This window comes from Nocardioides sp. Root151 (assembly GCF_001427925.1).
Lineage (GTDB): Bacteria > Actinomycetota > Actinomycetes > Propionibacteriales > Nocardioidaceae > Nocardioides.
On sequence record NZ_LMGG01000004.1, the window covers coordinates 165,309 to 220,377 of the forward strand.

General features: G+C 69.5%; 61 protein-coding genes and 1 riboswitch (1 of these 62 running past the window's edge). Of the genes, 39 read left to right on the top strand and 22 right to left on the bottom strand.

Annotated elements, in window-relative coordinates:
• The first annotated feature begins 11 nt into the window (after nt 1-11).
• From paaC to paaE, 3 genes are read left to right on the top strand one after another with little or no spacing between them, the layout of a single operon-like run.
• Entirely contained in the window at nt 12-734 is a 723-nt protein-coding gene (gene paaC, locus ASD66_RS09280) for a 1,2-phenylacetyl-CoA epoxidase subunit PaaC (protein ID WP_082599424.1), read from the top strand.
• On the top strand, nt 731-1,249 hold the full coding sequence (gene paaD, locus ASD66_RS09285) for a 1,2-phenylacetyl-CoA epoxidase subunit PaaD (protein ID WP_235530024.1): 519 nt from the start codon (nt 731-733) through the stop codon (nt 1,247-1,249). Before paaC ends, paaD begins: the two co-directional genes overlap by 4 nt.
• Nucleotides 1,249-2,307, top strand: a complete 1,059-nt coding sequence (paaE, locus tag ASD66_RS09290) for a 1,2-phenylacetyl-CoA epoxidase subunit PaaE (protein ID WP_056676504.1) — start codon at nt 1,249-1,251, stop codon at nt 2,305-2,307. Before paaD ends, paaE begins: the two co-directional genes overlap by 1 nt.
• On the opposite strand, the gene ASD66_RS09295 is transcribed toward paaE, so the two are convergent.
• Nucleotides 2,295-3,137, bottom strand: coding sequence for a hypothetical protein (locus ASD66_RS09295; RefSeq protein ID WP_056890778.1), 843 nt, complete (start codon nt 3,135-3,137; stop codon nt 2,295-2,297). The genes paaE and ASD66_RS09295 overlap by 13 nt on opposite strands.
• A gap of 7 nt (nt 3,138-3,144) precedes the next feature.
• The gene (locus tag ASD66_RS09300; protein ID WP_056676510.1) at nt 3,145-3,735 is read right to left on the bottom strand and encodes a DUF3043 domain-containing protein; all 591 of its coding nucleotides are present in this window, start codon (nt 3,733-3,735) and stop codon (nt 3,145-3,147) included.
• A gap of 162 nt (nt 3,736-3,897) precedes the next feature.
• Between ASD66_RS09300 and ASD66_RS09305 the strand changes: the two genes are divergently transcribed.
• From ASD66_RS09305 to ASD66_RS09330, 6 genes are all read left to right on the top strand, one after another.
• Nucleotides 3,898-4,683: a PspA/IM30 family protein gene (locus tag ASD66_RS09305; RefSeq protein ID WP_056676513.1), complete on the top strand. Its 786-nt coding sequence runs from the start codon at nt 3,898-3,900 to the stop codon at nt 4,681-4,683.
• Nucleotides 4,680-4,958 carry a PspA-associated protein PspAA gene (pspAA, locus tag ASD66_RS09310; protein ID WP_056676517.1) on the top strand — a complete coding sequence of 93 codons (279 nt, stop codon included), beginning with the start codon at nt 4,680-4,682 and terminating at the stop codon, nt 4,956-4,958. The genes ASD66_RS09305 and pspAA overlap by 4 nt, the downstream gene beginning before the upstream one ends.
• A gap of 10 nt (nt 4,959-4,968) precedes the next feature.
• Nucleotides 4,969-5,904 carry a zinc metalloprotease HtpX gene (gene htpX / locus ASD66_RS09315; RefSeq protein WP_082563511.1) on the top strand — a complete coding sequence of 312 codons (936 nt, stop codon included), beginning with the start codon at nt 4,969-4,971 and terminating at the stop codon, nt 5,902-5,904.
• A 1-nt stretch (nt 5,905) separates the two neighbouring features.
• Nucleotides 5,906-6,502 carry a PspA-associated protein PspAB gene (gene pspAB / locus ASD66_RS09320; protein WP_056890779.1) on the top strand — a complete coding sequence of 199 codons (597 nt, stop codon included), beginning with the start codon at nt 5,906-5,908 and terminating at the stop codon, nt 6,500-6,502.
• A 186-nt stretch (nt 6,503-6,688) separates the two neighbouring features.
• On the top strand, nt 6,689-7,177 hold the full coding sequence (locus ASD66_RS09325) for an NfeD family protein (protein ID WP_057294609.1): 489 nt from the start codon (nt 6,689-6,691) through the stop codon (nt 7,175-7,177).
• Between the two features lie 34 nt (nt 7,178-7,211).
• Entirely contained in the window at nt 7,212-8,744 is a 1,533-nt protein-coding gene (locus tag ASD66_RS09330) for a flotillin family protein (protein WP_056676525.1), read from the top strand.
• 77 nt (nt 8,745-8,821) lie between these two features.
• Here the strand turns inward: ASD66_RS09330 and ASD66_RS09335 are convergent, their stop codons facing one another.
• From ASD66_RS09335 to ASD66_RS09345, 3 genes are read right to left on the bottom strand one after another with little or no spacing between them, the layout of a single operon-like run.
• A complete protein-coding gene (locus ASD66_RS09335) occupies nt 8,822-9,169 on the bottom strand; it encodes a zinc ribbon domain-containing protein YjdM (RefSeq protein WP_056676530.1) in 348 nt (115 codons plus the stop codon).
• A gap of 7 nt (nt 9,170-9,176) precedes the next feature.
• A complete protein-coding gene (nadA, locus tag ASD66_RS09340) occupies nt 9,177-10,349 on the bottom strand; it encodes a quinolinate synthase NadA (protein ID WP_056676532.1) in 1,173 nt (390 codons plus the stop codon).
• Between the two features lie 49 nt (nt 10,350-10,398).
• Nucleotides 10,399-11,298 (bottom strand): GNAT family N-acetyltransferase, encoded by a 900-nt coding sequence (locus tag ASD66_RS09345; RefSeq protein ID WP_056676535.1) that lies wholly within the window; start codon nt 11,296-11,298, stop codon nt 10,399-10,401.
• Between the two features lie 99 nt (nt 11,299-11,397).
• Here ASD66_RS09345 and ASD66_RS09350 point away from each other — a divergent pair, with 99 nt between their 5' ends.
• Nucleotides 11,398-12,483 (top strand): glycerate kinase, encoded by a 1,086-nt coding sequence (locus tag ASD66_RS09350; RefSeq protein WP_056890780.1) that lies wholly within the window; start codon nt 11,398-11,400, stop codon nt 12,481-12,483.
• A gap of 24 nt (nt 12,484-12,507) precedes the next feature.
• On the opposite strand, the gene ASD66_RS09355 is transcribed toward ASD66_RS09350, so the two are convergent.
• Nucleotides 12,508-13,014, bottom strand: a complete 507-nt coding sequence (locus ASD66_RS09355; RefSeq protein WP_156388619.1) for a hypothetical protein — start codon at nt 13,012-13,014, stop codon at nt 12,508-12,510.
• Nucleotides 13,015-13,459: 445 nt separating this feature from the next.
• Between ASD66_RS09355 and ASD66_RS09360 the strand changes: the two genes are divergently transcribed.
• The gene (locus ASD66_RS09360) at nt 13,460-13,822 is read left to right on the top strand and encodes a HesB/IscA family protein (RefSeq protein WP_056676544.1); all 363 of its coding nucleotides are present in this window, start codon (nt 13,460-13,462) and stop codon (nt 13,820-13,822) included.
• 182 nt (nt 13,823-14,004) lie between these two features.
• Here ASD66_RS09360 and ASD66_RS09365 read toward each other — a convergent pair whose 3' ends face one another.
• A complete protein-coding gene (locus ASD66_RS09365; protein ID WP_056890782.1) occupies nt 14,005-14,223 on the bottom strand; it encodes a hypothetical protein in 219 nt (72 codons plus the stop codon).
• Between the two features lie 64 nt (nt 14,224-14,287).
• On the opposite strand from ASD66_RS09365, the gene ASD66_RS09370 reads away from it, so the two are divergent.
• Nucleotides 14,288-15,274, top strand: coding sequence for a carbohydrate kinase family protein (locus ASD66_RS09370; protein ID WP_056891414.1), 987 nt, complete (start codon nt 14,288-14,290; stop codon nt 15,272-15,274).
• A gap of 40 nt (nt 15,275-15,314) precedes the next feature.
• Here ASD66_RS09370 and ASD66_RS09375 read toward each other — a convergent pair whose 3' ends face one another.
• On the bottom strand, nt 15,315-15,563 hold the full coding sequence (locus tag ASD66_RS09375; RefSeq protein WP_082563512.1) for a sulfurtransferase TusA family protein: 249 nt from the start codon (nt 15,561-15,563) through the stop codon (nt 15,315-15,317).
• A complete protein-coding gene (locus ASD66_RS09380) occupies nt 15,560-16,678 on the bottom strand; it encodes a cysteine desulfurase family protein (RefSeq protein WP_056890783.1) in 1,119 nt (372 codons plus the stop codon). Before ASD66_RS09380 ends, ASD66_RS09375 begins: the two co-directional genes overlap by 4 nt.
• A gap of 122 nt (nt 16,679-16,800) precedes the next feature.
• Between ASD66_RS09380 and coxB the strand changes: the two genes are divergently transcribed.
• The 5 genes from coxB (at nt 16,801) to ASD66_RS09405 (ending at nt 22,286) form a co-directional block, all read left to right on the top strand.
• The gene (gene coxB, locus ASD66_RS09385; RefSeq protein ID WP_235530025.1) at nt 16,801-17,688 is read left to right on the top strand and encodes a cytochrome c oxidase subunit II; all 888 of its coding nucleotides are present in this window, start codon (nt 16,801-16,803) and stop codon (nt 17,686-17,688) included.
• Nucleotides 17,685-19,433: a cytochrome c oxidase subunit I gene (ctaD, locus tag ASD66_RS09390; protein ID WP_056676552.1), complete on the top strand. Its 1,749-nt coding sequence runs from the start codon at nt 17,685-17,687 to the stop codon at nt 19,431-19,433. Before coxB ends, ctaD begins: the two co-directional genes overlap by 4 nt.
• On the top strand, nt 19,433-19,831 hold the full coding sequence (locus ASD66_RS09395) for a cytochrome c oxidase subunit 4 (RefSeq protein WP_056676555.1): 399 nt from the start codon (nt 19,433-19,435) through the stop codon (nt 19,829-19,831). The genes ctaD and ASD66_RS09395 overlap by 1 nt, the downstream gene beginning before the upstream one ends.
• 118 nt (nt 19,832-19,949) lie before the next feature.
• A complete protein-coding gene (locus ASD66_RS09400) occupies nt 19,950-21,182 on the top strand; it encodes a L,D-transpeptidase (protein ID WP_056890785.1) in 1,233 nt (410 codons plus the stop codon).
• A 165-nt stretch (nt 21,183-21,347) separates the two neighbouring features.
• On the top strand, nt 21,348-22,286 hold the full coding sequence (locus ASD66_RS09405; RefSeq protein ID WP_056890786.1) for a hypothetical protein: 939 nt from the start codon (nt 21,348-21,350) through the stop codon (nt 22,284-22,286).
• Nucleotides 22,287-22,371: 85 nt separating this feature from the next.
• Here the strand turns inward: ASD66_RS09405 and ASD66_RS09410 are convergent, their stop codons facing one another.
• The 5 genes from ASD66_RS09410 to ASD66_RS09430 all read right to left on the bottom strand — a co-directional run bounded on the left by ASD66_RS09410 (nt 22,372) and on the right by ASD66_RS09430 (nt 27,997).
• Nucleotides 22,372-23,397, bottom strand: a complete 1,026-nt coding sequence (locus tag ASD66_RS09410) for an LLM class flavin-dependent oxidoreductase (RefSeq protein WP_056890787.1) — start codon at nt 23,395-23,397, stop codon at nt 22,372-22,374.
• Nucleotides 23,398-23,585: 188 nt separating this feature from the next.
• Nucleotides 23,586-25,349 carry a cytochrome b gene (locus tag ASD66_RS09415; protein ID WP_056890788.1) on the bottom strand — a complete coding sequence of 588 codons (1,764 nt, stop codon included), beginning with the start codon at nt 25,347-25,349 and terminating at the stop codon, nt 23,586-23,588.
• The gene (locus tag ASD66_RS09420) at nt 25,346-26,428 is read right to left on the bottom strand and encodes a ubiquinol-cytochrome c reductase iron-sulfur subunit (RefSeq protein WP_056676570.1); all 1,083 of its coding nucleotides are present in this window, start codon (nt 26,426-26,428) and stop codon (nt 25,346-25,348) included. Before ASD66_RS09420 ends, ASD66_RS09415 begins: the two co-directional genes overlap by 4 nt.
• A complete protein-coding gene (locus ASD66_RS09425) occupies nt 26,425-27,234 on the bottom strand; it encodes a c-type cytochrome (protein WP_056679165.1) in 810 nt (269 codons plus the stop codon). Before ASD66_RS09425 ends, ASD66_RS09420 begins: the two co-directional genes overlap by 4 nt.
• A gap of 115 nt (nt 27,235-27,349) precedes the next feature.
• Nucleotides 27,350-27,997 carry a heme-copper oxidase subunit III gene (locus tag ASD66_RS09430; RefSeq protein WP_056676573.1) on the bottom strand — a complete coding sequence of 216 codons (648 nt, stop codon included), beginning with the start codon at nt 27,995-27,997 and terminating at the stop codon, nt 27,350-27,352.
• A 65-nt stretch (nt 27,998-28,062) separates the two neighbouring features.
• Between ASD66_RS09430 and ASD66_RS09435 the strand changes: the two genes are divergently transcribed.
• The 4 genes from ASD66_RS09435 to ASD66_RS09450 are packed head-to-tail and all read left to right on the top strand — an operon-like array spanning nt 28,063 to nt 31,050.
• Nucleotides 28,063-29,040: a cytochrome c oxidase assembly protein gene (locus tag ASD66_RS09435; protein ID WP_235530027.1), complete on the top strand. Its 978-nt coding sequence runs from the start codon at nt 28,063-28,065 to the stop codon at nt 29,038-29,040.
• Nucleotides 29,041-29,050: 10 nt separating this feature from the next.
• Complete coding sequence (locus tag ASD66_RS09440; RefSeq protein ID WP_056676578.1) at nt 29,051-29,461, top strand: response regulator transcription factor; 411 nt, start codon at nt 29,051-29,053, stop codon at nt 29,459-29,461.
• Entirely contained in the window at nt 29,458-30,492 is a 1,035-nt protein-coding gene (trpD, locus tag ASD66_RS09445) for an anthranilate phosphoribosyltransferase (RefSeq protein ID WP_056890789.1), read from the top strand. Before ASD66_RS09440 ends, trpD begins: the two co-directional genes overlap by 4 nt.
• A 48-nt stretch (nt 30,493-30,540) precedes the next feature.
• Nucleotides 30,541-31,050 carry an OsmC family protein gene (locus ASD66_RS09450; protein WP_056676583.1) on the top strand — a complete coding sequence of 170 codons (510 nt, stop codon included), beginning with the start codon at nt 30,541-30,543 and terminating at the stop codon, nt 31,048-31,050.
• 4 nt (nt 31,051-31,054) lie between these two features.
• Here ASD66_RS09450 and ASD66_RS09455 read toward each other — a convergent pair whose 3' ends face one another.
• The 3 genes from ASD66_RS09455 to ASD66_RS09465 all read right to left on the bottom strand — a co-directional run bounded on the left by ASD66_RS09455 (nt 31,055) and on the right by ASD66_RS09465 (nt 33,860).
• Nucleotides 31,055-31,675, bottom strand: a complete 621-nt coding sequence (locus tag ASD66_RS09455) for a YgjV family protein (protein ID WP_056890790.1) — start codon at nt 31,673-31,675, stop codon at nt 31,055-31,057.
• A 65-nt stretch (nt 31,676-31,740) separates the two neighbouring features.
• Nucleotides 31,741-32,019 carry an Lrp/AsnC family transcriptional regulator gene (locus tag ASD66_RS09460; RefSeq protein ID WP_056676591.1) on the bottom strand — a complete coding sequence of 93 codons (279 nt, stop codon included), beginning with the start codon at nt 32,017-32,019 and terminating at the stop codon, nt 31,741-31,743.
• Between the two features lie 59 nt (nt 32,020-32,078).
• Nucleotides 32,079-33,860 carry a DEDD exonuclease domain-containing protein gene (locus ASD66_RS09465; RefSeq protein ID WP_056890791.1) on the bottom strand — a complete coding sequence of 594 codons (1,782 nt, stop codon included), beginning with the start codon at nt 33,858-33,860 and terminating at the stop codon, nt 32,079-32,081.
• A gap of 91 nt (nt 33,861-33,951) precedes the next feature.
• Between ASD66_RS09465 and ASD66_RS09470 the strand changes: the two genes are divergently transcribed.
• The 6 genes from ASD66_RS09470 to ASD66_RS09495 all read left to right on the top strand — a co-directional run bounded on the left by ASD66_RS09470 (nt 33,952) and on the right by ASD66_RS09495 (nt 39,765).
• The gene (locus ASD66_RS09470) at nt 33,952-34,212 is read left to right on the top strand and encodes a hypothetical protein (RefSeq protein WP_056676597.1); all 261 of its coding nucleotides are present in this window, start codon (nt 33,952-33,954) and stop codon (nt 34,210-34,212) included.
• Nucleotides 34,213-34,215: 3 nt separating this feature from the next.
• Nucleotides 34,216-35,520: an NYN domain-containing protein gene (locus tag ASD66_RS09475; protein ID WP_056890792.1), complete on the top strand. Its 1,305-nt coding sequence runs from the start codon at nt 34,216-34,218 to the stop codon at nt 35,518-35,520.
• A 145-nt stretch (nt 35,521-35,665) separates the two neighbouring features.
• Nucleotides 35,666-35,872, top strand: coding sequence for a hypothetical protein (locus ASD66_RS09480; protein WP_056676602.1), 207 nt, complete (start codon nt 35,666-35,668; stop codon nt 35,870-35,872).
• A 206-nt stretch (nt 35,873-36,078) separates the two neighbouring features.
• Nucleotides 36,079-36,255: riboswitch (cyclic di-AMP (ydaO/yuaA leader) on the top strand.
• A gap of 11 nt (nt 36,256-36,266) precedes the next feature.
• Complete coding sequence (locus tag ASD66_RS09485) at nt 36,267-37,262, top strand: C40 family peptidase (protein WP_056890793.1); 996 nt, start codon at nt 36,267-36,269, stop codon at nt 37,260-37,262.
• A 56-nt stretch (nt 37,263-37,318) separates the two neighbouring features.
• The gene (locus ASD66_RS09490) at nt 37,319-38,506 is read left to right on the top strand and encodes a hypothetical protein (RefSeq protein WP_156388620.1); all 1,188 of its coding nucleotides are present in this window, start codon (nt 37,319-37,321) and stop codon (nt 38,504-38,506) included.
• A complete protein-coding gene (locus ASD66_RS09495) occupies nt 38,503-39,765 on the top strand; it encodes a M48 family metallopeptidase (protein WP_235530028.1) in 1,263 nt (420 codons plus the stop codon). Before ASD66_RS09490 ends, ASD66_RS09495 begins: the two co-directional genes overlap by 4 nt.
• Before the next feature lie 76 nt (nt 39,766-39,841).
• On the opposite strand, the gene ASD66_RS09500 is transcribed toward ASD66_RS09495, so the two are convergent.
• Nucleotides 39,842-41,629, bottom strand: a complete 1,788-nt coding sequence (locus ASD66_RS09500; protein ID WP_056676610.1) for an AMP-dependent synthetase/ligase — start codon at nt 41,627-41,629, stop codon at nt 39,842-39,844.
• Nucleotides 41,630-41,752: 123 nt separating this feature from the next.
• Here ASD66_RS09500 and ASD66_RS09505 point away from each other — a divergent pair, with 123 nt between their 5' ends.
• The 5 genes from ASD66_RS09505 to ASD66_RS09525 are packed head-to-tail and all read left to right on the top strand — an operon-like array spanning nt 41,753 to nt 45,681.
• Nucleotides 41,753-42,190, top strand: a complete 438-nt coding sequence (locus ASD66_RS09505) for an SRPBCC family protein (protein ID WP_056676613.1) — start codon at nt 41,753-41,755, stop codon at nt 42,188-42,190.
• A 16-nt stretch (nt 42,191-42,206) separates the two neighbouring features.
• Nucleotides 42,207-43,376: an ArsA family ATPase gene (locus ASD66_RS09510; protein ID WP_056890795.1), complete on the top strand. Its 1,170-nt coding sequence runs from the start codon at nt 42,207-42,209 to the stop codon at nt 43,374-43,376.
• The gene (locus ASD66_RS09515; protein WP_056676619.1) at nt 43,373-43,786 is read left to right on the top strand and encodes a hypothetical protein; all 414 of its coding nucleotides are present in this window, start codon (nt 43,373-43,375) and stop codon (nt 43,784-43,786) included. Before ASD66_RS09510 ends, ASD66_RS09515 begins: the two co-directional genes overlap by 4 nt.
• A 4-nt stretch (nt 43,787-43,790) precedes the next feature.
• Nucleotides 43,791-44,732 carry an ROK family glucokinase gene (locus ASD66_RS09520; RefSeq protein WP_056676621.1) on the top strand — a complete coding sequence of 314 codons (942 nt, stop codon included), beginning with the start codon at nt 43,791-43,793 and terminating at the stop codon, nt 44,730-44,732.
• A 4-nt stretch (nt 44,733-44,736) separates the two neighbouring features.
• Nucleotides 44,737-45,681, top strand: coding sequence for an ROK family protein (locus ASD66_RS09525; protein ID WP_056890796.1), 945 nt, complete (start codon nt 44,737-44,739; stop codon nt 45,679-45,681).
• A gap of 86 nt (nt 45,682-45,767) precedes the next feature.
• Here ASD66_RS09525 and ASD66_RS09530 read toward each other — a convergent pair whose 3' ends face one another.
• Entirely contained in the window at nt 45,768-46,286 is a 519-nt protein-coding gene (locus ASD66_RS09530; RefSeq protein WP_056890797.1) for a hypothetical protein, read from the bottom strand.
• A 34-nt stretch (nt 46,287-46,320) separates the two neighbouring features.
• Entirely contained in the window at nt 46,321-47,115 is a 795-nt protein-coding gene (locus ASD66_RS09535; protein WP_235530029.1) for an alpha/beta hydrolase, read from the bottom strand.
• A 126-nt stretch (nt 47,116-47,241) separates the two neighbouring features.
• On the opposite strand from ASD66_RS09535, the gene ASD66_RS09540 reads away from it, so the two are divergent.
• From ASD66_RS09540 to ASD66_RS09560, 5 genes are read left to right on the top strand one after another with little or no spacing between them, the layout of a single operon-like run.
• Nucleotides 47,242-48,006, top strand: a complete 765-nt coding sequence (locus ASD66_RS09540) for a lysophospholipid acyltransferase family protein (RefSeq protein WP_056676631.1) — start codon at nt 47,242-47,244, stop codon at nt 48,004-48,006.
• Between the two features lie 14 nt (nt 48,007-48,020).
• Complete coding sequence (gene macS / locus ASD66_RS09545; RefSeq protein WP_268788285.1) at nt 48,021-49,184, top strand: MacS family sensor histidine kinase; 1,164 nt, start codon at nt 48,021-48,023, stop codon at nt 49,182-49,184.
• Nucleotides 49,181-49,705, top strand: coding sequence for a flavin reductase family protein (locus tag ASD66_RS09550; protein ID WP_056890798.1), 525 nt, complete (start codon nt 49,181-49,183; stop codon nt 49,703-49,705). Before macS ends, ASD66_RS09550 begins: the two co-directional genes overlap by 4 nt.
• 21 nt (nt 49,706-49,726) lie before the next feature.
• A complete protein-coding gene (locus ASD66_RS09555) occupies nt 49,727-50,389 on the top strand; it encodes a response regulator (protein WP_200949977.1) in 663 nt (220 codons plus the stop codon).
• Nucleotides 50,386-50,889, top strand: coding sequence for a GNAT family N-acetyltransferase (locus tag ASD66_RS09560; protein WP_056890799.1), 504 nt, complete (start codon nt 50,386-50,388; stop codon nt 50,887-50,889). Before ASD66_RS09555 ends, ASD66_RS09560 begins: the two co-directional genes overlap by 4 nt.
• Before the next feature lie 16 nt (nt 50,890-50,905).
• Here ASD66_RS09560 and ASD66_RS09565 read toward each other — a convergent pair whose 3' ends face one another.
• On the bottom strand, nt 50,906-52,123 hold the full coding sequence (locus ASD66_RS09565) for an oxygenase MpaB family protein (protein WP_162254261.1): 1,218 nt from the start codon (nt 52,121-52,123) through the stop codon (nt 50,906-50,908).
• An 83-nt stretch (nt 52,124-52,206) separates the two neighbouring features.
• On the opposite strand from ASD66_RS09565, the gene ASD66_RS09570 reads away from it, so the two are divergent.
• A complete protein-coding gene (locus ASD66_RS09570; protein ID WP_082599426.1) occupies nt 52,207-52,818 on the top strand; it encodes a TetR/AcrR family transcriptional regulator in 612 nt (203 codons plus the stop codon).
• 46 nt (nt 52,819-52,864) lie between these two features.
• Complete coding sequence (locus ASD66_RS09575) at nt 52,865-53,755, top strand: hypothetical protein (RefSeq protein ID WP_056676650.1); 891 nt, start codon at nt 52,865-52,867, stop codon at nt 53,753-53,755.
• A gap of 33 nt (nt 53,756-53,788) precedes the next feature.
• Here the strand turns inward: ASD66_RS09575 and ASD66_RS09580 are convergent, their stop codons facing one another.
• Nucleotides 53,789-55,069, bottom strand: the 3' portion of a protein-coding gene (locus ASD66_RS09580; RefSeq protein ID WP_056891417.1) for an FGGY family carbohydrate kinase. Its footprint extends 192 nt past the window's final position; 1,281 of the gene's 1,473 nt are visible here — the last part of the coding sequence; its start codon lies beyond the right edge, outside the window; the stop codon is at nt 53,789-53,791.

Below are 55,069 nucleotides of genomic sequence, written 5' to 3' on the forward strand. Positions count from 1 at the left end.
ACACGGACTACGTGCTGGCCCTCGCCGACGACGCGCTCATCTCCTCCCAGCGCCTCGGGTGGTGGATCAGCCGTGCGCCGCAGCTCGAGGAGGACGTGGCGATGGCCAACATCGGGCTCGACCAGCTCGGCCAGGCACGTGCGCTGCTGTCCCTCGCCGGTGCCGCGACCGGCCGCAGCGAGGACGACCTGGCCTACCTCCGCAACGAGCGCGACTTCCGCAACGTGTGCCTCGTCGAGCGCGAGCAGGCCGACTTCGGGGTGGCGATGGCACGGATGCTGGTCTTCAGCACCTGGCAGCACGAGCTCTACTCCGCACTCTCCGGCAGCTCCGACGCGATGCTGGCCGCCATCTCGGCCAAGGCCGTCAAGGAGACCGCCTACCACGTCGACCACGCCACCCACTGGGTGCTGCGGCTCGGCGACGGCACCGACGAGTCGCATGCGCGGATGCAGGCCGCCGTCGACGCCGAGTGGCCGTGGCGCGCCGAGCTGTTCGAGACGGAGTTCCTCGACGACTCACTGGTGGCCGACGGCGTGGCCGTCGATCCCTCCGGGCTGCAAGGACCGGTCGAACAACGCCTGGAGGCAGTGCTCCACCAGGCCACATTGAACGTGCCGGACACGACGTCGGCATACAGCAAGGGGCGGCTCGGGCGCCACACCGAGGCCATGGGATATCTCCTGGCCGAGATGCAACACCTCCACCGCTCGCACCCGGGAGTCAACTGGTGATCACCGCACACACGCAGCACACCGCACACGGAGCTCTTCTCGACCGCCCGCACGGCCGTGCCTGGGCGATCGCCGCCGCCGTCCCCGATCCAGAGCTCCCGGTCGTGACGATCGCCGACCTCGGCATCCTCCGCGACGTGACCGAGCACGACCAAGGGTCGGTGCACGTCCGCATCACCCCGACGTACTCCGGCTGTCCGGCCATGGAGACGATCCGCGAGGACATCGTCGCCGCTCTGACAGGAGCCGGGTTCCTGCACGTCGACGTCGAGTTCGTCCTCGCGCCCGCCTGGACCACCGACTGGATGACCGCCGACGGCCGCCGCAAGCTCGCCGACCACGGCATCGCCCCGCCCGGCCCGCGTGACGTGGTGGGCCTGACCCTGTCCGTGCGCTGCCCGCAGTGCGGCAGCCCGCGGACCCGCGAGAGCAGCCGCTTCGGCTCGACCTCCTGCAAGTCCTTGTGGGTCTGCTCCGAGTGCCGCGAGCCGTTCGACCACTTCAAGGCGATCTGATGCCGGCGCACGCCTCGTTCCATCCCCTGAAGGTGGCGGCCCTCGAGCCGCTGACCGACGATTCGGTCTCGCTCACCTTCGAGGTGCCGGACGAGCTGCGTGACGCCTACACCTGGCTTCCCGGGCAGCACCTCACGATCAACTGCGAGGACGGCGTTCGCCGCAGCTACTCGATCTGTACGTCGCCCTCCACCGGCACGTTGAAGGTCGGCATCAAGCGGCTCGCCGACGGTGCCTTCTCGGGCGCCGTGCTCGACCGGCTGCAGGTGGGCGACACCCTCGAGGTGATGACCCCGGCCGGCCGGTTCACCCCGGCGGGCAGCGACGAGCCACGCACCTACGCGGCGATCGCGGCCGGCTCGGGCATCACCCCGGTGCTCTCGATCGTGACAGCCCTGCTGGAGTCTGAGCCGGGCGCCGCGGTCACGCTGGTCTACGCCAACCGCGACCACCGCTCGGTGATGTTCCTCGACGAGATCCACGACCTCAAGGACCGTTTCCTGACCCGCTTCCGTGTGGTGCACGTGCTCTCCCGCGAGGAGCAGGAGGTCGAGCTGCTCTCCGGCCGGCTCGACGCCGATCGCCTGCACCGGCTGCTCGACCGGGTCGTGCCCGCCAAGGAGGTCGACGAGTGGTTCCTCTGCGGGCCGCACGCGATGGTCACCGAGCTGCGCGACGAGCTCGCGAGAGCAGGCGCCGAGACGGTGCACACCGAGCTCTTCCATGCCGACCCCGTGCCGCGCTCGCGTGCCGCGGAGGAGTCCTCCGGCACCGGTGAGACGTCGCGGGTGACGGTGCGCCTCGACGGTCGCAGCTCGACGTTCGACCTCGCCGGGGGCGGAGTGCCCGTGCTGGAGGCGGCGTTGAAGGTGCGCTCCGATGCGCCGTTCGCGTGCCGCGGGGGAGTCTGCGGCACCTGCCGCGCCAAGGTCGTCACCGGCACGGTGACCATGGACACCAACTGGGCGCTGGAGCAGGACGAGGTCGACCGGGGCTACGTGCTGACCTGCCAGTCGCACCCCACCTCGCCCGAGCTGGTCCTCGACTACGACGCCTGAGCCGCCTGGCCGACCATCGGCACCCGGCCCGGATGGGCCAATGCGACCGCACCGCCGATCGCGAGCGCGAACCCGGCGGCGACCGCCGGCCACCAGCCGGGTCGTACGCCGTCACCGAGCAACGCCACGCCGACCAGGGCCGGCACCAGCGTCTCGGACACGATCAGGGCCGCCGTCGACGTCGTCACGGCCACGCCTTCGAGTGAGACCGAGTAGAGCCAGAACGCGACCGCGCCGAGGGTGGGCACCGCCAGGGCGACCGTGATCACCTCGGGCGAGATCGACCCGGTGACGCCGCGGACGGCGATCGCCGAGCCGGCGTACCCGCCACCGGCAACGAGGCCGAGCAGCACCATGCGCGTGTGTCCGCCGCGGCGCAGGAGCCACAGCCCGACAGCCGTGCAGGCCACGACCATGGCCCAGGAGACTCCGGGAAGGAGCCAGCCGCTGGTCGTCTCGCCCGGTGCGCCGGCGCCCGCGGCCACCACTCCGATGCCGACGGTGACCGCCGCGACCGCGCCCCAGCCGAACGCTCCGAGCGGCTCGTGCAGCCGGTGCGCGGAGATGATCGCGGTGACCGGCATCGACAGCGAGATGGTGGCCTGCGCCAGGTAGAGGGGCAGCGTCCAGATGGCCACGGCGTGCAGCACGAACCCGGCCAGATACGCCACGATCACCAGCAACAGCAGGGGAGTGGTCAGGGCCATGCCCACGAATGCGACGGCCGACCGGGTCTCGGCCTCGTGGTCGCGCACGGCCATCGCCTGCCAGACCGCGGCCACGCCGAAGAGCGCAGCCGAGACCAGGGCGGCAGTGAGGCCGATCGCCACCTCGAGCTCAGCTGTAGTGCTCGGGGAGGGCCTGCCCGATCTTCACCTGCGGCTTGGGGAGCCGAAGGAAGCGCATGTTGACCGACCGCATCACGGCGTACCAGGTGACGCCCTTGAGCGACTCGTCGGGGAACCGCTCGACCACCTGCTTGCGGACCCGGTGGCGCATCCAGAGGATGTCGAGGACGACCAGCACCAGCGTGGTGAACCACAGCGAGTTGGCCAGGGCCATGCCCCCGGAGCCGAAGAGGCCGTAGCCCATGATCATGATGATGATCAGCATCGGCGCCAGGAGCTCGGAGAACCCGATGCGGGAGTCGACGAAGTCGCGGATGAACCGCTTCACCGGTCCGCGGTCGCGCGGGGGCAGGTTCTTCTCGTCGCCGGACCTCAGCGCTGCGCGCACGTTGCGGCTGGACTCGACGCGGAGCTCGCGCTGGCGACGGGCCTGGGCCTTGCGGTCCTTGGGGAGCTTGGCCCGCGCCCGGGCGGCCGCCTCTGCCTCCTTGCGCGTGGGAGTGGGACGGCCCTTGGAGCCGGGACGGGACTCGGGCGACTCGGGGGAGTCGGGCGAGTCCTTGGAGCTACGACGGAACAACGGGGCTGCCTTCGGCGAGTGGTTTGCGGTGACCTGCCCAGACTACCGGCACCCCGTCCCTCGCCCACGCTTGTGTTTGGGCCTAGGGTTGAGCGGAAAGCACTCGACCATCACCGTCAGGTCGCCCCAGGCGACGAGCAGACCCAGAGGGGGCCGCATCCGATGAGCCTTTGGAAGCGTTTCACGTTGATCTTCCGATCCAAGGCCAACAGCGCACTCGACCGCGCCGAGGACCCGCGCCAGACGCTGGACTACAGCTACCAGCGCCAGCTCGAGCTCCTCTCCAAGGTGCGCCGAGGTGTCGCCGACGTGGCCACCAGCCGCAAGCGTGTCGAGCTGCAGGTCAACCAGCTCGAGCAGCAGCAGGCCAAGCTCCAGACCCAGGCGCAGAAGTCCCTCGACATGGGTCGCGAGGACCTCGCCCGCGAGGCGCTGACCCGCAAGTCGGCCCTCAACGGCCAGATCACCGACCTCAAGACGCAGCACGCCAACCTCCAGGGCGAGGAGGAGAAGCTGACGCTCGCGCAGCAGCGGCTCCAGGCCAAGATCGAGTCCTTCCGCACCCGCAAGGAGACGATCAAGGCCAACTACACCGCTGCCGAGGCCCAGACCAAGATCAACGAGGCACTCTCCGGCATCGGTGAGGAGATGGGCGACGTCGGCATGGCGATCCAGCGTGCCGAGGACAAGACGGCCAACATGCAGGCCCGCGCCGGCGCGATCGACGAGCTCATCGCCAGCGGTGCCCTCGACGACGTGTCCAACCCGGGCGGCAACGACGACATCGCCCGCGAGCTCGACGCGATGAGCTCGCAGGCCGACGTCGAGTCCGAGCTCGCCGCGCTCAAGGGTGGCGGTGCTCCACAGGCCATCGACGCTCCCGACCAGGGTGCGATCCTCGAGCCCGAGACGCAGAAGGTCGAAGGCACCAACGAGGCGCAGTCATGATCGTCCGCATCCTGGGTGAGGGCCAGTACGACGTCTCCGACAACGCCGTCGACCGCCTCAACGCGCTCGACGCCCAGGTCGAGGCCGCGGTCGAGGCCGACGACACCGACGCGTTCACGGCTGCGCTCGCCGAGCTGTTGGGCGTCGTACGCACGGTCGGCGTCCCTCACGACGCGGAGGCGATCGACGTCTCCGACGTGGTGCTCCCGCCGGCCGACGCCACCCTCGAGGAAGTGCGCGAGCAGCTCTCCGACGACGGCTTGATCCCCGGCTGAGAAGACTCCCGTGGCGCACTCTCGTTTCATCAAGGACCGTGGTCTCACCGCACGGATGACCCTGACCATGTTCCTGCTCGGTGCCCTGTTCGTGGCGTTCATGGTCACGCTGATGGCGGTGGCCGGAGGTTCGGGCAACTCCGGCCTGATCCCGATCATCGGCATCGTGGGCCTCGGCATCGCGTTCTACCAGTGGTGGAGCTCGGACAAGGTGGCGATGCGGGCGATGCGGGCCCGTGAGGTCTCTCCCGAGGAGGCCCCGGAGCTGCACGGCATGATCGACCGGCTCTGTGCCATGGCCGACATGCCCAAGCCCCGGGTCGGGATCGCCGACATGGACATCCCCAACGCCTTCGCGACCGGACGCTCACCCAACCGGTCGGTCGTGTGCGTCACCACGGGCATCCTGCGCACGCTCAACGCCGAAGAGCTCGAGGGTGTCCTCGCCCACGAGCTCTCCCACGTGGCCCACCGCGACGTGCTGGTGATGACCGTGGCCTCGTCCGCGGGCATCGTGGCCGGCATGCTCACCCAGTCCGCCCAGTACGGCGGACTGTCGCTCCTCGGCGGCCGGGGTCGCAACAACAACAACGGCGCGCTGCCGGCGTACCTCATCGCGCTGGTGGTCAGCCTGGTCGTCTACGCGGTCAGCTTCGTGCTGACCCGCATGCTCTCCCGCTATCGCGAGCTGTGTGCGGACCGTGCCGGCGCCTACCTGACCATGAAGCCGGCCGCGCTGGCCTCGGCGCTGCAGAAGATCACCGGCGAGATGTCCGCCATCCCGCAGAAGGACCTGCGTTCCTCGAGCGCGATGAACGCGTTCTTCATCGCCCCGGCGATCAGCGGTGTGTCGCTCAAGACCCTGACCTCGACCCACCCGCCGCTCGAGCAGCGCCTCCAGCAGCTCGCCAAGATCCAGGCCGAGCTCGGCCGCCCGATGGGCTGACATGGGGCTCTGGAACTCGATCCTCGGTCGTTCGAAGACGACCAAGGCACAGCTCGACGCGCTGTTCATGGTGCCCTCGGCGGCGATCACCTTGCAGACCGCGGCCGGGCTCACTCCGACCGGCAGTGGCTCGGTCTGCTTCCGCGGGGCCACCGGTGCCGCGTTCGCGCAGACCCAGGCCGACATCGTCGCGCTGCTCAACGACAATCCCGATGCCCCCGACGTCGAGGTCACCCAGGACTCCTTCGGGTTCACCTGGCTGGTCGCCCAGCGCGACCCACAGGACACCGCCGGCCTGTGCACCGACCTGCACGCGGTGAACACCATCCTCGAGGAGCAGGGCTTCGGCAGCGGGCTGCTGTGCTCGCTGATCGCGTTCGCCGACGCCTCGGGCCGCAGGGCCGGCCTGGTCTACCTCTACAAGCAGGGCACGTTCTACCCGTTCGCTCCCGAGCCGGGCTCTGGTGGCGACGGCTCGGGCCAGCAGCGGCGCGACAACCTGCTCGAGATCCAGATCCGCGACCAGCTCGCCGCCGAGCTGCCGATGGAGAAGGACCTCCAGCGCTGGCTCGCCGTCTGGGGCGCCCCCGGCCTCTAGCCGCACAACCGCATCAACAACCCACGGTTCGCGCATCAAGAACCCACGGTTCGCGGACCTTGATGCGCGAACCGTGGGTTCTTGCGCTTCGAACCGTGGATCGTTGCGCCGTTCTGACCGATGTCGTCCGCGAACTGACCCGGCCCACTAGGGTTACGCCCACATCAACGGGGAAAGGTGGACCGCGTGATCGCGTTCCTTCTCATCGGTGCCGTCGGCATCGCGCTCTTGCTGTTCTCGCTGATCGTCGGCGACCTCCTCGACGGGCTGCTCGACTTCGGGGGTGACCTGTTCTCGGGTGCCGCGATGGCGGGGTTCCTGGGTGCCTTCGGGTTCGGGGGAGCCATCTCCTACGCGCAGAGCGACAACATGGGCCTCTCCATCGGCGTCGGCCTGGTGGCCGGTCTCGTCGTCGGAGCCGGCGCCGGTTGGGCGTCGTACCAGCTGAAGCAGGGCGGCGACGAGGCGAACGTCCGCACGGGTGACCTCACCGGCCAGCCGGCCACGGTCATCAGCGCGATCCCCGAGAACGGGTACGGCGAGGTGAGCATCGTGGCGTCGGGCCACATCACCAAGCTCAACGCCCGCTCGGAGGCCCCACTGGCAGCAGGTACGCCGGTCACGATCACGGCAGTCCTCTCCGCCACCTCGGTGCTCGTCGAGCGCCGGGGCTGAACACCACCACTCCACCCGAGCCAGGAGCTCCTGTATGTCCCCGATCCTGCTTGCCGTCGTCGGCATCATCGTCCTCGTCGTCCTTCTGGGCGCCCTGATCACCACCCGCTACAAGGTGGCCGGCCCCAACGAGGCCTTCATCGTCACCGGTCGCAAGGGCAAGGCGGTGAAGAACCCCGAGACCGGCCAGGTCTCCACCGACCTGTCCGGCCAGAAGGTCGTGATGGGTGGCGGTGTCTTCGTGATCCCGTTCGTGCAGAAGGCACACACCCTCGACCTCTCGTCGCGTCGCCTTTTCGTGCAGATCAAGGGCGCCATCTCGGGGCAGGGCGTCAAGCTCAACCTCGAGGGCGTTGCGATCGTCAAGGTCGGTGGCAACGAGGACTCCATCCGTGCCGCGGCCCAGCGCTTCCTCACCCAGCAGCAGGAGATCGAGACCTTCACGCAGGAGACCCTCGCCGGTTCGCTGCGCTCCATCGTCGGGTCCCTGTCGGTCGAGCAGATCATCCGCGACCGGGCCGCGTTCGCGCAGCGCGTCGCCGACGAGTCCGAGACCTCGCTGACCGGCCAGGGCCTGGTGCTCGACACGTTCCAGATCCAGGACATCACCGACGACGGCTCCTACCTCGCCGACCTCGGTCGGCCCGAGGCCGCCAAGCTGAACCAGGTCGCCTCCATCGCCGAGGCCGAGGCCCGCCAGGCTGCCGAGCAGGCCAGGCTGGCCGCCGAGCAGGAGATCGCCATCGCCCAGCGCCAGCTGGCCCTCCAGACCGCCGAGATCAAGGCCGAGACCGACGCCGCCAGTGCCCAGGCCGCGGCCGCCGGCCCGTTGGCCCAAGCCGATCGCGACCAGGCGATCCTCGCCGAGCAGGAGAAGGTCGCCGTCCGCCAGGCCGCCCTGAAGGAGCGCCAGCTCGACACCGAGGTCCGCAAGCCCGCCGACGCCGAGCGCTACCGCGTGGAGACCGAGGCCGAGGGTCGTCGCAACTCCCAGGTCTTCGACGCCGACGCCGCCAAGGTCGCCGCGATCGCCAAGGCCGAGGCAGAGGCCGAGCGCGACCGCCTGACGGGTGTCGGTGAGAAGTCGCGGCGTGAGGCACTGGCCGAGGCCGAGGCCATCGAGGGTGCCAAGCGCGGTGAGGCCGAGAAGGCCCGCCGTATCGCCGAGGCCGATGCACTCCGCGCCGAAGGTGACGCCCAGGCCGCATCGACCCTCGCGATCGGCAACGCCGAGGCCGAGGCGATGAACAAGAAGGCCGAGGCGTTCGCGCAGTACAACGACGCGGCCGTCCTGCAGATGCTGATGGAGATCCTGCCCAAGGTCGCGCACGAGGTCGCCGCGCCGATGGCCGCGATCGACAAGCTGACCGTGATCTCCACCGACGGCGCCGGCGAGCTGCCCAAGCAGGTCACCAACAACATCTTCCAGACCATGGAGCTGTTGAAGAACACCACCGGTGTCGACCTGCAGAACATGCTCGAAGGGTTCGCCGATCGCGGTGCCGGCCTCCGCGCCGAGCGCAACGGTGGGCCCGGCCAGGCCGTCGTACCCGCCGACGAGGCCTGATCCCGCATCACTGACGCACTCGGTCCCGGTTGCCTCCTGGCGGCCGGGACCCGGTGCGTCGTACGTCGGGGAGCGGGTCAGCCCTTCTTGACCACGCTGGACTTCAACTGCATCGGCCCGAAGCCGTCGACCTTGCAGTCGATGTCGTGGTCGCCGACCCCTTGCACGAGGCGGATGTTCTTGACCTTGGTCCCGACCTTGATCGAGGTGGATGAGCCCTTGACCTTGAGGTCACGGATGACGGTGACGGTGTCGCCGTCGGCCAGGGGTGTGCCGTTGGCGTCCTTGATCACTGCGGCCTCGGCCTCGGCGGCTGCTTCCTCGGGCGACCACTCGTGGGCGCACTCAGGGCACACCATGAGGCTGCCGAGCTCGTAGGTGTACTCCGAGGCGCACTTCGGGCAGGGAGGAAGGGAGCCGCTCATCTCGCCCTCAGTCGCGGTGTGACTTGCCGGGCAGGTCGAGCATGCGCTGGAGCGCGATGTCGGCCAGTCGTGCCGTCTCGGCCTCGACCTCGATGACGTTGACCTCGTTGCCGGCGACCAGCGACTCGAGCGCCCACACCAGGTGGGGGAGGTCGATGCGGTTCATCGTCGAGCAGAAGCACACGGTCTTCTCGAGGAACGCGATCTTCTTGTCGGGGTGGGCGTCGGCCAGGCGCTTGACCAGGTTCAGCTCGGTGCCGATCGCCCAGCTCGAACCGGCAGGCGCCGCCTCGATGGTCTTGATGATGAACTCCGTGGACCCGACGAGGTCAGCCTTGGTGACCACTTCGTACTTGCACTCGGGGTGCACCAGGATCTTGACGTCCGGGTCCTTGGCGCGCAGCTCGTCGACGACCTCGGGGCTGAACCGGCCGTGGACCGAGCAGTGGCCCTTCCAGAGGATCATCTTCGCGTTCTGGAGCTCTTCGGCGGTCAGGCCGCCGTTGGGCTTGAAGGGGTTCCACACGACGCACTGCTCGAGCGGGATGCCGAGCTTGAGGACGGCGGTGTTGCGGCCGAGGTGCTGGTCGGGGAAGAACAGCACCTTCGCGTCGGGCTTCTGCTCGAAGGCCCAGTCGAGTGCCACATCGGCGTTGCTCGACGTACAGACGGCGCCGCCGAACTTGCCGCAGAACGCCTTGATGTCGGCGCTGGAGTTCATGTAGGTGATCGGCACGACCTGGTCCTGGACACCGGCGTCGGCCAGCGCGTCCCAGGCGTCCTCGACCTGGCCGAGGCGCGCCATGTCGGCCATGGAGCAGCCGGCGGCGAGGTCGGGCAGGATCACCTTCTGGTTCGGCGCGGTGAGGATGTCGGCGGACTCGGCCATGAAGTGCACGCCGCAGAAGACGATGTGCTCGGCCTCCGGCCGCGCGGCCGCGTCGCGGGCCAGCTTGAACGAGTCGCCGGTGACGTCGGCGAACTCGATGACCTCGTCGCGCTGGTAGTGGTGGCCCAGGATGAAGACCTTGTTCCCGAGCGCTTCCTTGGCGGCACGGGCGCGTGCGACCAGATCGGGGTCGGAGGCCGCCGGCAGGTCGCCCGGGCATTCGACGCCCCGCTCGGAGGAGAGGTCCTTGCCCATGCCCAGCGGCAGGAGGGGCAACTCGACTGTGCTCATGCGGCAATCCTATGCCCCGGCCCTGAGCTCGGACGCACCGATCTCAGCCTCACAGCAGGGAGCCGTGGTGCAGGTACGGCGAGGGTGGCTTCATGCCCCGCACCATCAGATAGCCGCGGTGATGGATCGACAGGCGCGCGGCGAGCCCGACGTCGAGTGCCCAGTGGTTCGCCGAGGTGATGTGCCCGATCTCGAGCGTGGCGCCGGGCGGTGACGAGGCGAGCGCCTCCCACATCAGGTCCGAGGCGGTACGGCGATTGGTCGCGGCGAGCAGGACCGGCGCACCGTTCGGGTCGACGTAGGCGTAGCCCGAGCCGGTGGTTCGCTCGGTCACGACGAGGCGGAAGTCGTCGGTGAGGTACTCGTGGTCGGGGCCGTGCGCGGCACCGCGGGTCTGCCGGTCGATGGAGTCGAGCAGGTCCCGGTCGCCGATCGAGCCCTCGCGCACCCGCTCGATCACCGGCAGGACCGAACGGTCGACCTCGCCGTGCAACAACATCTGGGAGTGCATCTCGAACCCGGCCACGCGGTAGCGCCTCAGCGCCTTCGGGTCGTCAGAGGCCGCGAGCATGCCGCGCAGGCAACCGTTGCCGTGCTGCAGCGCCGCGGCCAGGAGTTGCGCTCCGATGCCCCGTCCCTGCAACCCCGGCCGGACGACGTACGACGACAGGATCCACATCAGCTCGCGGGTGAACGAGGTGGCGAACCCGACGACGTCGTCTCCGTGGGTGGCCACCCAACAGCCGGCCGGGTCGGTCTCGAGCAGGTGCCGGGTGCGTTGCACCCAGCGCGACCCGCGGTCCGGGGCACGCAGTTGCGGGTCCGGCCAGCCGCGCGGGTAGGTCTCGAGGTCGAGCGCGTGGAAGCCCTCGGCCGACAGGCGCTCGACGACGGGGACGTCGTCGTACCGGAGCGGCCTGATCAGGACGTCCTGCGAACTGGCTGGCATGGGGACCACTCTGCAGGACATCGGGCCGGACGTCCTGCGTCGGGGTTGCCGGGGCAGCCGGGGTGCAGGACGTTGCGGGGGACCGGCAGGATGAGGTGCATGCGCGTGCTCATCGCCCCCGACAAGTTCGCCGGCACCCTCTCCGCCGTGGAGGCAGCCCAGGCGATCGCCAACGGCTGGCGTCGCCACGCACCCGACGACGAGCTCGACCTGTGCCCGATGGCCGACGGCGGCCCGGGCTTCGTCGACGTACTGCAGGCGTCGCTGAGTGGCGAGCTGCTCGCCGCGACCGTACGCGGCCCCTTCGGGGAGCCCACCCCGGCCACGCTCCTCGAGGTCGGCGGCACGGTGTACGTCGAGAGTGCCCACGCGTGCGGCCTCCACCTCATCGGTGACGGCGACGTCGAGAAGGCCAGCACGTACGGCGTCGGGGAGCTGCTGGCACGCGCCGTGGACGCGGGAGCCACCACGATCGTGGTCGGACTCGGTGGGAGCGGCACGAACGACGGCGGCGCCGGCCTGCTCGCCGCACTGGGTGCGTCGGCCGACGAGCCCCTCGACCAGGGCGTGCACGGCCTGGTCGGACTGACCCGGCTGGACCTGACCGGTGCGAAGGACCGCCTCGTCGGGGTCACCCTGGTCGCCGCTTCCGACGTCGACAGCCCGTTGACGGGTCTGTTCGGCGCGACCAAGACGTTCGGCCCCCAGAAGGGCCTCGCCGAGGACCGGCTGCCGGCGGTGGACGGGATCCTCGAGGAGTTCGCCGCCGTCGCCGACCGGCGCCTGGCCCTGGAGAAGGGCGCCGGCGCTGCCGGAGGGCTGGGCTACGCGCTGATGCTCCTCGGGGCGTCCCGCACGGCCGGGATCGGGCTCGTCGGGGACGCCGTCGACCTGGCCGCCCGCGCGGCCGCCGCCGACCTGGTGATCACTGGCGAGGGCGCCTTCGACTTCTCCAGCCGCTCGGGCAAGGTGCCGTACGGCGTCGCCGAGGTGGCCGCCCACGCCCTGAGGCCCTGCATCGCCCTCGCGGGACAGGTGCTGGTCGGCTCCCGCGAGATGCGCGCTCTGGGCGTGGAGTCGGCGTACTCGATGGTGGACCTGGTGGGGGAGGACAGGTCGTTCGCGGACCCCGCCGGGTCACTGGCCACGCTGGCCGAACGCACCGCCCGCACCTGGTCGCGGTGACGCCCTCCCGCCCGACGACAGGGGTCAGGTCGAGCTGTTCGGGCGAACGGACACCAGCCGGACGCTCTCCCGTCCGCCCCGGACGGTCTCCTCGTGCACCACACCCACCCCGCGTGCGTAGTACTTGCGCTCCACCAGCTTCGGCTCCAGGGGCGTGGTGTCGCGGGTGACCACCAGTGCGCCGTACGTCGCCGGGACCTGAGGGTGTCGGCCGTCCACACGGAGGACCTGACCACGGTCCTCGGCCTCACCGGCGTAGAACTCCTGGGCGTACTCGTCGCCGGGTTGCGGGTCCGCCGGCATCACGATGCCCGCCTGCGCCCCGTCGACCCCCGTCTCCCACGACCCCTCCTTGCTGGAGGTTCCGTCCTCGTACGCGGTGGTGTCCTCGCCGAAGTACCAGACGTTGCCGTCGACGTCCTGTGCGTACCAGTCCCACGTGTCCTCGAGGACCTCGCCGTCCAGGGTGCTCTCGACGTCGTGGACCACCACACAGCGCACCCCCTGCACGACTCGGGAGCGGTCCGTCACCGTCGTGACGATTCGTGTCTCCTCGTCGGGACTGCTGCTCCGGAACGTCCACACCGTCCCGGGCGTGAGTGGCAGGTAGGGTTGTCGACGCCCGTCACGAACGCCGCCGGGTCGACTCGGGTCAAGGGCGTGACGGGGAGTCCTGGGCGTTCACCAGGTGTGGCCGACGAATTGCCCGGGGCTTGTTCGGAGGAGTTGTCGTCCGAGCTCACCGGGTCAGAATGCGTGCCGCAGGCAGCGGCCACGAGGAGCGCGGCGCTGCCGGCGAGGGTTGCCGGAATCTTCATGACCCCATCCTGCGCCCTCGTTGCTGAAGCCAGGCTGAACGCGCAGCTCTCAGTTGCGGATCGCGTGACCTCATTCACGCTCTGGCGGAGTTCTGGGGAATAACCGCGGATGTGCGACCATTGCATGAGTAACACGCCACGAACTTTTGGGAGCTGAGATGACCGAGCAGGTCGAAACCGCCACCGAGCACCGCACCGACCAGATCAACCTGAGCCCGGTCGCCGCGTCCAAGGTCGAGTCCCTCCTCGCCCAGGAGGGCCGCGACGACCTCGCGCTGCGCATCTCCGTGCAGCCCGGCGGTTGCTCCGGACTGCGCTACCAGCTCTTCTTCGACGAGCGCACCCTCGACGGTGACGTCGTGACCGACTTCGACGGTGTCTCCGTCGTCGTCGACCGGATGAGCGTCCCCTACCTCAACGGTGCCGTGATCGACTTCGTCGACACCATCGAGAAGCAGGGCTTCACGATCGACAACCCCAACGCCACCGGCTCCTGCGCCTGCGGCGACTCGTTCCACTGAGCAAACCCGCGGTCGCCGGCTGAAGGGTCGGCGCCCGGCACCACGCAACACGTACGACGAAGCCCCTGCCGGAACCGGCAGGGGCTTCGTTGTGCCCAAGGGGCTTGACGAGCGCGCAAGAGGGAGGGACGCGCTCGTCGGAACGGACGCACAAGAGGGAGGGAGTGCGCCCGTTGGCTCGGTCAGCTCAGGTGCAGGTGCAGTGAACCTGCCAGGGCGGCGGCCTTGTCGGAGACCTGCCATGTGGTGGGCCTGTGCTCGGCGACGTGGCGGCCGGGCACCTGCGAGGTGCGGGTCGCCGGGAGGCGCAACTGGTCGCCGACGAGCTGGCAGTCGGCGTACATCTCGTGAGGGGTCGACGGGTCAGCGTACGGGAGTCGAAGGCTCGCGAACTGGCTCATGCAAACGACCATATTCGTTACCACGGGGTACACCCAGCTGTACCGACAGGTAGTGTTCGGCAGCATGTCGCTGCTCATCGCCGGATCCATCGCCACCGACCATCTGATGTCGTTCCCGGGGAGGTTCTCGGACTCCCTGGTTGTCGACCAGCTCGACAAGCTGAGCGTCTCGTTCCTCGTCGAGGACCTCGAGGTTCGCCGGGGAGGCTGCGCGGCAAACATCTGCTTCGGACTCGGCAACCTCGGCCTCAACCCGGTGCTCGTGGGCGCGGTCGGTGAGGACTTCGCCGACTACCGCGCCTGGCTCGAGCGGCACCAGGTCGACTGCGACTCGGTGCACGTCTCCGAGACCCGCCACACCGCACGTTTCGTCTGCACCAACGACTCCTCGCACGCCCAGATCGCCTCCTTCTACGCCGGCGCGATGAGCGAGTCACGCGAGATCGAGCTCAAGCCGATCGTCGACCGGGTCGGCGACCCCGACTACGTGCTGGTCGGCCCCGACGACCCGGAGGGCATGCTCCGCCACACCGACGAGTGCCGCACCCGCGGCTACCGCTTCGTGGCCGACCCGTCCCAGCAACTCGCCTTCGGTGAGGGCCCGCTGATCCGCCAGCTGATCGACGGCGCGCACATCCTATTCTCCAACGAGTACGAAGCCACCCTGATCACGCAGAAGACCGGTTGGTCGCGTGACGAGGTGCTCGAGCGGGTCGGCACCTGGGTGGTCACCCTCGGCGCCGAGGGCGTGCGCATCGACCAGCAGGGCGCCGAGTCGATCGAGGTCGCGGCCGTCCCCGAGATCGAGAAGGTCGAGCCCACCGGCGTCGGCGACGCGTTCCGTGCGGGATTCCTGGCTGCCCTGACCTGGGGGTTGAGCACCGAGCGGGCCGCGCAGCTGGGCTGCCTGCTGGCCGTCTATGTGGTCGAGCAGGTCGGCACGCAGGAGTACACCCTCTCCCGCGCTGACTTCCTCAAGCGCTGCGAGGACACCTACGGCGCCGAGGCGGTCAAGGACATCGACCCGCACCTGCAGACCCTGCACGCGTAGCGAAGACGCGTCAGCGGATTCGGTGAGGGAGGCACCTGCCTCAACTCACCCGTCGCACCACGTAGACCGGCGTGCCGTCGTCGGCGACCGACTCGCCGACGTACTCCTGCTGGCGCATGCGGCACCAGGCCGGTACGTCGACCCGGGCAGCGACGTCCGTGGCGATGACGGCCACGAGCTCGCCGACCTCGACCTCGGTGTGGTGTCGGGCGAGCTCGATGATCGGGGCCGGGCAGCGCATGCCGCGGCAGTCGAGCTCGAGGGCCCAGTCGTCCACCGACGAGGTCACAGGCCGGCCTCCGCCCTGATCGCGGCGACCACCTCGGGCAGCACGTCGAGGAAGGCGTCGACCTGCGTGCGGTCGACGTCCCGGGTCAGTGACACCCGGACGTTGCCGTGGGTGAGCACGCCCATCGCCGCCAGCACGTGACTGGGCTCGAGCGTCGAGGCGGTGCAGGCGGACCCGGAGGCCACACCGAAGCCACGTCGGTCCAGCTCGGTGACCAGGGCCTCGCCGTCGACGTACAGGCACGAGAACGTGACCAGGTGGGGGAGCCGGTGATCGGCGGAACCGACCACCTCGACGTCCGGCACGGTGGCTGCGACCCGGGTGCGAATCTCGTCGACCAGCGCGTGCTGGCGGGCGGCCAGGTCGTCGCGCTCGGCGGTCATCGCCTGCAGCGCGGCCGCGGCGGCCAGGGCGCCGGGCACGTTCTCGAAGCCGGTCGTGCGCTCGTCGATGCGGTCGTCGCCGGGGAACGGCTGGCGCCAGCGAGCGCCCTTGCGCACCACGAGGGCCCCGACCCCGGCCGGGCCTCCCCACTTGTGTGCCGAGACCGCCGCGGCCGCCCAGCCGTCGGGCAGCGCGACCCGGCCCGCGGCGGCACAGGCGTCCATGAACAGCGGGGTCTCGCGGGCTGCCTCGGCGACCTGCTCGACGGGCTGGATCGTGCCCACCTCGTGGTTGGCGGCCTGGAGGGCGACCAGGCCGAGCGGGCCGTCGGGGAGCTCGGTGGAGGACCGTCCTTCGCGGTCGACGGGGAGCTCGACGACCTCGCCCCCGCGGGCCGCGTGCCACTGCGCTGCGTGCACCACACTCGAGTGCTCGACGGCGCTGTGGGCGAGCACGGGGGACACCCGCGCCCGACCGGCGAGGAGGCCCAGCACTCCGAGGTGTACGGCGTGGGTGCCGCTCGGGGTGAACGTCACCTCGTCGGGTCGTACGCCGAGGCAGGCGGCGACCACCTCGCGGGCGTTGTCGAGCATGAGCCGCGCGTTGCGGGCCGGGCCGTGGAGGCGCCGCGGATCGGCGTACCCGTGTTCCAGGGCAGCCATCAGGGTGTCCCGGGCGGCGGGGTGCAGTGGTTCCGAGGACGCGGCATCGAGGTACGCGGAGCCGGTCACGGCTGGCTCGGGGCAGAGGCATATCTCACACCGGGAACTTACCTGCCGACCTGTCGCGCTAACGCCGTCAGGGTTCCGATAGTGTGCCAACTAACCGTTACGACTTAGAGAGAGGCTCGTTCGTGGGTCTGCAACTCCCCAAGCGCGCCCGGCAGTTGGCGCTGGGCGCGATGCTGGGCATCAGCTTCCTCATGTTGGGCGCATGTTCTGCCGAGAGCAAGGCACAGGCAAGCCGTTGGGCCATGCCTGCCGACTCGCCTGCCACTGAGCAGGGCCAGTACATCGCCGATCTGTGGAAGTGGTCCTGGGTGGCCGCGCTCGTCACCGGCATCATTGTCTGGGGCCTGATCTTCTACGTGGCCTGGCGCTACCGTCGCCGCAGCGACGACGAGATCCCGGTCCAGACGCGCTACAACCTGCCGCTCGAGATCTTCTACACGATCGCGCCGATCATGATGGTGATCGTGTTCTTCTTCCACACCGTCGACGTGCAGAACAAGGTGCTCGACGAGGTCGACAACCCTGACCAGGTCATCCAGGTCGTCGGACAGCAGTGGTCGTGGACCTTCAACCACACCGACGACCCCACTGACGTCGACGGTTCGGTCCACTACGTGGCCGGCACCGCACGCGACATCCCGACGCTGGTGCTGCCGGTCGACCAGACCATCGAGTTCAAGCTGTCGTCGCCCGACGTCATCCACGGCTTCTGGGTCCCCGCGTTCCTGATGAAGATGGACGTGTTCCCGGGGCAGGAGGGCGAGGAGCGCAACTCCTTCCAGGTCCACACGACCAAGGAGGGCACGTTCATGGGCAAGTGCACCGAGCTGTGCGGTGTCTCGCACTCGCGCATGCTCTTCAACGTCGAGGTCGTCAGCCAGGCCGAGTACGACCAGTACCTCACCACGATCCCCCAGGCTGACCACCCGCTCCTCGGCGGCTCGGATGCCGTCACCCAGGTCGGCCTCGACGAGGCCCAAGAGCACGAGTCCAACGGAGGCGACGAGTGACCGCCACGGCAGCACATCCCACCGAAGAGCTGGCGGGCGGCCGCAAGCCGCTGGGCCAGCAGGTGGTCCGCATCCTCACCACCACCGATCACAAGCTGATCGGCAAGATGTACCTCATCACGTCGTTCGCGTGGTTCATGGTCGGCGGCCTGATGGCCATGCTGATCCGTTCCGAGCTGGCCTACCCGGGCAACCAGGTGGTCACCGACGAGGTCTACAACCAGCTGTTCACCATGCACGGCACGATCATGCTGCTGCTCTTCGCGACGCCGCTGTTCTTCGGCTTCGCCAACGTGATCATGCCGCTGCAGATCGGCTCGCCCGACGTCGCGTTCCCGCGCCTCAACATGTTCAGCTACTGGCTGTTCCTCTGGGGCGGTCTCATCGCGGCGTCCGGCTTCCTCACCCCGCAGGGTGCGGCTGACTTCGGCTGGTTCGCCTATGCGCCGCTCTCCAACGAAGTGCGCTCGCCCGGCATCGGCGGCGACCTGTGGATCATGGGCCTCTGGATGGCCGGTATCGGCACGATCCTCGGTGCGGTCAACTTCATCACCACGATCATCTGCATGCGCGCGCCCGGCATGACCATGTTCCGCATGCCGATCTTCGTGTGGAACGTCCTGATCACCAGCCTGCTGGTGCTCCTGGCCTTCCCGATCCTCGGTGGCGCGCTGCTCTCGCTCGAGGCCGACCGACTGCTCGGGGCCCACGTCTTCGACGCCGAACATGGCGGCGCCCTGCTGTGGCAGCACCTGTTCTGGTTCTTCGGGCACCCCGAGGTCTACATCATCGCCCTGCCGTTCTTCGGCATCGTGACCGAGATCCTTCCGGTGTTCAGCCGCAAGCCGATCTTCGGGTACGTCGGCCTGGTCGGCGCCACGCTCGGCATCGCGATCCTCTCGGTCGCCGTGTGGGCCCACCACATGTTCGTGACCGGAGAGGTGAACCTGCCCTTCTTCTCGGGCATGACCTTCCTGATCGCGGTGCCCACAGGAGTGAAGTTCTTCAACTGGATAGGCACGATGTGGGGCGGCTCCCTGTCGTTCGACACCCCGATGCTGTGGACGATCGGCTTCCTCACCACCTTCCTTTTCGGTGGCCTGACCGGTGTCATCCTGGCCAGCCCGCCGCTCGACTTCCACGTCTCCGACTCCTACTTCGTGGTGGCGCACTTCCACTACGTGGTGTTCGGCACGGTGGTGTTCGCGATGTTCGCCGGCTTCTACTTCTGGTGGCCGAAGATGACCGGGCGCATGCTCAACGAGCGTCTCGGCAAGCTCCACTTCTGGCTGCTGTTCGTCGGCTTCCACACCACCTTCCTGGTCCAGCACTGGCTGGGTGTCGAGGGCATGCCTCGCCGGTACGCCGACTACCAGCCCGACGACGGCTTCACGGTCCTGAACCAGGTGTCCACCATCGGTGCGTTCCTGCTCGGTGCCTCGACGCTGCCGTTCCTCTACAACGTCTGGATCAGCCGCAAGTCGCGCCTGGTCGAGGTCGACGACCCGTGGGGCTGGGGCCGTTCGCTGGAGTGGGCCACGAGCTGCCCGCCCCCGCGGCACAACTTCGTCTCGATCCCGCGGATCCGTTCGGAGTCGCCGGCCTTCGACCTGCACCACCCGGAGATCGCCGCCCTCGAGCTCGAGGAGAACGACTTCGACGGAATCTCTGACACCCCTGAGGTGCAGGGGCGCAAGGAAATGCTCAATGACCGCACCGATGGAACCCCGGAGGAGAACGCCTGATGAAGGCTGAGACCTGGATCTTCGTCATCACGACGATCTTCTTTGCCCTGGTCGCACCGGCGTACTGGTTCATCGCCGGTGACTGGACGGGCACCACGGCGCTCGTCATGTCCGCCCTGCTGGTCGCCATGGTGTCGCTCTACCTCGGTTTCCACGCCTCGCGCATGGAGCCGCGGCCCGAGGACCGCAAGGACGCCGAGATCGCTGACGGCGCCGGTGAGCTGGGCTTCTTCCCGCCCTACTCGTGGTGGCCGCTGTGGTGCAGCCTCACGATGGCCCTGTGCACCTTCGCGATCGCGCTTGCCGCGTGGTGGCTGCTGATCATCGGCGGCGTCTTCGGAACCCTGGCCCTGTGCGGCTGGATCTTCGAGTACTACCGCGGGGAACACGCCCACTGATCCCTGCCATGCAGCCCCGCCGTAGGTGACCACGTTCACGTCTCGGCGGGGCTTCGTGTTGCACTGGTCGGGGTAGCCTGTTCTCGGACCGACTGAGCTTTCCACGGGGGAGACCGACATGACTGCACTGCCCACGCGCCGTCGCGGCACGCGCGCCGCCGTCGCGCTCGCCGGCATCGCCCTGCTCACTGCGGGACTCTCCGCGTGCAGCAACGCGACCGGTGACTCCTCCTCCGACGACTCGGACAACTCCTCCGACTCGCAGGGCAGACCGGGCTCGGTTGACGGCGTCGACGACGTCGTCCTGAGCAGCAATGTCGGCCCCCGCAAGGCCGTCCCGGTGAACCACGTGGTCCGCGTCAAGGCCAGCAACGGCACCATCACCAAGGTGCTGGTCAAGGCTGCCGGAGCCGAGCCGATCAAGGGCACCCTGGCCAGTGACGGCAGCACCTGGCACGCCACGCAGCTGCTCGAGCCCGGCACGACGTACGTCGTGAGAACCACCACGGAGAACGCCGATGGCGACGTCGACAACTCGTCGCGTCGGTTCACCACGGTCGACCTGACCCTCGACCAGCAGACCTACGCCGCCGTCGCTCCCCTCGAGGGTGAGACGGTCGGGGTCGGCATGCCGATCATCGTGAACTTCGACCTGCCGGTCACCGACAAGAAGGCCTTCGAGAAGCACATGACGGTCACCACGACGCCGGCCCAGAAGGGCACGTGGCACTGGATGAGCGACACTCTGGTGCACTACCGCCCCGCGGCGTACTGGAAGGCCGGCAGCGACGTCACCGTCGACCTCGACATCAACGCGCTCCCCGCCGGACAGGGCATCTACGGCCAGGACTCCCGCACCGTCTCGTTCCACGTCGGTGACGCGGTGATCAGCAAGGTCAACGCCCAGACCCACCAGATGAAGACGTTCGTGAACGGCAAGCTGGTCCGCACCACGCCGATCACCACCGGCAAGGCCGGTTTCACCACCCGCAGCGGGGTGAAGGTGATCATGGAGAAGTACCGCACCAAGCGGATGAACTCCGAGACCGTGGGCATCCCGGCCGGCAGCTCCGACGCCTACGACATCGACGACGTCGAGTACGCCATGCGGGTCACCTCGAGCGGTGAGTTCCTGCATGCCGCGCCGTGGTCGGTCGGCTCCCAGGGCTACGCGAACGTGTCGCACGGCTGCACCGGCATGTCCACCGAGAACGCCGCCTGGATCTACAACATCTCCAAGCGGGGCGACGTGGTCGAGTACACCGGCACCGACCGTCCGATGACGCTCGACAACGGGTACGGCGACTGGAACGAGTCGTTCGCGACCTACAAGCAGGGCTCCGCACTCTGACCTGTCGCCAGTTCGTGACGACCTGTCGCCAGTTCCGGTTGACCTGTCGTGAGTTCACGCCGACCCGTCGCCAGTTTTCGCTCCCATGCAGCTTTTTGCCGCAGTTGTCCACAGGTTGCTCGCTGACCGGAGCGGATGACTCTTGGATTGCCGATCCTTGCGGGCATGAACATGTTGGCAACTTACGTCGGTCCTGGCCGGCTCGTGCTTCCCGGCCGCCCGTTCACCCGTCGGGAAGCCCTGGGGTGGGGGCTCCGCGATGCTGATCTGGCCGCCGGCGTTGCATCCGGGACCCTGCAGCATCCGATGCGGGGCGTCTACTACGGCGCGCACCTCGAAGAGGACCTGGCATTGCGCATCGCATGCCTCAAGTGCGTAGTCCCGGAGGATGCGGTCGTCACCGACCGTACGGCGGCATGGCTCCTCGGCGCACCTCGCGTCCTGGCACCCGGCGATCACCTGGTCGTGCCGAAGGTCTCGGTGTTTCGGCGACCAGGCTATCGACTCCGCAATGGCCTGACCCGCAGTGGGGAGCGTTCCTTTGGTCCGGACGACGTCATGTCGATCGATGGAATAAAGGTGACCACACCGTTGCGTACTGCCCTCGACGTCGGGCGCCTGCTCCACAGGGACCAGGCGTTGGGCGTCATGGACGCTTTGCAGCGGCAACACGGCTTCACCAACGACGAGTTGATTCTGGGGGCTGATCGGTTCAGGCGGGCACGCGGCGTCGTACAACTTCGGGACCTGGCTCCGCATGTCGACGGGCGCAGCGGCTCACCGGCGGAGAGCGCCACCCGCTCCAAGTGGCTCCGGATACCCTCCGTGCCGAAACCGGACCTTCAGATCGAGGTCGCCTCGCCCTTCGGGTCCTACTTCCTGGACCTGGGTGTCCCGCACTTGAAGTACGCCGTCGAGTACGACGGCGAGGACTTTCACGGCGAGGAGGACGAGCCGCATGACCGGCAGCGACGGGCATGGATCCGACGGCGGCATGGCTGGATCATCGACGTCGTGCGCAAGGAGAATCTCTTCGGAGTCCATGGAGATGTCGAGGGCATCATCATCTCTGGCATCGAAGCCGCACGGCGCCGTCTGCGGTGATCGGACCTGAACACGCGACAAGTCGACCTGAACTGGCGACAGGTCGACCTGAACTGGCGACGGGTCGACCTGAACTGGCGACGGGTCAGTTGAGCAGCTCACGGACCCGAGGAATGACCTCGGTGCCGTAGCGACCGATCGAGTCCATCAGCTGCTCGTGCGGCATGGTGCCGTTGCTGTACTTCAGGTCGAAGCGGCTCAGGCCCAGCGTCTCGACGGTGGTGGCGATCTTGTGGGCCACCGTCTCGGAAGAGCCGACGAAGAGCGCGCCGTGATCGGCCTCGGCCTCGAACTGCTCCCGGGTGGCCGGACCCCAGCCCCTCTCGCGTCCGATGCGATCGCGGTTGGCCTTGAAGTGCGGGAACAGCTGCTCGCGCGCCTCGGCATCGGTGGCCGCGACGAACCCGGGGGAGTGCACCCCGATCGGCAGCTCGGGACTGTCGAACTCGGCGAGCGCACGACGGTAGAGGTCGGCGAACGGTGCGAAGCGGGCCGGATCTCCGCCGATGATGGCCAGCATCATCGGGATGCCGTGCCGAGCTGCGCGTACGACGGACTCGGGTGAGCCACCGACGCCGATCCAGGTGCTCAACGTGCCGCGCTCGGTCTTGGGGTAGACGTGGGTGGGCTCGAGGGCGGGCCGGGTGGTGCCCTTCCACGAGACGGCGTCCTCCCGCCGCAGGGCTGCGAACAGGTCGAGCTTCTCTTCGAACAGCACCTCGTAGTCGCCCAGGTCAAGGCCGAAGAGCGGGAAGGACTCGGTGAAGGAACCCCGCCCCAGGGTCACCTCGGCCCGGCCGTTCGAGATTGCATCGAGAGTGGCGAAGCGCTCGTAGACCCGAATGGGGTCGTCGGAGGAGAGCACGGTGACCGCCGTACCGAGGATGATCCGCTCGGTGCGCGAGGCGGCAGCAGCCAGGACCACGTCGGGGGCCGAGACGGCGAAGTCGTCGCGGTGGTGCTCACCGACGCCGAACGCGTCAACGCCGACCTGGTCGGCCAGCACGATCTCGTCGACGACGTTGCGCAGCACTTCGGCATGACTCAACTTCGTGCCGTCGGGGTCGACGGTCACGTCGCCGAAGGTGTCGAGTCCGAGCTTGACGTTCATGGGATCTCCTCCACAGCAAGTGTTGAAGATTCAACCAAAGGTGGGGCGCGGACATTCCCGGACGCGCCCAACGGCCGGGCTGGCGACGGGTCGACCGGAACTGGCGACAGGTCGATCAATGACGAACCCCGCACTACCTCCGAGGAGGTGGTGCGGGGTTCGGGTGGTGCTGTGGGCTGACCCGGGGATCAGTGATCGCCGCGCAGGGCCTCACCGTCGACCGGGTGACGGCCGTCGAACTGGTGGCCGTCCGCCGAGTGGTCGAGACCGGCCTCGATCTCGTGGGCGTGCTCGTCGTCGGCGTGGTGGTGCGCCTCCTCGAGCTCCTGGGCGGTCGGCTTCTGCATGTTGTCGGCGAACAGGGCCGTGGACAACTTGCCGCGGACGCCGTCGAGCTTGCCGTCCTTGGAGGCCACGCCGTTGGCGTCGACACCCGAGCCCGGGACGAACACCTGGTCACGGTCACGCGCGGTGAGCGTGTAGGCGCTGTCCGCGCTGATCGGCAGGTGACGCTCGGTGTAGCCGCCCTCCGCGGACCGCATGATGATGCCGGTCTCGTAGCCGTGCAGCAGCTTCTCGTTGTCGTGACGCTGCAGCGAGATGCACCACCGCTTGGTGAAGATGAACACGATCACCGGGATGACGAACACTGCACCACGCATGAAGTAGGTGATGTGGTTCAGGTTCAGGTGGAACAGCACGGCGAGCACGTCGTTGCCGCCGGCGGCCCAGAGCAGCCCGTAGAGGGTGATCATCGCGGACAGGAAGGCGGTGCGCCCGGGGGCGTTGCGCGGACGCTGGAGCAGGTGGTGCTCCCGCTTGTCGCCGGTCACCCAGGCCTCCAGGAACGGCCAGGCCAGCACCGTCACGAGCAGGGCCACGGGCAGGATCTGGCCGGGCAGGAAGATGTTCCACGAGAGAGTGTGGCCCCAGAGGTGCGTCTCCCAGCCGGGCATGATGCGCAGCAGGCCCTCGGCGATACCCATGTACCAGTCGGGTTGCGAGCCTGCGGTCACCTTCGACGGGTCGTAGGGCCCGTACTTCCACACCGGGTTGATCGTCAGCAGGCCACCCATCAGGGCGCACATGCCGAACACGATGAAGAAGAAGCCACCGGCCTTGGCCATGTAGACCGGGAGCATCGGGAAGCCGACGACGTTCTCCTCGGTGCGTCCGGGGCCAGGCCACTGCGTGTGCTTGTGGTAGACGAGCAGCAGCATGTGGGCCGCGATCAGGGCCAGGATCAGGCCCGGGATCAGCAGGATGTGCGCCATGTAGAGGCGCGGGATGATGTCGTCGCCGGGGAACTCACCACCGAACATGAAGAACGACATGTAGGTGCCGACCACCGGGGTGGCCTTGACCAGTCCGTCGGCGATTCTCATGCCGGTGCCGGAGAGCAGGTCGTCGGGGAGCGAGTAGCCCGCGAATCCTTCGACGATGCCCAGCAGGATCAGCACACCGCCGATGATCCAGTTGACCTCACGCGGCTTGCGGAACGCGCCGGTCAGGAAGACGCGCATCATGTGCACGAGCATCGCGGCGATGAAGAGCATGGCCGCCCAGTGGTGCATCTGGCGCACCATCAGGCCGCCGCGGACGTCGAACGAGATGTCCAGCGTCGAGGCGAAGGCCTCGGACATGTGCATGCCGTTGAGCTCGGCGTACGAGCCGAAGTACTGGACCTCGACCATCGACGGCTTGAACCAGAAGGTCAGGAAGACGCCGGTGATGAGGAGTACGACGAAGCTCCACAGCGCGATCTCGCCGAGCATGAAGGACCAGTGGTCCGGGAAGACCTTGCGCAGGTTCTTCTTGGCGGCAGTGGCCAGGCCGAGCCGCTCGTCGGCCCAGCCGACGACCTTGGCACCGCGGCCGGCCTTCTTGGCCGAGGCCGCGCTCTTGCCGTTGGTGGAGGCCACGGAGCCGCCCACGTTCGCGGATGTGCTCATTTGGAGTCACGCTCCCAGTAGCTAGGTCCGACTGGTTCCCTGAAGTCGCTCTGTGCCACGAGGTAGCCATTCTCCACCCTCAGCGGGAGCTGGGGGAGGGGGCGGGCAGCCGGACCGAACACGACGCGCCCGCCATCGGCGAGGTCGAAGGTCGACTGGTGGCACGGGCAGAGCAGGTGGTGGCTCTGCTGCTCGTTCAGGGAGATCGGGCAACCGACGTGTGTGCAGATCTTGGAGTAGGCCACGATGCCGTCGACCTGCCAGTTCTGCGGGCTGCGCTCGGAGAACGTGAGGTCCTTGGGCTCCATGCGGAGCAGGATCACGGCAGCCTTGGACTTGGCGACCTGGAGGTCGACACCCTCGAGGTACTCGACGCCGCGGGCCTCACCCTCGGCGACGTCCTCCTCGTGGTGCAGGGTGACCAGACCCTCGGGCTGGGCGTTCATCAGGTCGCCCACCTCGAGCTGGCTCGGCTTGACCGGGGTGCCGGTCACGTCGCGCACGATGCGGGTGCCCTTGGCCCAGACGGTGCTCTCGAGCTTCTTGCCGGGCAGGGTGCCGAGGTCCCGCAGGCCCACGATCAGCGGCAGGCCGAGCATGCCCATGGCACCGAGCATGGTGTTGCGGATCAGCGGACGACGGGCGATGCCCGACTCCTCGAGACCGGCGGAAAGCTGCGCCAGCGTCTCCTCGCGGTCCTCGGGGGAGGACGCCGCGGGGTGGCGCATCTCGAAGATCTCGACGTCGCCCATGAGCTTGCGGGCCCAGTGGATGACGCCGATGCCGATGAACATCAGGGCCAGGCCCAGCGTCGCACCGAGGGCGACGTTGGAGGCGCCGAGGCCGATGAACGTGTCGGTCTCGTCCTTGATGTCGAGGGTGAAGTAGGCGACGCAGAACAGCACGGCGCAGATCATCGACAGGACGAAGAAGGCGGCGACCTGTCGCTCGGCACGGCGCTCGGCCTTGACGTCGACGTCGGTCGGGCGCGGCTTGTGGGCCGGGAGGCCCGGGTTCGCGATCGGCTCCTCGACGGAGGCCGGAAGGTGGTTCGACTCGGTGTCGTGGTGGTCGCTCACGCGGGCGTCTCCTCGCTGTGCTCGGTCTTCTCGGAGCGCGCGGAGTGCGCCGCGATCCAGTAGGCGAAGCCGATCAGGCCGCCGATGCCCAGGAGCCAGGCGAACATGCCCTCGCTCACGGGGCCGATGCCGCCGAGGCTGAAGCCGCCGTACCCGGGGTTCTCCTCGATGGAGTTGAGGTAGGCGATGATCGCGGCCTTGTCCTCGGGGGCGATGTTGCCGTTGGAGAAGACGTCCATCTGCTGCGGGCCGGTCAGCATGGCCTCGTAGAGGTGCTTGTCCGAGGTCTTGCGCAGGCTGGGGGCCTTCTTGCCCTCGGGCATGGCTCCGCCCGAGCCCTCGAAGTTGTGACAGGCCGAGCAGTTGGCCAGGAACAGCTGGCCGCCCTTGACGATGGCCTCGCGCTGCTCGTCCTTGCTCAGGTGGTCGATCGAGTAGTCGTCCTCGGTGGGGATCGACGGGCCGGGGCCGAGCGAGGCGACGTACGCCGAGAGGGCCTTGACCTCGTCGTCGGTGTAGACCTTGTCCTTGACCGCGGCCTGCTGGCCGGGCTGGACCATCGGCATACGGCCGGTGCCGACCTGGAAGTCGACGGCGGCAGCGCCGACACCGACCAGCGACGGGCCGAGCTGGCCGGTCTGGCTGGTGATGCCTTCACCGTTCTGGCCGTGGCAGAAGGCGCAGCCCACGAGGAACAGCTCGCGGCCCTGCGCGATCTCGGCATCATCGGTGCCGTTCTGCTTGTCGGCAGACGCCGGCGCGAACGCGGCGTAGAGGGCACCGGTGAAGAACAGCCCGAGAAGCATCACGAGCAGCCCGGCGAGGGGACGCCTGCGGTGCCGCGAGAGCCGGCCGGCCACACGGTTGAGTGGGCGATTGAGAAGACGCACGTTCAGTCCCTAGGTCCTAGATCTTTCGGGCTTACTTGATCAGATAGATGGTCGCGAACAGCGCGATCCAGACGACGTCGACGAAGTGCCAGTAGTAGGACACGACGATCGCGCTCACCGCCTGCTCGTGGGTGAACTTGCGCGCGAGGTAGGTCCGTCCGAGGACGAACAGGAAGGCGATGAGGCCGCCGGTCACGTGGATGCCGTGGAAGCCGGTGGTCAGGTAGAAGACCGTGCCGTAGGCGTTGGCCGGGATGGTGAGGCCCTCGTGGATGAGCTCGGCGTACTCGGTGGCCTGACCACCGATGAAGACGGCGCCCATGATGAACGTGAGGATGAACCACTCCCGCAGGCCCCAGCCCTTCACGTTGAAGACAGAGCCCGTGCGCCCGACCTGGCCGCGCTCGGCGGCGAAGACGCCCAGCTGGCAGGTCACCGACGAGAGCACCAGGATCGTGGTGTTCGCCGAGGAGAACGGGATGTTCAGGAGCTCCGTCTCGCTCGCCCACAGGGCAGAGCTCTGGGCCCTGATCGTGAAGTAGCACGCGAACAGCGCAGCAAAGAACATCAGCTCACTGGAGAGCCAGATGATCGTGCCTACGCTGACCATGCTGGGACGGTCATGATGCCCGTGAAGACGGGACGCCGGAATCGCAGTTGCAGTCGCCACGGGCCTCATTATGTCTGTACCGCGGCCGGAGGGCACCCCGACCCCCTGATCTTGGGCGTCATAAAGTTCACACCGTGGACTTTCCCCGTGTGATCGCGCCTTTCACGGCCGGTGTCGACCTCCCCGAATTCACTTTCGGGCGTGTCTTCACCGCCTGGACCCTGGACCCGTTGCTCTTCATCGGAGCAGTCTGGGTGACCGGGCTCTACCTGACCGGAGTCGTGGTGCTGAGGCGCCGTGGCGACCACTGGCCGATCGGGCGGACGCTGGCCTTCGTGGTGGCCGGCATGGGCGGCTTCCTCTTCGTGACCGCCTCGGGGGTGTCGACGTACGACACGACGCTGCTGAGCGTGCACATGGTGCAGCACATGATCCTGTCGATGTGGGTGCCGTTGTTCCTGGCGCTGGGCGCTCCGGTGACGCTCGCCCTGCGCACCCTGCCCGGCACGTCGAGCAGGGGTCCTCGCGGGTGGCTGCTGATCGCCCTGCACTCGCGGGTGGCGGCGGTGCTCGCCTTCCCGCCGCTGGCCTTCGCGCTCTACGTGCTCTCGCCGTGGGCGCTCTACTTCTCCGGTTGGTACGACGCCTCGCTGAGCTCGACGTACGTCCACGAGATCATGCACGTGCACCTGGTGACGGTGGGTGCCCTGTTCTTCTGGCCGCTGCTCGGCATCGATCCGGTCCCGGGACGCGTGGGCTACCCGTTCCGCCTGCTGCTGATCGTCCTGACACTGCCGTTCCACGCGTTCCTCGGGATCACGATCATGGACCAGCAGTCGATGATCGGCGGCGACCACTACCGGGAGCTCCGCGAGGGCCCGATGGGCTCCTGGCTCCCGTCCATCGCCTCCGACCAGCACCTGGCCGGCGGCATCCTCTGGGCCTCGGGTGACCTGATCGGGTTGATCTTCTTCGGGGTGCTGTTCACCCAGTGGGTGCGCGCGTCGATCGCCGAGGCGAGGCGCGAGGACCGCCGGCTGGACCGCGAGGAGGCCCGGGCCGAGAACGCGTCGAAACCACCTCGCGAGACCACCGGCACCGACGCCGGATAGCATCGACACCGTGACCGACACCACTGCGCCCCCGCTCCAGATCCTGGTCTACAGCGACGACGTCAACATCAGGCAGCAGGTGATCCTCGCCCTCGGCCGCCGTCCGCACCCCGACCTGCCCGAGTTCGAGTACGTCGAGGTCGCCACCGAGCCCGTCGTGATCCAGCACATGGACGCCGGCAACGTCGACCTCGCGATCCTCGACGGCGAGGCGGTCCCGGCGGGCGGCATGGGCATCGCCAAGCAGCTCAAGGACGAGATCTACGAGTGCCCGCCCGTGCTGGTGCTGACCGGTCGGCCGCAGGACGCCTGGCTGGCCACGTGGTCGCGGGCAGAGGCCGCCGTGTCGCACCCGATCGACCCGATCCAGCTCGCCGAATCCGTGATCGGGCTGCTCCGCTCACGGGTGCCGGCCACGTGAGCGCCCTGACCTGGCCCGACGTACTCACCACGGCGATCGGTCGCACGGACCTGTCCGCCGAGCAGACCCGCTGGGCCATGGGCGAGATCCTCTCCGGGTCGGCCACGCCGTCGCAGATCGCCGCCTTCGCGGTCGCGCTGCGCACCAAGGGCGAGACCGTCGAGGAGGTCACCGGACTGGTCGACGCGATGTTCGAGAAGGCCACGCCACTGAAGATCCCCGGTCGCAGCGTCGACATCGTGGGCACCGGTGGTGACCGTTCCTTCTCGGTGAACATCTCGTCGATGTCGGCGATCGTCGCGGCCGGCGCAGGTGCCCTGGTGGTCAAGCACGGCAACCGGTCGGCCTCGTCGAAGTCGGGTTCCGCCGACGTGCTCGAAGCAATGGGGGTCCGACTCGACCTCGCACCGGACGCCGTCGCCGAGGTCGCGGCCAAGGCCGGGATCACCTTCTGCTTCGCGCCGATCTTCCACTCGGCCCTGCGCCACGCCGGCGTGCCGCGCAAGGAGCTCGGCATCGCCACGTTCTTCAACATCCTCGGTCCGTTGTCCAACCCGGCCCAGCCGGCGGCCGCGGCCATCGGCTGCGCCTTTCCCGACATGCCACCGGTGCTGGCCGGTGTCTTCGCCCACCGTGGCGTCGACGCCCTGGTCTTCCGAGGCGACGACGGGCTCGACGAGCTGACCACGACGACGACGTCCTCCGTCTGGGCCGTGCGCAACGGGTCGATCGAGCAGTCCAGCATCGATCCCCGAGAGCTGGGCATTCCGCTGGCCACCGCCGAGGACCTCCGGGGCGGCGACACCGCGCACAACGCCGACGTCATTCGCCGGGTCCTCGACGGAGAGCCCGGACCGGTCCGGGACGCCGTCGTGCTCAACGCGGGTGCGGCCCTCGCGGTGCACGCGGGCGAGACCGACGACGTCGCCGCGGGCGTGGCGGCCGGCATGGAGCGGGCCCGTGCGGCGATCGACAGCGGTGCCGCCAAGGCTGCCCTGGCCCGCTGGGTCAGCGCCTGCGCCGAGGCCTGATCCCGACGCTTCTCCACTCCGGGGGCTGTTCCGTGCTCCCATGGACGCATGGATGCCGAGGAACTGCGAGCCGCGCAGGCGCCGCTCAAGGCGCGCTACCGCACGAACCCGTCCGACGCCGTCACCCCCGTGTCGGCCGTCGCTGACTACCGGGACGACGGGGTCACCTGCACCGTCGAGGGATTCGCCGGGCCGGTCCGGGCCGGCCTGCACCCGGCCACCGGTGGCACCGGCGACGACGCCTGCAGTGGCGACCTGTTGCTCCAGGCCCTTCTTGCGTGTGCCGGAGTGACGCTCCGTGCCGTCGCGACGGCGTACGGCGTGGAGATTGCCGGCGCCCACCTGCGGGTGGACGGCACCTTCGACGCCCGGGGCACCCTCGGCCTCGACCGCGACGCACCCGTCGGGGTCTGCGACGTCGTGGTGGTCGCCGAGCTGGAGACCAGCGCCGACGACGCGCTCCTCGCGAAGCTGGCCGCGGCCACCGAGCGCTACTGCGTCGTGGGTCGCAGCCTGACCACGCCGCCGACGTTCGTCGTACGTCGGGCCGGGGAGTGACCGGCTACACGTCGAGCGCGTACGACGAGCCGTCGTGGGTGAAGCCGAGCCTGTCGTAGTAGGGGCCGACCATGGTGGGAGAGGTGACCACGCGCCGGATGCCGTGGTCGCGGAGCAGGCTGCTGCTGCGCCACACGAACCGGCCGGGCGAGAAGTCGCGGAATCGCGGCGTCACGTAGTCGAGTCGCACGTGGGCGGTGCCGGCGTCGACGGCCAGCACCACGACTCCGACGGTCTCCTGGCCCTTCTGGACGAGGAAGACGGTGTCGTCCGACGCAGGAGCGTCGAAGTCCGGCTGGAATCTCACGATGTCGGCCCGGTTGCCGCGCAGCACGTGGGCGACGTACGCGTCGTCGGGCCGGACCTCGAGCACCTCGAAGACTGTGGCGTCGTCACGCGCCGAGACCAGCCTCACGATGAACCAGAGGTTGATCACGCTGAGCACGATGTTCATGGCGAGCATCGGCCAGATCTCCAGGAGCCCGTTGAACACGGCCAGGACGAGACAGGCGACCAGGTTGAGCACCCGGAAGCGCAGCACGCGGGCCTGCATCAGGGAGAAGACCAGCAGTGTGCTGCCACCCCACCCGAGGATGTCGAGCCAGTGGTCGGAGAGCCAGTCCATGGGCGAAGGCTAGCGGCGTCCTCGGGTCGGCGTTGGGGAGATGCTGCTGGCCGCAGCCGCTGCGGTCAGTCCAGGCCGAGGGAGAACGCGGACTCGAGGTCGTGCTGGGAGTAGGCACGGAACGCGATGTGCGTCTCGGTGGCGGTGACCCCGTCGACCTTGTTGAGGCGATCGGCGACGACGTCGGCGACGTCGTCGTGGTTCTTCACGCGCACCAGGGCGATCAGGTCGATCTCCCCGGTGACCGAGTAGACCTCGCTGACCCCTTCGAGGGCGGCGATCGACTCGGCGACCTCGGGGATGCGGGAGACGTCGGCGTGGACGAAGACGATGGCGGTGATCACACGGTCAACGGTAGCGGGTGACCCGGACGGGCGTGGACCGACTCAGGGTGGATGCGGGGTCACCGGGCGGGCTGGTGGACGGTCGTGATGTCGCGGCGGTCGTCGAAGGGCACGAGGGACAACCGCGACTGGTTCACCGCGTCGTGCAGGGCGAGGTGGCGGCGCGCACCACGCAGCGGGCAGGTCCATTCGCCGTCGACGTCGACCAGGCGGATGCCGTCGGACTCGAGCCAGGTGAGCACCTTCTCGGACTCCTCGGCCGAGGCGGCGGGCACCGGGCCGGGTGCGTCGGCGACGGCCTCGGCGGAGGCCTTCAGGTCGGCGACGAACTGGTGGGCGTCGGTGCCGGCGGGGATCACGCCGGCGGCCGCCAGGCGCCCGTGGCGCACCACGTGCACCGACCAGCGACCGTTGTCCTCGCGGCGGGCCGCGACCACCTCGGTGCACCGGGACAGGGCGGAGAGCCGCTGGGTGCGGGCCGCGGCGCGGAGGAACGAGGCCAACCGGTCGCGGTGCACCCCGGCCTCCTCGAAGCGCTCGTCGTCGGCGAGCTGGGCCATGCGTTGGTTGATCGTCTCGACGACCTCGTCGGGGTCGTGGAGCAGTGTGTCGCGCAGCCTGCTGACCACGGCGGCGTACGCCGACTCGTCGGTGCTGCCGTCGCAGGGCGCGAGGCAACGGTCCATCTCGGCCAGCACACAGGGGGAGCGGGTCGGGGTGGCGCCGAGCCGGTCGGTGCACTGGCGGATCGGGAAGGCCTCGTGCAGGGCGGCCAACGAGCGCTCGGCGGTCTGCCGCGACGAGAAGGGTCCGAGGTAGTCGGCGTCGTCGTCGAGCACCTTGCGGACCAGGGACAGCCTCGGCCACGTTTCGCGAGTGAGCTTGAGGAAGTGCACCTTCTCGGGAAAGCGCGAGCGGCGGTTGTAGGTCGGCTTGTGCTCGGCGATCAGGCGCAGCTCGCGGACCTGGGCCTCGAGCACGGTGGCGCACTCGATGCCGGTGACCTTGGTGGCGAGCCGCACCATCTCACCCATGCGCGAGCGGGTCTCGGAGGCCGTGAAGTAGGAACGCACACGGGTGCGCAGGTCGCGGGACGTGCCGATGTAGAGGACCCGGTCGCTGGCGTCGCGGAAGAGGTAGACGCCCGGTGCATGGGGGAGCCGCTCGGCGAGGTGGCGCTTCTTGCGTTGCGCCGAGCTGACCCGGGAGGAGAAGGTCTGGAGCTCTTCGAGGGTGTGCACGCCGAGGGCGCCCAGGCGCTCCATCAGCCCGTGGAGCACGTCGACGGTCGCGCGGGCGTCGGAGAGTGCCCGGTGGTTGGGCGTGGTGTCGGCGTTGAACAGCACCGCCAGGGAGGAGAGCTTGCAGTTGGGGGCGTCGTCCCGGGTGATCACCCGGCGGGCCAGCTTGGCGGTGTCGAGCACCTCGAAGCGCGGCCACGGGCGTTGTTGCTGCTCGGCGAAGTGCTTGAGGAACCCGACGTCGAAGGGTGCGTTGTGGGCCACCAGCACGCAGCCGGCGGCGAACTCGAGGAACGCAGGCAGCGCGGACTCGATCGGGGGAGCGTCGGCGACCATCGAGTTGGTGATGCCGGTCAGCACGGCGATGAAGGGCGGGATGGTGTCGTGGGGGTTCACCAGGGTCTGGAACTCGCCGAGGATCTCGCCGCCGCGCACCTTGACCGCGCCGATCTCGGTGATCATCGAACCCGCCGCCGCCGAACCCCCGGTGGTCTCGAGGTCGACCACGCAGAAGGTGATGTCGCGGAGGGGTCGGCCGAGCTCGTCGAAACTGCGTTGCACCTCCCATCGGGAAGGCGCACCCTGAACCGCATTGCTCATGTCCCCGACGCTAGATGTGGGCACCGACAATCCCGGCAGGGCGCGCCCCATAGGCTGGGGATGTTCGTCAAGCAACCCTGAAGGAGCCCCCGTGACCGCACAGATTCCCGACACGACCAACCGTTGGCGGTGTGGTGGGTGCGGCAACCTGACGCGCTTCGACGTGACCCGCACACGCCGTACGGCGGAGTACTGGCACTTCGACCTGTCCGGGGAGCCGGTCGTCGAGAGCACCGAGGTGAAGGCCGAGACCGTCGAGTCGGTGTCCTGCCGCTGGTGCGGTCGCGACGACGCGATCGAGCTGATCGACCGCAACGAGGCGGCCGTGTCCGAGGACCCGGCCAAGGACTGACCCATGGCGACGGGCGCAGCGGAGCGGACCGGCGGGCAGATGCCCGAGCCGGTGCGCGCCCGCGTGCTCTCCCTCGCCGCCGACGCCCTGCCGAAGGTGAGCGAGCTGCCGGCCTCCCTGCGCAAGGTCGCGTCCTTCGCCCCCAACCGCCGGGCCCGGCTCGGCGGCACCCAGATCGCGGCGGCCCTCGAGACCGACGACGACTTCCGCGGCCACCTCTCCACCCAGGTCGCGGCCACCCAGCCCGACCTCGCGGAGGCGATCGGCGACGGTGTCGCCCCCGAGGCGGCTGACCCGGTGGAGCTGGCGGCGTTCCTGTGGCTCCTGCGTCCGGAGGGGTGGGAGGCTTCGTACGCCGACGCGTGTGCGCGCATCGGCACCGGTGAGGCCACCGTCGACACTGCCCAGCTCGAGCGGCTCCAGGCGAAGGTCGACCAGGCCGAGGGGCGCATCAAGCAGCTCAAGGCCGAGCACAAGGACCAGGTCGCCGAGCTCAAGACCGAGAACGCGTCCCTGCGTCGCAAGCTGGGGGAGGCCCGGGCCTCCGGACGCTCGACCAGCGCCGATGCCGAGAAGGCGATCGTGCTGGCCGAGGAGGTGCGACTCAAGGCGGAGGCCGGCCTGGCCAGTGCCGAGTCCGAGTCCCGACGCCTGCGCGCCCAGGTCGAAGAGCTCCAGGCCACGTTGTCGGCCGCCCGCCGCGAGGTGCGCACCGACAAGGACGCCGCCACCCTCCGTGCCCGGGTCCTGCTCGACACCTTGCTCGATGCCGGCCAGGGACTGCGCCGCGAGCTGGCCCTGCCGACCGTCACCGGCTCTCCGGCGGACGCCGTCGAGGCCGACCTCGCGCTCGCCGGCACGCGTACGCCGAGCGCGGCCGGCTCGCTGGGCCCGTCCAGCCCGGCGCTGCTCGAACAGTTCCTCGCCATGCCCCGGGCGCGGCTGATCATCGACGGCTACAACGTCAGCAAGACGGCCTGGCCCGACTCGACGCTCGAGGCCCAGCGGATCCGCCTCCTCAACGGGCTCGCGCCGTTGATCGCGCGCACCGGGGTCGACACCACCGTCGTGTTCGACGCGGCAGCGCAGTCCTCGCGCGGCCCGGTCAACGCGCCCCGCGGCGTCAAGGTGCTCTTCAGTCCCGAGGGCGTCATCGCCGACGACGTCATCCGCGACCTCGTCGCGGCCGAGCCACAGGGACGGGTCGTGGTGGTCGTCTCCTCCGACCGGGAGATCGCCGGCGACGTACGCCGGTCCGGTGCCAAGCCGATGGCCTCGTCGGCGCTCGTGGCCCTCCTCGCCCGCTGAGCCCCGAGACCGCCCCGCGGTCGGGCCGACCGGCCCGCTGCCCGGTGTGTGGTCCGGCGGTCCCGGACCGTTGTCGGTGGTCACTGCCAGAGTGCGTCACAGCCGGGAACTTCCCCTCCCGGACCGATGAGAGACGAGGACACCCATGACCTTGCGAATCGACTGTGACAGCTGCGAAGTCCGCGGCCTGGCCTGCCACGACTGTGTGGTGACCGTGCTGCTCGGGCCGCCGCCCGAGCTGGCGTTCGACGACGACGAGCAGCGGGCCCTCGACGTGCTCGCCGACTCGGGCCTGGTGCCGCCGCTGCGCATGGTGACGCCGCTGGCCGGTCCTGAGGTCGAGTCCGCCTGAGCCCGCCTCCCGCCCGGCCTGCCCCGGCCGAGCCGACAGCTCCCACGCTGCCTCGCGTGGGGCTGGTGTGACGCATGACACGTCACGGCGCGCCGCCGTGGCATGAAACACCCCGCGACATCCGCTCCGAGGGTTTGCCGCGGAGTGCAACCACGTCTAATCTTGCTGCTTCAGGTGCCCGTACCAGTTGGTCAAACAGGACCGGCTCGGGTGCCACGCCGAATTCGATGCCGCGGACGGGGAAGTCCGAGGCGGAGAAACCGGGGACCCACGTATCCCTGGGGTGAATCACACGCAAGGCGGAGCGATCCGTGGAGCGTGTGTAGGGCTTCTTTGTGCCCGAACCCGTCAGCTCACCCGGTAGGCGTCGACAAAGAGGGAGTACGTCCGCTACATGCACCACGGACGGAAGCGCATTCTTGCTGGCCTGGCCAGCAGCGCCATTGCAGTCATCGGCATCACCGCCATCCCCGCAGCGCCGGGCAACGCCGAGCCTGACATCGACGATGTCAAGGCCCGCGTCGACAAGCTCTACCACCAGGCAGAGCAGGCCTCCGAGCGCTCCAACGACGCAAAGCTCAAGCTCGACGACCTCGAGGCCGACCTCGCCGCCCTGAAGGCCGACGAGAAGAAGCAGCAGGCCAAGGTCGACTCGATGACCAGCACGGTCAGCGACGCCGTGGCCGCGCAGTACGAAGGCCAGGACATCTCGACGACCGGCCAGTTGGTGCTCTCCAACAGCCCCGACGAGTTCCTCTCCGACCTCAACACGGTCTCGAACTACAACGACGTGCAGGCCGACACGGTCGCGGACTACACCCGTGAGACCGACTCCCTGGAGATCCGCCGCGAGGCGACCCAGGAGCGCGCCGACGAGCTCGCCGACGCCCAGGCCGACCTCGAGGAGAACAAGGACGAGGCCGACGCCAAGCTCGCCGAGGCCAAGGAGCTGCTCGGCAAGCTCGAGGAAGAGGAGCGGGCCCGGCTCGACACCGAGGCCAGCCGCGGCACCACGCGTCTGCCCACCAACGTGCCGGCCTCCGGCCGTGCCGCCGCTGCGGTGAACTACGCGATGGCCCAGGTCGGCGACGCCTACGTCTACGGCGCAGCCGGTCCGAGCGCGTTCGACTGCTCCGGCCTGACCATGATGGCGTGGGCGCAGGCCGGGGTCGGCCTGCCGCACTCCTCGAGCGCCCAGATGGGCTCCGGCACGAGCGTCTCCTCGGGCGACCTGCAGCCCGGCGACCTGGTGTTCTACTACAGCCCGGTCAGCCACGTCGGCATGTACATCGGCAACGGCATGATCGTGCACGCGGCCAACCCGGGCAGCGGCGTCACCACCGCCGGGGTCTTCTCCATGCCGTACTCCGGCGCAGTCCGCCCGGGCTGATCGGCACCACCCTGAACGACAGCTCAGCATCGAAGGCCGGTCGCCCACTCTGGTGGGTGGCCGGCCTTTCGCTTGCCCTTGTGGCGGGCGTGCTCGCCTTCTGGCTCCGCCAGGACGACGACGCCGGGACGCCGCGGGTCCTGGACTCACCGTCGGCCCGCCAGGACCTCGCCGCCGCGGCGCTGGCGGACCTGCAGACGGCGGTCGGCGCGCGCGACCGGGCGCGACTCCACCCCGACGCCGGCGAGCTGGCCGAGACCGCGGTCGACAACGCCGAGAAGCTCCGCGTCGCCGGCTTCACGGTCCGCTACGTCGACGAGGATGCCGCCCTCACCGCCACGCTCCCGGACGGACAGTGGGCCGCCGCGGTGGACACCACCTGGCGCTTCGCCGGCTACGACCCACGTGAGGCCCACGCCGAGGTCACGTTCGTCTTCGCGCGCGAGGGCGACCACGCGGTGCTGGTCGACGTCGGTGGCGGCGGTCGTCGTACGCCCCTGTGGCTGGCCACCGCGCTCAACGTAAGCCGCACTCCGCAGGCGCTCGTGATGGCAGCGGGGGACCAGCCCGTCAACCGGTTCGCGCGGCAGGCCAGGGTGGCGGTGCGTGCGGTCGGGGAGGTCCTCCCGCCGTGGCGCCAGAAGCTCGTGATGGTGGTGCCGGAGTCCGACGAGCAGCTCGACGGGGTGCTGGCCGCCGACCCCGGGGAGTACGCCGAGATCGCCGCGGTGACCACCACGGTCGACGGGTCGCTCTCTCCGTCGGCGCCGGTGCACGTCTTCGTGAACCCGGAGGTCTTCTCGGGGCTACGACGCAACGGTGCCCAGGTGGTCACCACCCACGAGCTCGTGCACGTGGCCACGGGCGCCGCGACCGCGTCGAACACGCCGCTGTGGCTGCTCGAGGGCTTCGCCGACTACGTGGCGCTGCGCGACGCCACCCTGCCCCTGTCGGTCACCGCGGGCCAGGTCCTGGCGCAGGTACGCCGGGACGGGGCGCCCCGGCACCTGCCGGCGGGCAACGAGTTCGACACGCACACCACCCACCTCGGGGCGTCGTACGAGGCCGCGTGGCTGGCCTGTCGGCTGCTGGCGCAGACTGGTTCCGAGCAGGACCTGCTGAGGCTGTACGACGAGGTGTCGGACGGCGCACCGGTGGGCGCTGCACTCCAGCAGGTCTACGGATTCGGCGAGAAGGAACTGGTGCAACGGTGGCGCAGGGAGCTCGAGAGACTGGCACGGTGATCGCGGGGGAGCAGCGGACCGGCCTCGTGACCCGTCGCCAGCTGTGGGTGCTGACCCTGGGCGGGGCGTTGCTCTTCGTGCTGGTCGCGGCCGTGCTCGTGCCGTGGCAGCCGGTCCCGGGAGGCGCTCCCGATCCCGTTCCGGCCACCGACGTGCTCACGAGGGCACAGCTGGAGCGCGGTGAGGAGTTCGCGCGCCTGTCGCGCATCCTGAGCTGGTCGTCGCTCGCCGTCTCGCTCGTGGTCTCGTGCGTGCTCGGCTTCACCCGGCTCGGCACCCGGCTCCTGGGCCGTCGGTCCTGGCCGTGGCCGGTCACGGTCGTCGGGCTCACCGCTGCCGTGCTCGTCATCGGACGGCTGGCGACGCTGCCCTTCGCGGTGGCCCTGCGCGACCACCGTGTGGACTACGGGCTCACCACGCAGGGGCTGGGCGGCTGGGCGCTCGACCAGGTCAAGGGGCTCGGCCTCGCGATCGTGTTCACCTCGATCGCCCTGCTCGTGCTCTTCGGCTGCGTCCGGCGCTGGCGCACCTGGTGGCCCGCCGTCGTGGCCGGCATCTACGTCGTCCTCCTCCTGGGCGGTTCGTTCCTCTACCCCGTGGTGGTCGAGCCTGTGTTCAACGACTTCTCGTCGATGCCCGACGGGCCCATGCGCCAGGAGATCCTGGCCCTGGCCGACCAGGAGGGTGTCGCGGTCGACGACGTGCTGGTCGCCGACGCCTCGCGTCGTACGACGACCCTGAACGCCTATGTCTCCGGCTTCGGCGGCACCCGGCGCGTGGTGGTCTACGACAACCTGGTCGACCACCAGCCCGACGAGCAGGTGCTCTCGGTGGTGGCCCACGAGCTCGCCCACGCCAAGCACGACGACGTGCTGGTCGGCACCGCGCTCGGTGCCTTCGGCGCACTGGTCGGGGTGGGCCTGCTCGGACTGATCATGGGCCGACCGGGCCTGCGCAGGCGGGCCGGCGTCGAGGGACTGGCCGACCCCCGCGCCGTGGCGACCGTGCTGGCGCTGCTGGCGTTGGCGACCTTCTTCGTCAGCCCGGTCGAGAACACGATCAGTCGCAGGATCGAGATGCGCGCCGACGTGGACGCACTCGCGGTGACCCCGGCCTCGGCCATGGTGGACCTGCAACGCGAGCTGTGCCTGGGCGCGGTGTGCGACCCGACGCCACCGGCGTGGTCGCAGTTCTGGTTCGGCAGCCACCCCACGGCCCTGGAGCGCGTCGCGGTGGCCCGCAAGATCGGCGAGAAGTGACCCGCCTGAAGTGACCCGCCTGAAATGAACGCGGTGCCCCCGACCTGTCGGCCGGAGGCACCGCGAAGGATGTGGATCAGTGGCCGTAGAGCGCGGCCACGTCGGCGCGGTGCTCGCGCATGACGACGTTGCGCTTCAGCTTGAGCGACGGCGTGAGCTGGCCGTCCTCCTCGGTCCAGTCCATCGGCAGGATGGTGAACTTGCGGATCGACTCGGCCTTGGAGACGGCGTTGTTGGCGTCGTCGACCGCTGACTGAACTGCGGCGCGGAGGTCCTCGTCGTCGACCAGGTCGGCGATCGACCCGCTCTTGCCGTTCTCGAGCGCCCAGTGCGGGAAGGACTCCGGGTCGATGGTGACCAGCGCGCCGATGAAGGGCTCCCCGTCGCCGACCACGATGCACTGGCTGATCAGGGCGTGGGCGCGCAGGCGGTCCTCGAGCACGGCCGGGGCGACGTTCTTGCCGCCGGCGGTCACCAGGATCTCCTTCTTGCGGCCGGTGATGCGGACGAAGCCCTCGTCGTCGAGCTCTCCCACGTCACCGGTGTGGAACCAGCCGTCGGTCAGCGCCTCGGAGGTGGCCTGCTCGTTGTCCCAGTAACCGGCGAAGACCTGGCCGCCCTTGAAGAGCAGCTCGCCGTCGTCGGCGATGCGGGCGGACGTGCCACCGAGCGGGCGTCCCACGGTGCCGACCTTCTGGGCGTCGGGCAGGTTCACGGTCAGCGCCGCCGTGGTCTCGGTCAGGCCGTAGCCCTCGAGGATCACCAGGCCGATGCCGCGGTAGAAGTGGCCCAGGCGCTCACCGAGTGGTGCGCCACCGGAGACGGCGTACAGGCATTCGCCGCCGAGGGCGTTGCGGAGCTTGCCGTAGACGAGCCGGTCGAAGAGTGCGTGCTGGGCGCGGATCCGGAGGGGCACCCGACCGCCGTCCTGCGCGCGGGACCAGGCGATCGCCGTGTCGGCGGCACGCTGGAAGATCTTGCCCTTGCCGTCGGCCGACGCCTTCTGCGACGCGGTGTTGAAGACCTTCTCGAACACGCGGGGCACGGCGAGGATGAACGTCGGCTTGAACACGCCGAGGTCGTCCACGAGGTTCTTGATGTCGGCCGAGTGGCCCATGCGGACCCGTGCCTTGACGCAACCGACCTGGATGATCCGGGCGAACACGTGGGCCAGCGGCAGGAACAGCAGCGTCGAGCCGTTCTCGTCCTTGAAGAGCCGGTCGAGCTCGTGCACCGCGGAACCCAGCTCGAACATGAAGTTGCCGTGGGTGAGCATGCAGCCCTTGGGGCGGCCGGTCGTCCCGGACGTGTAGATCAGGGTGGCCAGGTCGAGGGGCGTGGTCGCGCTCCGGCGCTTCTCCAGGGTCTCGTCGTCGATGTCGGCGCCCAGGCTGGTGAGTACGTCGACGGCGTTGTCGTCGATCGTCCACACGTGGTTGAGCTCGGGCAGGTTGCCGCGCAGGGCGGAGACCTTGGCCAGGTGGTCGGCGCCCTCGGCGATGACGGCCTTGGTGCCGGAGTTCTCCAGGATCCAGGCGATCTGGTCGGCGGAGGAGGTCTCGTAGATCGGCACGGTCGCGGCACCGGCGAACCAGATGGCGTAGTCGAGGAGGGTCCACTCGTAGCGGGTCTTGGAGAGGATCGCGACGCGGTCACCGGCCTCGATGCCGGCGGCGATGAGTCCCTTGGCCACACCGGTGACCTCGGTGTGGAACTGGGCGGCGGTGACGTCGACCCAACCGTCGCCGGTCCGGCGACTGAACACGACCGAGTCGGCGTGGTCACGCGCATTGGTGACGACGTCGTCGGTCACGTTGCCAGTCGCGGGAATCTCCACGGTCAACGGCGTGGCGAACTCTCGCATGCCGGCCTCCTTCTGCACTGCATGGGAACGGTGTACGCCCGCACGTTACCGGCCATCCACGTACCGCGGGTATCCGGTAGGCTCGCGTGACTCGACACCGCCCATCTCCAAGGGGAAACACCGATGGCCGAACAGACCACGTCCTCCATCGTCATCGACGCCGAGGCGGCGTCCGTGATGGAGGTGATCGCCGACTTCCCGGCGTACCCCGCGTGGGCGAAGGGTGTGAAGACCGCCGACGTGCTCGGCACCTTCGACGACGGGCGTGCCACGCAGGTCTTCTTCGAGCTCGACGTCTCGCCGATCAAGGACGAGTACACCCTCGCCTACACCTGGCATGGCGACCGTGAGGTCACCTGGACCCTGGTCGAGGGCAAGATGCTGCGCGCGCTCGACGGCGCCTACGTCCTGCGGCCCCTCGGCGCCGGCTCCACCGAGGTGACCTACCGCCTGTCCCTCGACGTCTCGATCCCGTTGATCGGCATGCTCAAGCGCAAGGGCGAGAAGATCCTCATCGACACCGCGCTCAAGGGACTCAAGAAGCACGTCGAGTCCCTGTGACCGGTCCCGCCTGACCGTGCGCATCCTCCTCTTCACCGGCAAGGGCGGCGTCGGCAAGTCCACCGTCGCCGCCGGTACGTCGGCACTCGCTGCCGCCCGTGGCCTGCGCACCCTCGTGCTGTCCACCGACGCGGCGCACTCGCTGGCCGACGCCTTCGGCATGCCCGTCGGCGCCGAGCCGACCAAGGTGGCCGAGAACCTCTTCGTGCAGCAGGTCGACGCCCAGCGACGGTTCGAGCAGTCGTGGGCCGACATCCAGGGCTACCTGCTCTCGGTGCTCGACGTGGTCGGTGTCGACCCGGTCGCGGCCGAGGAGCTCACCGTCATCCCCGGCGCCGAGGAGGTGCTGGCCCTCCTCGAGCTGCGCCTGCACGCCCTCTCGGGCACGTGGGACGTCATCGTCGTCGACTGTGCACCGACCGCGGAGACCCTGCGACTGCTCGCCCTGCCGGAGGCGCTCGGGTGGTACATGCAGCGGGTCTTCCCGTTCGAGCGCAAGGTGGTCAAGGCGCTCAAGCCGGTGCTGACCCGCGCGGCCGGCGTACCCATGCCCGGCGACTCCGTCTTCGACGCCGTCGAGCGGCTGCACGCCGAGCTCGACGAGGTGCGCGAACTGCTCTCCGGCCCCGACTCGAGCGTGCGGTTGGTGATGACGCCCGAGACCGTGGTGCTCGCCGAGGCCCGCCGCTCCTTCACGACGCTGTCCCTGTTCGGCTACCGCGTCGACGGCGTCATCGCGAACCGGGTCTTCCCCGTCGGTGAGGGCGACGCGTGGCGGGCCGGCTGGGTGGAGGCCCAGGCCAAGGTGCTCACCGAGGTCGACCAGTCGTTCCCGGGACTGCCGATCTGGCGGTCGGTCTACCGCACCGGCGAGCCGGTCGGCGTCGAGGCCCTGCGCGGCCTGGCCGACGAGGTGTACGCCGGCACGGACCCGCTGGCACCACCCACCGGCAACGGGCCGATGAAGGTCACCCGCACCGAGACCGGCGCCGTCCTCGAGCTGGCACTGCCCAACGTCGAGAAGGCCGACGTCGATCTCGCGCGGCATGGCGACGAACTCGTGGTGACCGTGGGGTCGTATCGTCGTCTTCTCTCGCTGCCTGCCGGGTTAGCCCGGCACCAGGTCAGCGGCGCCAAGGTCAGCGAGGGCGCACTGCACGTCCGATTCGAGGAGAGAACAACGTGACCGACGGGGACGACACCCGCCCAGGGAGCACACCCGGACCGGACGACGTCGGTTCGGTCGCCGACGAGGCGGCCAAGCTGTTCGGTGCCCTGTCCGGTTGGGCCCGCACCCACGGCGCCGACCTCGGCGCCGGCGTCGGCGACCTCGCGGGCGCCGCGGCCCATGCCGCCCATGATGTGAACGAGCACCTCGCCACCGGCGCTGCCGAGTGCACCTACTGCCCGATCTGCCGGGCGGTCCACGTGGTGCGCGAGCTGAGCCCCGAGGTGAAGAACCACCTGGCCGTCGCGGGCGCGTCGTTGATGCACGCCGCGGCAGCGTTGATGGCCAGTGCGGTGCCCGACGACGCGAAGAAGCGTGACGACGGAGTCGAACACATCGACCTCGACGCGGACTGGCCGGAGGACTGAACACATGAGCCTGACCATCGGTGTGGACGTGGGTGGAACGAAGATCGCAGGCGGCCTGGTCGACGAGTCGGGTCAGGTGCTCGAGCAGGCCAAGGTCGAGTCACCGGCCCAGGACGCGGCGGCGATCGTCGAGTCCATCGCCGAGATGGTGTCCACCCTGCGCGCCGATCGCGATGTCGTGGGTGTGGGCATCTCGGCGGCCGGTTTCATCGACGCGGCCCGGGCGACGGTCTACTTCGCCCCGAACCTGGCCTGGCGTGACGAGGACCTGAAGGGGCGCCTCGAGGAGTCGTGCGGGCTCACCGTGGTCGTCGAGAACGACGGCAACTCCGCCGCATGGGGTGAGTTCACCTACGGTGCCGCGGTCGACGCCGACGACCTGCTGATGGTCGCGGTCGGCACCGGTGTCGGCGGCGGGATCGTGGTCGACGGCCAGCTCTACCGTGGCGGTTTCGGCATCGCCGGCGAGATCGGCCACATCCGCATCGAACGCGAGGGCCGCCAGTGCGGGTGCGGCCAGCGAGGCTGCCTGGAGCAGTACGGCTCGGGCACGTCCCTGGAGACCCAGGCCCGGGCGGCCGCCACGAAGGACGCGCGGGCCGCGTCCGCCGTACTCGAGCTGGCCGGCGGCGACGTGGAGGCCATCGAGGGCCCGATGATCACCGAGGCCGCCAAGGCCGGCGACGCGTTCGCGATCGCCCGCCTCGCCGAGCTCGGCGGCTGGCTGGGTGAGGGTGCCGCGCAGCTCGCGGCAGTCATCGACCCCGGCGTGATCGTGCTCGGCGGAGGAGTGGCCGAGGCCGGCGACCTCGTGCTCGAGCCGATGCGCACGACGTACGAAGCGCAGCTGACCGGCAGTGGCCACCGCCCGGTCGCCGAGCTGCGGCTGGCCACCCTGGGCAACACGGCCGGCCTGATCGGCGCCGCCGACCTGGCTCGACGCTGACCCGATGAGCGGCGTGTGGGTCGGTATCGACATCGGGGGCACGAAGGTGCTCGCCGGCGTGGTGGACGCCGAGGGTCGCGTGGTGCGCACGTCGCGGCGCGCCACCCCGGGGCGTCGCGTCGAGGCCGACCAGGTCGAGGCGGCCCTGACCCGTGCGCTGCACGACGTCTCCGGCGACGACGAGGTGTTGGGCGTCGGCCTGGCCGCCGCCGGGTTCGTGGACGCGACCGGCGAGCGCGTGATGTTCGCCCCGCACCTGCCCTGGGTCGACGCACCGGTCCGGGCGATGCTCGAGGAGCGCTGGCAGGTGCCGGTCGCCCTCGAGAACGACGCCACCGCGGCCGCCCACGCCGAGGCGACGTACGGCGCTGCCCGGGACGTCGACGACGCGATCGTGGTGACGATGGGCACGGGCATCGGCGGTGGGGTCGTCCTCGGTCGCCGGCTGCATCGTGGCTGGAACGGCATGGCCGGCGAGTTCGGGCACATGCAGGTGGTGCCCGACGGTGCCGACTGCGAGTGCGGCGGGCGAGGCTGCTGGGAGCAGTACTCCAGCGGCAACGCGCTGGTCCGGTTCGCCCGGGAGCGGCTGGGCAGCGGCCCGTCGATCCTCGAGGACCTGTGCGGCGGGAACCCGGCAGCGCTGAACGGCCCGATGGTCACGCAGGCCGCCGAGGAAGGTGACCTCCTCGCCCACGAGGCCTTCGGTCATGTCGGGGACTGGCTCGGTGTCGGGTTGGCCAACCTGGTGGCCGCCTTCGACCCCGCGCGACTCGTGATCGGCGGGGGACTCTCCGCGGCGGGCGACCGGCTCCTCGAACCGGCCCGCACCGCGCTGCTGCGCTCACTGGTGGGTGCGGGTCACCGACGCATTCCGCCGCTGGTGGCCGCGCAGCTCGGCCCCGAGGCCGGGCTCGTCGGTGCCGCCGACCTTGCCCGCCACCGCTGACCTGTCGCTGGTTCGGATCGACCTGTCGTGAGTTGGCGTGCGTGCGAAGAACTGGCGACGGGTCGACAAGAACTGGCGACGGGTCGCTAGACGCGGGAGCCGTCGTCCCACGGGTCGCGGGGGTCGTCGGGCATGGTGTGCACGAGGTAGAGGAAGCCGCCGACGAACCAGCCCACCAGCAGCAGGGCGAGCAGCCCGCGGAACGGGTGGCCGAGCACGAGGGCGACCAACGCGATCACCGGGGCCAGGAAGACGCCGAGCCAGCCCAGCAACCGGGGTGGCTCGGGCAGGGGGATGCGCTCCGGCGGGGGCGGGACGTAGCGGCCCTCGTCGTTCCAGGAGCGCAGCTCCGGAGGTTCCTCGGGCTCGGGCACGGGGAGGGGAACGGCAAAGAGCTGGGGCTCGGGCTCCACCGCGTCGGAGGGCGGGCCGGACTCGGGCGCCTCGGCGACGTCCTCGGTCTGGAGGCGGCGCTCGGCCTCGGGCGCCTCGGCGACGTCCTCGGTCTGGAGGCGGCGCTCGGCCTCGGGCAGCTCGCCGTCGTCCGGAGCCGTGTCGTAGTTGTCGACGATCTCCCTCCAGAGAGCGTCCTCGTCCCGTTCCACGCTGCCCAGCCTACGAGGCACCTGGAGAAGGTGCTCAGACCGAGTCCGCACCCTCGGTGGCGCTGACGCCGCGGATGAACTCCAGGGACTCCTCGAAGATCGTCCGGGCATCGTTGTCGAGGGTGGCCACGTGATAGCTGTCGGGCAGGAGGCGCTCCTCGAAGCTGGTCGAGGACACGCCCGAGCGGACCACCTGGACCGACGACGGGTCCACGACGTGGTCCTCCGCCGAGCGGAAGAATCGGATCGGTGCGGTGACCCGCGACAGGTCTGCACGCAGCGGCTTCCAGGCCCGCACCATCGAGTGCAGCGCGTTGAGCGGAGTGCGGTCGTAGCCGACTTCGTCACCGCCCGGCTTCTTGATGTCGTTGCCGATGCCGGGCATCGACCTCACGAACCGGCGTACGACGGGCACCGCGACCAGCTGCTTGTTGGTGGAGGCCACCGCCGCGTTCACGAGCAGGACGCCGGCCACGTCGTCGGGCCGGTCCGCCGCCAGGCGAAGGACCAGCGCGCCGCCCATCGAGAGTCCGCCGACGACGACCACGTCGTTCTCGCGGACCAGCTTGTCGAAGGACTTGGAGACCTCGGCGTACCAGTCGTCCCAGGTGGTGAGGTTCATGTCCTGCCACGTGGTGCCGTGGCCGGGAAGGCGAGGCACCTCGACGGCGTACCCGTGGTCGGCCAGGAACTGCCCCCAGGGACGCATCGACGCGGGGGAGCCGGTGAACCCGTGGCTGAGGAGGACGCCGACCCGCAGGTCCGGAGTGCTGGTGGCCTCGGGGCGGGCGGACGCGGACAGGGGAGCGACGCGGTCATCGGTGGGCACACCGGGATTGTGCCCCATTCCGGGGCCGACGGGTGGCTCCCCGGACAAATCAAAAGGGGGCTACTCTTCGACGTGGCCGCTGATCACGTGGTGGCCGCGAGGACGTCGACGAGGAGGGACAGCCGGGTGTTCTACTGGTTCCTGAAGTTCATCGCCATCGGGCCGTTGCTCCGGGTCATCTTCCGGCCGCAGGCCGAGGGCCTCGAGAACGTCCCCGAGACGGGACCGGGCATCCTCGCCAGCAACCACCTGTCGTACGCCGACTGGCTCTTCATGCCCTTGACGCTGCCGCGCCGGGTCTCGTTCGTGGCCAAGGCGGAGTACTTCACCAGCCCCGGCCTCAAGGGCTTCTTCCAGAAGCACTTCTTCCGCGGATCGGGCCAGATCCCGATCGACCGCTCGGGCGCCAACGCCGCCGAGGGTGCCCTGCTCTCGGCCAAGGCCGTCCTCGGCCGCGGAGAGCTCTTCGGCATCTACCCCGAGGGAACTCGCTCCCACGACGGCAAGCTCTACCGCGGCAAGACGGGCGTCGCCAGGCTGGCCCTCGAGACCGGTGTGCCGGTGATCCCGGTGGCGGTCGTCGGCACCGACGTCGTGGCGCCGCCCGGCAAGAAGTTCGGCAAGGTGACCCGCCCGATCGTGCGCTTCGGCAAGCCGCTGGACTTCTCGCGCTACGAGGGCCTCGAGAACGACCGCTACATCCTGCGCTCGATCACCGACGAGATCATGTACGAGATCATGAACCTCTCCGGCCAGGAGTACGTCGACATGTACGCCACGCGCGCGAAGGAAGAGTCCAAGCGACTCGAGAAGGAAGCCGCCGCCGCGAAGGACGCTGGCGACAAGGGCACTGGCGACAAGGGCACCGGCGCGTCGAAGCAGGCGTCCTGAGCCACGCGGGGGCCCTGCCGTCCGGACGCGACGCCGGACCGCGCGACGCTGCCCTCGCGGTCGAGAACCGCATGTTCCGGGCACTGGCCGTGCTGCGCGTCGTCCTCATCGCCAACACGGTCGGGCTGACCGTCTTCCGCTTCGACAACTTCACCCATCGCGGCCTCGGGCTCACCGTGGTTGCGGTGATGGTGCTCTGGACGGCTGTCGCGATCTGGGCGTACGACGACCAGCGTCGGCGGGTCCCCGCGTTGCTGGTGGCCGACCTCGCGATCGCGTTCGGTGCGCTGGTGTCCACACCCCTGGTCAAGGGCGACGGCTTCAACGCGACCGTCCCCGGATTCTGGATCGCCGGAGCCCTGATGGCATGGGCGATCCACTGGCGGTGGGCCGGCGCGCTGGTCGCCGCGACGGTGCTGTCCGCGACCGACCTGCTGATCCGGCCGAACATCACCCAGACCAACTACGGGCACGTGTTCCTGCTGATGATCGCCGGCCCGATCGTGGGCTACATGTGCGGTTCCCTCCAGCGGATGGCCGCCGAGCGTGACCGTGCCGAGCGCGCCGCGGCGATCGCCGAGGAACGCGCCCGCCTGGCTCGCGCCGTGCACGACGGGGTGCTGCAGGTCCTGGCGTTGACCCAGCGCAAGGCCCCCGAGCTCGGCGGTGAGGGTGCCGAGCTCGGCCGGTTGGCGGGGGAGCAGGAGCAGGCGCTGCGGTCACTGATCCGCCAGCAGGACACGTTGCAGACCCCGGAGTCGGCGGTCGCCGATCTCGGCGGCGTGCTCGAACGCCTGGGCAACCGCAAGCCACCGGTGGTCAGCGTGGTCACGCCCGGCGTGGCCGTCGACCTGCCCCAGCCGGAGGTCGCGGAGATCACCGCCGCCGTGGGCGCCTGCCTCGACAACGTCGCGGTCCACGTCGGCGAGGACGCCCGGGCCTGGGTGCTGCTCGAGGACCTCGGCGACCGCATCGTGGTCAGCGTGCGCGACGAGGGGCCGGGCATCCCCGAGGGTCGGCTCGAGGCGGCGGACGCCGACGGCAGGCTCGGGGTCTCCGAGTCGATCCGGGGCCGGATCCGTGACCTGGGCGGCACGGCCGAGCTCTTCTCCACGCCGGGGACCGGCACCGAGTGGGAGTTCACGATCCCGCGACTACCCCTAGGCTCTTCGTCGTGACCATCCACCGTGAGCACCCGTTCCTGGAACCACCCGGGGAGCGTGACCCGATCCGTCGACTCCGCGGTCGTCTCGGCGGGCAGGTGACGCTGTGGACCAGCGGCTCCCCGTCGGAACGCGCCGGCCTGACCGTCTCGTCGTTGATGGTCGCCGCGGGCCAGCCCGGACGGGTCCTGGGCCTGATCGACCCGGACTCCGACCTGATGGACCTGCTGGCGGACTCAGGCACGGCGGCGGTGTCGCTGCTGCACTACCGGCACCACAACCTGGCCGACATCTTCGCCGGGACCGTCCCCGCACCCGGCGGCCAGTTCACGCAGCTCGACGAGGGCGTCACCTGGACGGACACCGAGTGGGGGCCGGTGCTGTCGACGGTCACCACGTGGGTCGGCGTTCACGTCGAGTCGGTCACCGAGGTCGGTTGGTCGAACCTGGTGACGGCCACCGTCGAGCACGCCGTGATCGGTGACGACGGCGAGCCACTCGTGCACCGCCGCGGCCGCTACCAGCACGCACACTAGGGTTCGAGCGACACGAGGAGGATGCGGATGAGCGGGGACGAGCCGATCCGGGTGATGGTGGTCGACGACCACCCGATGTGGCGTGATGCCGTCGAACGCGACCTGGCAGCAGCAGGGCTGAACGTGGTCGCGGTCGCCGCCAACGGGTCCGAGGCATTGGCCCGCTTCCCGGCAGCCCGCCCGCAGGTGCTCGTGCTCGACCTGCAGATCCCCGCGCCCAACGGCGTCGAGGTGACCGCCGAGGTGGTGCGCCAGGACCCGTCCACGCGGGTGCTGATCCTCTCCGCGTCCGGCGAGCAGAGCGACGTGCTCGATGCCGTCAAGGCAGGCGCCACCGGCTACCTGGTGAAGTCGGCCTCGCGCGAGGAGCTGCTCGACGCCGTACGCCGGGTGGCCCTGGGCGACACCGTCTTCACACCGGGACTCGCCGGCCTGGTGCTGGGGGAGTACCGCCGGCTCCTCGACGCACCCACTGACGACGGCACCCCGAAGCTCACCGACCGCGAGACCGAGGTGCTCCGGCTGGTGGCCAAGGGAATGTCCTACAAGCAGATCGCCGAGCGGCTCGTGCTCTCGCACCGCACCGTGCAGAACCACGTGCAGAACACCCTCCGCAAGCTCCAGCTGCACAACCGGGTCGAGTTGACCCGCTACGCCATCGAGCAGGGTCTCGACGAGGAATGACCCAGGCGTCCACTTGGCGCCGTGCGGCTCCTGACGAGGTGCTGGCGCTGATGGAGCTGGAGCGCGACGCCAACCTGGCCGCCCTCGGCCACGTCTTCCCCGGCCCGTTCCCCGAGGACGACGTGATGGCGCGGTGGGCCATCGTGCTCGACGACCCGACCGTCCGGGTCGAGGTGGTCGACGGCCCCGGTCGGCTGCGCGCCGTCACGGCGTACGACGACAGCTCGTTGCGGCACCTCTTCGTGCACCCCGACTCCTGGGGCGAGGGTCTGGGGCGGGAGGGTGCCGTGCGGGCGATGGCGGCCGGTGGGCTCGGGATCCACCTCTGGGTCCTCTCCGCCAACCGGCGCGCCCGGAGGCTCTACGAACACCTCGGCTGGACGCCGACCGGGCAACAGCAGGAGTCGGTGTGGCCGCCGCATCCGACGGAGCTGGAGTATGAGCTCCGGCGTCAAGGTGGAACATCACAGTCACCCCATGACCGGGATGTTCCACGTTGAAGCTCGACCAGCGACCTCAGGGAGTGCGGGCAGGATGAGGTCGGCCGGTGGCGGGGGAGTCGTCGACGAGGTCGTGCCGGACGCCGTAGCGGGAACGCAGCCGGACCTCCTGCTTGTCGCGATAGCGCTCACCCATGCGGGTGCGCATCGGCAGGGTGCCGGGGATCTTGTCGATGACCAGATTGATCATGAGGAACAGCGCGCCGACCAGCCGGATCAACGGGGTGAGTCTCGTCGCCGGCACGCTGAGCTCCGTGGCGATGTCGTTGCCGAGGAAGATGCGCTCGAGGCCGTGCACGACCGGCGGTGCGACGTCGTACAGCCGGCGTGGCAGGAGCTCCTCGATCTCGGGCACGAGGAAGTCCTCGTTGATCGCGGCCACGAGCCGGACGCAGTAGTCGTCGACCGGTGGCCGGGTCAGCAGATAGAGGTCCTCGAGCACCCCCTGCTCGGCCGCGTCGGTGGGCAGCAGCGACGCGTCGATGCCGAGCAGGTGACCGACGTAGCGCCACGTGTCGTAGTAGGCGTCGACCTCGCGGGGAAGGTACGCCGCACCGATGGCGCGCATGCCGCGCAACGGGATCAGGCAGAACTCGATCAACGTGTAGGCCAGATAGGCCTGGCAGATCGGCACGCCCCACGCAGCCGTGTCCCAGTCGGGCGAGGCGAGCAGCTGGCGGCGCACCAACGCGTGGATGATGCGGACCCGCACGGTCAGCTCGAAGCCCGGCTGGTCGCGCTCGAGGCCGTGGTCGGCGTTGATCGCCAGGAGCCACGAGCCGACCTCGATGGTGCGCATGCCCGCGTTCTCGACGTACCGACCGGTGAGCTCGAGTGGACGCGATGCGGCGGAGTTGGCGTAGCCACTGACCAGCGACGCGGCGCCGAGCACGATGCCGGCCTGCCGGGTGTAGCGGGCCAGGTGGCGTGAGTCGCGGTTGATCTTCGCCAGGTCGACCCAGCCCGGGCGGGCGTCCAGCTGCGCGAACAATGCCCGCAGCGAGTCGGGTGCGTCCTCGACCGCATCGACACCGTCGCGGCAGGCCTGCCGGAGCATGCGCATGCCGCGGCCGTGGCCGATGGTCGCGAAGTCGGCGACGAACGCATCGGCCAAGGGGTCGCCCTGCCACATGCCGTCGAAGTACGTCGTGGCGCGGTCACCGAACAGGCGCAACGCCTCGTCGCGGTTGCGCAGGCTGGACGGGGTCTTTCCGTCGACGGGTGTGGCTGCCATGCTCAACAGCATAAAAGTGGGAAAGTCTCACGTTCTATTCACTTTTTTCGGCGCGCTCCGGCAGGCCGCGAAAGGGCTCCGTCATGGCTCAACGACAGCGAATCAGGCCCACGCAGCAGCGGGCCGTCCGGATGCGAAGAGACCTCCTCGACGCGACTGTTCAACTTCTGGAGGAGGTCGGCTCCGAACGCCTGACCACCTCGGCCATCGTCGAGCGCGCCCACGTCAGCAGCGGAACGTTCTACCGCTACTTCGACGACAAGGCCGGAATCCTCGAGGTGCTGCGCCAGGAGGCCGTCACCGAGATCGCCGCAGACCTGATGGCCGGCGTCGCCCGTGCGCTCGACCACGACCTCCGCGAGGCCGTGCGTGAGGTGGTTGCCACGTTGACCGACGCGTTCGAGCGACACGCGCCGGTGATCCTGGCGATGGTGGACGCAGTTCCCTCGGGAACGCAGTCCAACGTGATGCCCGAGATCGAGGCCGGGTTGGTGAATCTGGCGCGGGTCATCCCGATGCGCCACCTTCCCGGGGTGTCTCCGGAGCGCCTGGAGGCCCTGGTGTTCGTGACGATGGGTGTCACCCAGGCGTCCTGCCTGCGCATTGCGCTGCAGAGGCCCACCGGCAGCTCACGCGAGGAGCTGATCGACATCGCCACCGACATGCTCACCGCAGGGTTGCGGGGCACGGCGTGAGTGATGCCCGAATGGTCCGCCCGTCCGGCATCACTAGGATCAAGGCGTGACCACGCTCCTCGAGGCAGCCGACACCCTCTACGGATTGCCGCTTCCCGAGTTCACTCCCGCGCGCGACGCGCTGGCCAAGGAGCTGCGCGCCACCGACCGTCCGCTCGCCGACCTGGTCAAGGCACTGAAGAAGCCGTCCACGTCGGCGTGGGTGGTCAACCTGCTGGTTCGCCGCGACCCCGACCAGGTCGACCAGGTGCTGGTGGTGGGGGCCGCCCTGCGCGAGGCGCAGGCCTCGCTCGACGCGAGTGAGCTGCGCGCGCTCACGCGGCAGCGCCGCCAGCTGACCTCCGCGATCACCCAGCAGGCAAGGGCATTGGCCGTCGAGCACGGCCAGAAGGTCACCGGTTCGGTGGCCGACCAGGTCGAGGCCACGCTCACCGCGGCCATGGTCGACGAGGCCGCCGGCGCTGCGGTGCGCACGGGGCTGCTGGTCAACGCCATGACCTCCACGGGCATCGAGGCCGTCGACGCGGCGGCGTACGTCGCCGTGCCCGACGCCGCCGGTTTCGCGCCGAGCCAGATCGAGGCTCCGGCGTCGCACCCGCCGGAGTTGCACATCGTGCCCGACCCGGACGAGCAGGCGAAGCGGCTGGACTCGGCACGGCAGCAGCTCGCCGAGGCCGAGCGTGAGGCAGACGCCGCGAACGAGGCACTGACCGCGGCCGCCGACGAGGTGGCCGAGCTCGAGGCGCGCAGCCTCCAGATGCAGGCCGAGATCGACGAGCTGCGTCGCCGGCTCGCCGAGCACGAGGAGGAGCAGGACCAGATCGACGACCAGTTGGGCGATGCGCAGCAGGTGGTGGAGTCGGCGCGCGACGACGTACGCGAGGCCGACCTGGCCCGGCAGCGTGCGGCCGCGAAGGTCGAACGTCTCGAACGCTGAGGCGGGTTCGAGACACTCGCTCCTCGAGCACCGTCAGGCGTCGGCCCAGTTCTTCGATCGGTTGACCGCGTCGATCCACTTCGCGTGGGCGGCGTCTGCCTTCTCACGTACGCCGTCGGTGGGGGAGAAGCTGCGGTCGAGCAGCCAGGTCTCGCGCAGGTCGTCGGTGCTCTCCCAGACGCCGGTGCCGAGCCCGGCCAGGAAGGCTGCCCCCAGGGCAGTGGTGTCGACGATCTTCGGGCGCTCGACCGGTAGGCCGATCTGGTCGGCCTGCACCTGGCAGAGAAGGTCGTTGGCCGAGGCGCCGCCGTCGACCTTGAGTGAGGCCAGCGACGGCATGGTCTCGAGCACGTCGCGCACCTCGAAGGCGATCGCCTCGAGGGTGGCCCGCACGATGTGGCCGCGCGTGGTGCCGCGGGTCAGGCCGATGATGAGGCCGCGGGCCAGTGGGTCCCAGTGAGGTGCCCCCAGCCCGGTCAGCGCCGGCACGAACACGACACCCTCGGAGTCGGGCACGCTCGCCGCGATGGCCGCTGTCTCCGCGGCCGTGCCGACGATCTGGAGTCCGTCGCGCAACCATTGCACGGCCGCGCCGGTCACGAAGATCGCCCCCTCGAGGGCGTAGGTGAGCTCCCCGGACGGCGCGCGCCAGGCCGCCGTGGTCAGGAGCCCCGCGTCGCTGCGGACCAGCTCGGTGCCGGTGTTGGTGAGGATGAACGAACCGGTGCCGTAGGTGCACTTCGAGTCGCCGGGATCGAAGCAGGTCTGGCCGAACAGGGCCGACTGCTGGTCCCCGGCGATGCCGGCGATCGGCAGCGAGAGCCCGCAGAACGTCTTGGGATCGGTCACCGCGACCTCGCCCCAGTTGGGCACGAGGTCGGGCAGCGCCTCACGGGGTACGCCGAACAGCTGGCACAGCTCGTCTGACCAGTCGCCGGTGGTCAGGTCGAAGAGCAGGGTGCGTGACGCGTTCGAGACGTCGGTGACGTGCCAGGTGCCGCGCGTCATGCGGGCGATCAGGTAGGAGTCGACGGTGCCGATCGCGTAGCGCCCCGAGGTGACCAGGGCCCAGGTGTTCGGCTCGTTCTCGGCGAGCCACATCAACTTGGTGCCGGAGAAGTAGGGGTCGAGGCGCAGCCCGGTCAGCTCGGTGACCCGCTCCTCGTGGCCGGCGTCGCGCAACCGCGTGCAGATGTCGGCCGTACGCCGGTCCTGCCAGACGATCGCGCGCCGCGGAGAGCCGAGGGTCTCGCGGTCCCACAGCATGATCGTCTCGCGCTGGTTGGTGATGCCGATGCCGCTGAGCTCTCCGTC

What these genes read in the sequence shown, in the direction of transcription:
- paaE (WP_056676504.1), top strand. Translation starts at nt 1,249, where the DNA reads ATGCCGGCGCACGCCTCGTTCCATCCCCTGAAGGTGGCGGCCCTCGAG.
- ASD66_RS09305 (WP_056676513.1), top strand. Translation starts at nt 3,898, where the DNA reads ATGAGCCTTTGGAAGCGTTTCACGTTGATCTTCCGATCCAAGGCCAAC.
- pspAA (WP_056676517.1), top strand. Translation starts at nt 4,680, where the DNA reads ATGATCGTCCGCATCCTGGGTGAGGGCCAGTACGACGTCTCCGACAAC.
- pspAB (WP_056890779.1), top strand. Translation starts at nt 5,906, where the DNA reads ATGGGGCTCTGGAACTCGATCCTCGGTCGTTCGAAGACGACCAAGGCA.
- ASD66_RS09330 (WP_056676525.1), top strand. Translation starts at nt 7,212, where the DNA reads ATGTCCCCGATCCTGCTTGCCGTCGTCGGCATCATCGTCCTCGTCGTC.
- ASD66_RS09335 (WP_056676530.1), bottom strand. Translation starts at nt 9,169, where the DNA reads ATGAGCGGCTCCCTTCCTCCCTGCCCGAAGTGCGCCTCGGAGTACACC.
- nadA (WP_056676532.1), bottom strand. Translation starts at nt 10,349, where the DNA reads ATGAGCACAGTCGAGTTGCCCCTCCTGCCGCTGGGCATGGGCAAGGAC.
- ASD66_RS09345 (WP_056676535.1), bottom strand. Translation starts at nt 11,298, where the DNA reads ATGCCAGCCAGTTCGCAGGACGTCCTGATCAGGCCGCTCCGGTACGAC.
- ASD66_RS09350 (WP_056890780.1), top strand. Translation starts at nt 11,398, where the DNA reads ATGCGCGTGCTCATCGCCCCCGACAAGTTCGCCGGCACCCTCTCCGCC.
- ASD66_RS09360 (WP_056676544.1), top strand. Translation starts at nt 13,460, where the DNA reads ATGACCGAGCAGGTCGAAACCGCCACCGAGCACCGCACCGACCAGATC.
- ASD66_RS09365 (WP_056890782.1), bottom strand. Translation starts at nt 14,223, where the DNA reads ATGAGCCAGTTCGCGAGCCTTCGACTCCCGTACGCTGACCCGTCGACC.
- ASD66_RS09370 (WP_056891414.1), top strand. Translation starts at nt 14,288, where the DNA reads ATGTCGCTGCTCATCGCCGGATCCATCGCCACCGACCATCTGATGTCG.
- ASD66_RS09395 (WP_056676555.1), top strand. Translation starts at nt 19,433, where the DNA reads ATGAAGGCTGAGACCTGGATCTTCGTCATCACGACGATCTTCTTTGCC.
- ASD66_RS09400 (WP_056890785.1), top strand. Translation starts at nt 19,950, where the DNA reads ATGACTGCACTGCCCACGCGCCGTCGCGGCACGCGCGCCGCCGTCGCG.
- ASD66_RS09405 (WP_056890786.1), top strand. Translation starts at nt 21,348, where the DNA reads ATGAACATGTTGGCAACTTACGTCGGTCCTGGCCGGCTCGTGCTTCCC.
- ASD66_RS09410 (WP_056890787.1), bottom strand. Translation starts at nt 23,397, where the DNA reads ATGAACGTCAAGCTCGGACTCGACACCTTCGGCGACGTGACCGTCGAC.
- ASD66_RS09415 (WP_056890788.1), bottom strand. Translation starts at nt 25,349, where the DNA reads ATGAGCACATCCGCGAACGTGGGCGGCTCCGTGGCCTCCACCAACGGC.
- ASD66_RS09425 (WP_056679165.1), bottom strand. Translation starts at nt 27,234, where the DNA reads ATGCTTCTCGGGCTGTTCTTCACCGGTGCCCTCTACGCCGCGTTCGCG.
- ASD66_RS09430 (WP_056676573.1), bottom strand. Translation starts at nt 27,997, where the DNA reads ATGAGGCCCGTGGCGACTGCAACTGCGATTCCGGCGTCCCGTCTTCAC.
- ASD66_RS09450 (WP_056676583.1), top strand. Translation starts at nt 30,541, where the DNA reads ATGGATGCCGAGGAACTGCGAGCCGCGCAGGCGCCGCTCAAGGCGCGC.
- ASD66_RS09455 (WP_056890790.1), bottom strand. Translation starts at nt 31,675, where the DNA reads ATGGACTGGCTCTCCGACCACTGGCTCGACATCCTCGGGTGGGGTGGC.
- ASD66_RS09465 (WP_056890791.1), bottom strand. Translation starts at nt 33,860, where the DNA reads ATGAGCAATGCGGTTCAGGGTGCGCCTTCCCGATGGGAGGTGCAACGC.
- ASD66_RS09475 (WP_056890792.1), top strand. Translation starts at nt 34,216, where the DNA reads ATGGCGACGGGCGCAGCGGAGCGGACCGGCGGGCAGATGCCCGAGCCG.
- ASD66_RS09480 (WP_056676602.1), top strand. Translation starts at nt 35,666, where the DNA reads ATGACCTTGCGAATCGACTGTGACAGCTGCGAAGTCCGCGGCCTGGCC.
- ASD66_RS09485 (WP_056890793.1), top strand. Translation starts at nt 36,267, where the DNA reads ATGCACCACGGACGGAAGCGCATTCTTGCTGGCCTGGCCAGCAGCGCC.
- ASD66_RS09500 (WP_056676610.1), bottom strand. Translation starts at nt 41,629, where the DNA reads ATGCGAGAGTTCGCCACGCCGTTGACCGTGGAGATTCCCGCGACTGGC.
- ASD66_RS09505 (WP_056676613.1), top strand. Translation starts at nt 41,753, where the DNA reads ATGGCCGAACAGACCACGTCCTCCATCGTCATCGACGCCGAGGCGGCG.
- ASD66_RS09520 (WP_056676621.1), top strand. Translation starts at nt 43,791, where the DNA reads ATGAGCCTGACCATCGGTGTGGACGTGGGTGGAACGAAGATCGCAGGC.
- ASD66_RS09525 (WP_056890796.1), top strand. Translation starts at nt 44,737, where the DNA reads ATGAGCGGCGTGTGGGTCGGTATCGACATCGGGGGCACGAAGGTGCTC.
- ASD66_RS09555 (WP_200949977.1), top strand. Translation starts at nt 49,727, where the DNA reads ATGCGGATGAGCGGGGACGAGCCGATCCGGGTGATGGTGGTCGACGAC.
- ASD66_RS09560 (WP_056890799.1), top strand. Translation starts at nt 50,386, where the DNA reads ATGACCCAGGCGTCCACTTGGCGCCGTGCGGCTCCTGACGAGGTGCTG.
- ASD66_RS09565 (WP_162254261.1), bottom strand. Translation starts at nt 52,123, where the DNA reads ATGGCAGCCACACCCGTCGACGGAAAGACCCCGTCCAGCCTGCGCAAC.
- ASD66_RS09570 (WP_082599426.1), top strand. Translation starts at nt 52,207, where the DNA reads ATGGCTCAACGACAGCGAATCAGGCCCACGCAGCAGCGGGCCGTCCGG.